The 54893-nt window shown below is 44.5% G+C and carries 73 protein-coding genes (1 of these 73 running past the window's edge); 9 read left to right on the top strand and 64 right to left on the bottom strand.

Annotated elements, in window-relative coordinates; translation table 11 throughout:
• The 3 genes from ABWP14_RS05540 to ABWP14_RS05530 all read right to left on the bottom strand — a co-directional run.
• Window positions 1-663, bottom strand: partial view of an amino acid ABC transporter substrate-binding protein gene (locus ABWP14_RS05540; RefSeq protein ID WP_502930146.1) — the 5' portion only. Its footprint begins 252 nt before the window's first position; the window shows 663 of its 915 coding nt (coding positions 1-663); its start codon is at window positions 661-663; its stop codon lies beyond the left edge, outside the window.
• Between the two features lie 407 nt (window positions 664-1070).
• The gene (locus tag ABWP14_RS05535) at window positions 1071-1214 is read right to left on the bottom strand and encodes a hypothetical protein (protein WP_353201981.1); all 144 of its coding nucleotides are present in this window, start codon (window positions 1212-1214) and stop codon (window positions 1071-1073) included.
• Window positions 1215-1358: 144 nt separating this feature from the next.
• Window positions 1359-2540, bottom strand: coding sequence for a porin (locus ABWP14_RS05530; protein ID WP_353201980.1), 1182 nt, complete (start codon window positions 2538-2540; stop codon window positions 1359-1361).
• A 208-nt stretch (window positions 2541-2748) separates the two neighbouring features.
• Between ABWP14_RS05530 and ABWP14_RS05525 the strand changes: the two genes are divergently transcribed.
• Complete coding sequence (locus ABWP14_RS05525; protein WP_353201979.1) at window positions 2749-4239, top strand: tetratricopeptide repeat protein; 1491 nt, start codon at window positions 2749-2751, stop codon at window positions 4237-4239.
• Here ABWP14_RS05525 and tatC read toward each other — a convergent pair.
• Genes tatC through hisB form a run of 12 tightly spaced genes read right to left on the bottom strand, consistent with a single transcriptional unit; the run spans window position 4215 to window position 10519 of the window.
• Window positions 4215-5009, bottom strand: a complete 795-nt coding sequence (tatC, locus tag ABWP14_RS05520) for a twin-arginine translocase subunit TatC (protein WP_353201978.1) — start codon at window positions 5007-5009, stop codon at window positions 4215-4217. The two genes, ABWP14_RS05525 and tatC, sit on opposite strands and share 25 nt — an antisense overlap.
• Before the next feature lie 7 nt (window positions 5010-5016).
• Window positions 5017-5493 (bottom strand): Sec-independent protein translocase protein TatB, encoded by a 477-nt coding sequence (tatB, locus tag ABWP14_RS05515; RefSeq protein WP_353201977.1) that lies wholly within the window; start codon window positions 5491-5493, stop codon window positions 5017-5019.
• A 37-nt stretch (window positions 5494-5530) separates the two neighbouring features.
• Window positions 5531-5764, bottom strand: coding sequence for a Sec-independent protein translocase subunit TatA (gene tatA / locus ABWP14_RS05510; protein WP_353201976.1), 234 nt, complete (start codon window positions 5762-5764; stop codon window positions 5531-5533).
• A 16-nt stretch (window positions 5765-5780) separates the two neighbouring features.
• Window positions 5781-6137, bottom strand: a complete 357-nt coding sequence (locus ABWP14_RS05505) for a histidine triad nucleotide-binding protein (protein ID WP_353201975.1) — start codon at window positions 6135-6137, stop codon at window positions 5781-5783.
• Between the two features lie 3 nt (window positions 6138-6140).
• The gene (locus ABWP14_RS05500) at window positions 6141-6542 is read right to left on the bottom strand and encodes a phosphoribosyl-ATP diphosphatase (protein ID WP_353201974.1); all 402 of its coding nucleotides are present in this window, start codon (window positions 6540-6542) and stop codon (window positions 6141-6143) included.
• 15 nt (window positions 6543-6557) lie between these two features.
• Window positions 6558-6941 (bottom strand): type II toxin-antitoxin system VapC family toxin, encoded by a 384-nt coding sequence (locus ABWP14_RS05495; RefSeq protein WP_353201973.1) that lies wholly within the window; start codon window positions 6939-6941, stop codon window positions 6558-6560.
• 5 nt (window positions 6942-6946) lie between these two features.
• A complete protein-coding gene (locus ABWP14_RS05490; RefSeq protein ID WP_353201972.1) occupies window positions 6947-7207 on the bottom strand; it encodes an antitoxin in 261 nt (86 codons plus the stop codon).
• Window positions 7208-7263: 56 nt separating this feature from the next.
• Window positions 7264-7659: a phosphoribosyl-AMP cyclohydrolase gene (gene hisI, locus ABWP14_RS05485; protein ID WP_353201971.1), complete on the bottom strand. Its 396-nt coding sequence runs from the start codon at window positions 7657-7659 to the stop codon at window positions 7264-7266.
• 21 nt (window positions 7660-7680) lie between these two features.
• Window positions 7681-8439, bottom strand: a complete 759-nt coding sequence (gene hisF, locus ABWP14_RS05480) for an imidazole glycerol phosphate synthase subunit HisF (protein WP_353201970.1) — start codon at window positions 8437-8439, stop codon at window positions 7681-7683.
• Complete coding sequence (hisA, locus tag ABWP14_RS05475; RefSeq protein ID WP_353201969.1) at window positions 8439-9200, bottom strand: 1-(5-phosphoribosyl)-5-[(5-phosphoribosylamino)methylideneamino]imidazole-4-carboxamide isomerase; 762 nt, start codon at window positions 9198-9200, stop codon at window positions 8439-8441. Before hisA ends, hisF begins: the two co-directional genes overlap by 1 nt.
• A gap of 20 nt (window positions 9201-9220) precedes the next feature.
• On the bottom strand, window positions 9221-9880 hold the full coding sequence (gene hisH / locus ABWP14_RS05470; protein WP_353201968.1) for an imidazole glycerol phosphate synthase subunit HisH: 660 nt from the start codon (window positions 9878-9880) through the stop codon (window positions 9221-9223).
• A gap of 51 nt (window positions 9881-9931) precedes the next feature.
• Window positions 9932-10519 (bottom strand): imidazoleglycerol-phosphate dehydratase HisB, encoded by a 588-nt coding sequence (gene hisB, locus ABWP14_RS05465; RefSeq protein WP_353201967.1) that lies wholly within the window; start codon window positions 10517-10519, stop codon window positions 9932-9934.
• A 116-nt stretch (window positions 10520-10635) separates the two neighbouring features.
• Between hisB and hisC the strand changes: the two genes are divergently transcribed.
• Window positions 10636-11703 (top strand): histidinol-phosphate transaminase, encoded by a 1068-nt coding sequence (hisC, locus tag ABWP14_RS05460; protein WP_353201966.1) that lies wholly within the window; start codon window positions 10636-10638, stop codon window positions 11701-11703.
• 25 nt (window positions 11704-11728) lie between these two features.
• Here hisC and hisD read toward each other — a convergent pair whose 3' ends face one another.
• From hisD to ABWP14_RS05380, 16 genes are all read right to left on the bottom strand, one after another.
• Window positions 11729-13000 carry a histidinol dehydrogenase gene (hisD, locus tag ABWP14_RS05455; RefSeq protein WP_502930147.1) on the bottom strand — a complete coding sequence of 424 codons (1272 nt, stop codon included), beginning with the start codon at window positions 12998-13000 and terminating at the stop codon, window positions 11729-11731.
• 65 nt (window positions 13001-13065) lie between these two features.
• The gene (gene hisG / locus ABWP14_RS05450; protein WP_353201964.1) at window positions 13066-13692 is read right to left on the bottom strand and encodes an ATP phosphoribosyltransferase; all 627 of its coding nucleotides are present in this window, start codon (window positions 13690-13692) and stop codon (window positions 13066-13068) included.
• A 20-nt stretch (window positions 13693-13712) separates the two neighbouring features.
• Window positions 13713-14987 (bottom strand): UDP-N-acetylglucosamine 1-carboxyvinyltransferase, encoded by a 1275-nt coding sequence (gene murA, locus ABWP14_RS05445; RefSeq protein ID WP_353201963.1) that lies wholly within the window; start codon window positions 14985-14987, stop codon window positions 13713-13715.
• 50 nt (window positions 14988-15037) lie between these two features.
• Window positions 15038-15286: a BolA family protein gene (locus ABWP14_RS05440; RefSeq protein WP_353201962.1), complete on the bottom strand. Its 249-nt coding sequence runs from the start codon at window positions 15284-15286 to the stop codon at window positions 15038-15040.
• Window positions 15287-15297: 11 nt separating this feature from the next.
• Window positions 15298-16086, bottom strand: coding sequence for an ABC transporter permease (locus ABWP14_RS05435; protein ID WP_353201961.1), 789 nt, complete (start codon window positions 16084-16086; stop codon window positions 15298-15300).
• Window positions 16083-16835: an ABC transporter ATP-binding protein gene (locus tag ABWP14_RS05430; RefSeq protein WP_353201960.1), complete on the bottom strand. Its 753-nt coding sequence runs from the start codon at window positions 16833-16835 to the stop codon at window positions 16083-16085. The genes ABWP14_RS05435 and ABWP14_RS05430 overlap by 4 nt, the downstream gene beginning before the upstream one ends.
• 4 nt (window positions 16836-16839) lie before the next feature.
• Complete coding sequence (locus tag ABWP14_RS05425) at window positions 16840-17097, bottom strand: STAS domain-containing protein (protein WP_353201959.1); 258 nt, start codon at window positions 17095-17097, stop codon at window positions 16840-16842.
• 25 nt (window positions 17098-17122) lie between these two features.
• Complete coding sequence (locus tag ABWP14_RS05420) at window positions 17123-17755, bottom strand: MlaC/ttg2D family ABC transporter substrate-binding protein (protein ID WP_353201958.1); 633 nt, start codon at window positions 17753-17755, stop codon at window positions 17123-17125.
• A gap of 63 nt (window positions 17756-17818) precedes the next feature.
• Window positions 17819-18535: an MlaA family lipoprotein gene (locus ABWP14_RS05415; RefSeq protein WP_353201957.1), complete on the bottom strand. Its 717-nt coding sequence runs from the start codon at window positions 18533-18535 to the stop codon at window positions 17819-17821.
• Window positions 18536-18564: 29 nt separating this feature from the next.
• Window positions 18565-19047 carry an outer membrane lipid asymmetry maintenance protein MlaD gene (gene mlaD, locus ABWP14_RS05410; RefSeq protein ID WP_353201956.1) on the bottom strand — a complete coding sequence of 161 codons (483 nt, stop codon included), beginning with the start codon at window positions 19045-19047 and terminating at the stop codon, window positions 18565-18567.
• 21 nt (window positions 19048-19068) lie between these two features.
• The gene (gene mlaE, locus ABWP14_RS05405; protein ID WP_353201955.1) at window positions 19069-19866 is read right to left on the bottom strand and encodes a lipid asymmetry maintenance ABC transporter permease subunit MlaE; all 798 of its coding nucleotides are present in this window, start codon (window positions 19864-19866) and stop codon (window positions 19069-19071) included.
• Window positions 19866-20717: an ABC transporter ATP-binding protein gene (locus ABWP14_RS05400; protein WP_353201954.1), complete on the bottom strand. Its 852-nt coding sequence runs from the start codon at window positions 20715-20717 to the stop codon at window positions 19866-19868. The genes mlaE and ABWP14_RS05400 overlap by 1 nt, the downstream gene beginning before the upstream one ends.
• 9 nt (window positions 20718-20726) lie before the next feature.
• A complete protein-coding gene (locus ABWP14_RS05395) occupies window positions 20727-22190 on the bottom strand; it encodes a glutamate synthase subunit beta (protein ID WP_353201953.1) in 1464 nt (487 codons plus the stop codon).
• A 38-nt stretch (window positions 22191-22228) separates the two neighbouring features.
• A complete protein-coding gene (locus tag ABWP14_RS05390; RefSeq protein WP_353201952.1) occupies window positions 22229-26974 on the bottom strand; it encodes a glutamate synthase-related protein in 4746 nt (1581 codons plus the stop codon).
• A 194-nt stretch (window positions 26975-27168) separates the two neighbouring features.
• Window positions 27169-27873: a transposase gene (locus ABWP14_RS05385; protein ID WP_353201951.1), complete on the bottom strand. Its 705-nt coding sequence runs from the start codon at window positions 27871-27873 to the stop codon at window positions 27169-27171.
• A gap of 12 nt (window positions 27874-27885) precedes the next feature.
• Window positions 27886-30210, bottom strand: coding sequence for a penicillin-binding protein 1A (locus tag ABWP14_RS05380; protein WP_353201950.1), 2325 nt, complete (start codon window positions 30208-30210; stop codon window positions 27886-27888).
• A 141-nt stretch (window positions 30211-30351) separates the two neighbouring features.
• Here ABWP14_RS05380 and ABWP14_RS05375 point away from each other — a divergent pair, with 141 nt between their 5' ends.
• From ABWP14_RS05375 to aroB, 4 genes are all read left to right on the top strand, one after another.
• Window positions 30352-31044, top strand: a complete 693-nt coding sequence (locus ABWP14_RS05375) for a PilN family protein (RefSeq protein ID WP_353201949.1) — start codon at window positions 30352-30354, stop codon at window positions 31042-31044.
• 113 nt (window positions 31045-31157) lie between these two features.
• Window positions 31158-32150: a secretin GspD/PilQ domain-containing protein gene (locus ABWP14_RS05370; protein ID WP_353201948.1), complete on the top strand. Its 993-nt coding sequence runs from the start codon at window positions 31158-31160 to the stop codon at window positions 32148-32150.
• Between the two features lie 12 nt (window positions 32151-32162).
• The gene (locus tag ABWP14_RS05365; RefSeq protein WP_353201947.1) at window positions 32163-32687 is read left to right on the top strand and encodes a shikimate kinase; all 525 of its coding nucleotides are present in this window, start codon (window positions 32163-32165) and stop codon (window positions 32685-32687) included.
• Between the two features lie 8 nt (window positions 32688-32695).
• Window positions 32696-33778: a 3-dehydroquinate synthase gene (gene aroB, locus ABWP14_RS05360; RefSeq protein WP_353201946.1), complete on the top strand. Its 1083-nt coding sequence runs from the start codon at window positions 32696-32698 to the stop codon at window positions 33776-33778.
• A gap of 14 nt (window positions 33779-33792) precedes the next feature.
• On the opposite strand, the gene cyaY is transcribed toward aroB, so the two are convergent.
• Window positions 33793-34176 carry an iron donor protein CyaY gene (gene cyaY, locus ABWP14_RS05355; protein WP_353201945.1) on the bottom strand — a complete coding sequence of 128 codons (384 nt, stop codon included), beginning with the start codon at window positions 34174-34176 and terminating at the stop codon, window positions 33793-33795.
• 231 nt (window positions 34177-34407) lie between these two features.
• On the opposite strand from cyaY, the gene lysA reads away from it, so the two are divergent.
• The gene (gene lysA / locus ABWP14_RS05345; RefSeq protein WP_353201943.1) at window positions 34408-35706 is read left to right on the top strand and encodes a diaminopimelate decarboxylase; all 1299 of its coding nucleotides are present in this window, start codon (window positions 34408-34410) and stop codon (window positions 35704-35706) included.
• A 67-nt stretch (window positions 35707-35773) separates the two neighbouring features.
• On the opposite strand, the gene ABWP14_RS05340 is transcribed toward lysA, so the two are convergent.
• Complete coding sequence (locus ABWP14_RS05340; RefSeq protein WP_353201942.1) at window positions 35774-36499, bottom strand: c-type cytochrome; 726 nt, start codon at window positions 36497-36499, stop codon at window positions 35774-35776.
• A 125-nt stretch (window positions 36500-36624) separates the two neighbouring features.
• Here ABWP14_RS05340 and yihA point away from each other — a divergent pair, with 125 nt between their 5' ends.
• Window positions 36625-37290 (top strand): ribosome biogenesis GTP-binding protein YihA/YsxC, encoded by a 666-nt coding sequence (gene yihA / locus ABWP14_RS05335; RefSeq protein WP_353201941.1) that lies wholly within the window; start codon window positions 36625-36627, stop codon window positions 37288-37290.
• Window positions 37274-38293, top strand: coding sequence for a porphobilinogen synthase (gene hemB / locus ABWP14_RS05330; RefSeq protein WP_353201940.1), 1020 nt, complete (start codon window positions 37274-37276; stop codon window positions 38291-38293). The genes yihA and hemB overlap by 17 nt, the downstream gene beginning before the upstream one ends.
• Before the next feature lie 11 nt (window positions 38294-38304).
• Here hemB and dsbD read toward each other — a convergent pair whose 3' ends face one another.
• The 31 genes from dsbD to rpsJ all read right to left on the bottom strand — a co-directional run bounded on the left by dsbD (window position 38305) and on the right by rpsJ (window position 54705).
• Window positions 38305-39966, bottom strand: coding sequence for a protein-disulfide reductase DsbD (gene dsbD / locus ABWP14_RS05325; RefSeq protein ID WP_353201939.1), 1662 nt, complete (start codon window positions 39964-39966; stop codon window positions 38305-38307).
• An 11-nt stretch (window positions 39967-39977) separates the two neighbouring features.
• Window positions 39978-40319, bottom strand: coding sequence for a divalent-cation tolerance protein CutA (cutA, locus tag ABWP14_RS05320; RefSeq protein ID WP_353201938.1), 342 nt, complete (start codon window positions 40317-40319; stop codon window positions 39978-39980).
• A 67-nt stretch (window positions 40320-40386) separates the two neighbouring features.
• Window positions 40387-40782, bottom strand: coding sequence for a 50S ribosomal protein L17 (gene rplQ, locus ABWP14_RS05315; protein WP_353201937.1), 396 nt, complete (start codon window positions 40780-40782; stop codon window positions 40387-40389).
• 16 nt (window positions 40783-40798) lie between these two features.
• On the bottom strand, window positions 40799-41779 hold the full coding sequence (locus ABWP14_RS05310; RefSeq protein WP_353201936.1) for a DNA-directed RNA polymerase subunit alpha: 981 nt from the start codon (window positions 41777-41779) through the stop codon (window positions 40799-40801).
• A 23-nt stretch (window positions 41780-41802) separates the two neighbouring features.
• Window positions 41803-42426 (bottom strand): 30S ribosomal protein S4, encoded by a 624-nt coding sequence (gene rpsD, locus ABWP14_RS05305; protein ID WP_353201935.1) that lies wholly within the window; start codon window positions 42424-42426, stop codon window positions 41803-41805.
• Between the two features lie 116 nt (window positions 42427-42542).
• Complete coding sequence (gene rpsK / locus ABWP14_RS05300; RefSeq protein WP_088525623.1) at window positions 42543-42950, bottom strand: 30S ribosomal protein S11; 408 nt, start codon at window positions 42948-42950, stop codon at window positions 42543-42545.
• Window positions 42951-42968: 18 nt separating this feature from the next.
• On the bottom strand, window positions 42969-43334 hold the full coding sequence (rpsM, locus tag ABWP14_RS05295) for a 30S ribosomal protein S13 (protein WP_096673340.1): 366 nt from the start codon (window positions 43332-43334) through the stop codon (window positions 42969-42971).
• A 24-nt stretch (window positions 43335-43358) separates the two neighbouring features.
• Complete coding sequence (gene rpmJ, locus ABWP14_RS05290) at window positions 43359-43475, bottom strand: 50S ribosomal protein L36 (RefSeq protein WP_012357167.1); 117 nt, start codon at window positions 43473-43475, stop codon at window positions 43359-43361.
• Between the two features lie 34 nt (window positions 43476-43509).
• A complete protein-coding gene (gene infA, locus ABWP14_RS05285) occupies window positions 43510-43728 on the bottom strand; it encodes a translation initiation factor IF-1 (protein ID WP_112202623.1) in 219 nt (72 codons plus the stop codon).
• Window positions 43729-43732: 4 nt separating this feature from the next.
• Entirely contained in the window at window positions 43733-45070 is a 1338-nt protein-coding gene (gene secY / locus ABWP14_RS05280) for a preprotein translocase subunit SecY (protein WP_353201934.1), read from the bottom strand.
• A gap of 19 nt (window positions 45071-45089) precedes the next feature.
• Complete coding sequence (gene rplO, locus ABWP14_RS05275; RefSeq protein WP_353201933.1) at window positions 45090-45530, bottom strand: 50S ribosomal protein L15; 441 nt, start codon at window positions 45528-45530, stop codon at window positions 45090-45092.
• A 24-nt stretch (window positions 45531-45554) separates the two neighbouring features.
• Window positions 45555-45743, bottom strand: coding sequence for a 50S ribosomal protein L30 (rpmD, locus tag ABWP14_RS05270; RefSeq protein WP_215358833.1), 189 nt, complete (start codon window positions 45741-45743; stop codon window positions 45555-45557).
• A 24-nt stretch (window positions 45744-45767) separates the two neighbouring features.
• Window positions 45768-46286: a 30S ribosomal protein S5 gene (gene rpsE / locus ABWP14_RS05265; RefSeq protein ID WP_068947703.1), complete on the bottom strand. Its 519-nt coding sequence runs from the start codon at window positions 46284-46286 to the stop codon at window positions 45768-45770.
• A gap of 18 nt (window positions 46287-46304) precedes the next feature.
• A complete protein-coding gene (gene rplR, locus ABWP14_RS05260) occupies window positions 46305-46658 on the bottom strand; it encodes a 50S ribosomal protein L18 (protein ID WP_353201932.1) in 354 nt (117 codons plus the stop codon).
• A 13-nt stretch (window positions 46659-46671) separates the two neighbouring features.
• Window positions 46672-47205, bottom strand: a complete 534-nt coding sequence (gene rplF, locus ABWP14_RS05255) for a 50S ribosomal protein L6 (protein ID WP_353201931.1) — start codon at window positions 47203-47205, stop codon at window positions 46672-46674.
• Between the two features lie 10 nt (window positions 47206-47215).
• A complete protein-coding gene (gene rpsH / locus ABWP14_RS05250; RefSeq protein WP_011901914.1) occupies window positions 47216-47611 on the bottom strand; it encodes a 30S ribosomal protein S8 in 396 nt (131 codons plus the stop codon).
• A 24-nt stretch (window positions 47612-47635) separates the two neighbouring features.
• Window positions 47636-47941 (bottom strand): 30S ribosomal protein S14, encoded by a 306-nt coding sequence (rpsN, locus tag ABWP14_RS05245; RefSeq protein ID WP_353201930.1) that lies wholly within the window; start codon window positions 47939-47941, stop codon window positions 47636-47638.
• A gap of 9 nt (window positions 47942-47950) precedes the next feature.
• Window positions 47951-48493, bottom strand: a complete 543-nt coding sequence (gene rplE, locus ABWP14_RS05240; RefSeq protein WP_353201929.1) for a 50S ribosomal protein L5 — start codon at window positions 48491-48493, stop codon at window positions 47951-47953.
• A gap of 16 nt (window positions 48494-48509) precedes the next feature.
• The gene (rplX, locus tag ABWP14_RS05235) at window positions 48510-48818 is read right to left on the bottom strand and encodes a 50S ribosomal protein L24 (protein WP_353201928.1); all 309 of its coding nucleotides are present in this window, start codon (window positions 48816-48818) and stop codon (window positions 48510-48512) included.
• 9 nt (window positions 48819-48827) lie between these two features.
• Window positions 48828-49196, bottom strand: a complete 369-nt coding sequence (rplN, locus tag ABWP14_RS05230; RefSeq protein WP_353201927.1) for a 50S ribosomal protein L14 — start codon at window positions 49194-49196, stop codon at window positions 48828-48830.
• 185 nt (window positions 49197-49381) lie between these two features.
• A complete protein-coding gene (gene rpsQ / locus ABWP14_RS05225) occupies window positions 49382-49651 on the bottom strand; it encodes a 30S ribosomal protein S17 (RefSeq protein WP_353201926.1) in 270 nt (89 codons plus the stop codon).
• Window positions 49652-49663: 12 nt separating this feature from the next.
• Window positions 49664-49858: a 50S ribosomal protein L29 gene (gene rpmC / locus ABWP14_RS05220; RefSeq protein ID WP_353201925.1), complete on the bottom strand. Its 195-nt coding sequence runs from the start codon at window positions 49856-49858 to the stop codon at window positions 49664-49666.
• Window positions 49859-49872: 14 nt separating this feature from the next.
• Window positions 49873-50286: a 50S ribosomal protein L16 gene (rplP, locus tag ABWP14_RS05215; RefSeq protein ID WP_216201996.1), complete on the bottom strand. Its 414-nt coding sequence runs from the start codon at window positions 50284-50286 to the stop codon at window positions 49873-49875.
• Window positions 50287-50288: 2 nt separating this feature from the next.
• Window positions 50289-51116, bottom strand: coding sequence for a 30S ribosomal protein S3 (rpsC, locus tag ABWP14_RS05210; RefSeq protein WP_353201924.1), 828 nt, complete (start codon window positions 51114-51116; stop codon window positions 50289-50291).
• A gap of 8 nt (window positions 51117-51124) precedes the next feature.
• On the bottom strand, window positions 51125-51457 hold the full coding sequence (gene rplV, locus ABWP14_RS05205; protein WP_353201923.1) for a 50S ribosomal protein L22: 333 nt from the start codon (window positions 51455-51457) through the stop codon (window positions 51125-51127).
• A 7-nt stretch (window positions 51458-51464) separates the two neighbouring features.
• Window positions 51465-51743 carry a 30S ribosomal protein S19 gene (gene rpsS / locus ABWP14_RS05200; protein WP_216130723.1) on the bottom strand — a complete coding sequence of 93 codons (279 nt, stop codon included), beginning with the start codon at window positions 51741-51743 and terminating at the stop codon, window positions 51465-51467.
• A 20-nt stretch (window positions 51744-51763) separates the two neighbouring features.
• The gene (gene rplB / locus ABWP14_RS05195) at window positions 51764-52594 is read right to left on the bottom strand and encodes a 50S ribosomal protein L2 (RefSeq protein WP_353201922.1); all 831 of its coding nucleotides are present in this window, start codon (window positions 52592-52594) and stop codon (window positions 51764-51766) included.
• Between the two features lie 2 nt (window positions 52595-52596).
• Entirely contained in the window at window positions 52597-52911 is a 315-nt protein-coding gene (gene rplW, locus ABWP14_RS05190; protein WP_216218360.1) for a 50S ribosomal protein L23, read from the bottom strand.
• Window positions 52908-53528: a 50S ribosomal protein L4 gene (gene rplD, locus ABWP14_RS05185; protein ID WP_353201921.1), complete on the bottom strand. Its 621-nt coding sequence runs from the start codon at window positions 53526-53528 to the stop codon at window positions 52908-52910. Before rplD ends, rplW begins: the two co-directional genes overlap by 4 nt.
• 11 nt (window positions 53529-53539) lie before the next feature.
• Window positions 53540-54196, bottom strand: coding sequence for a 50S ribosomal protein L3 (gene rplC / locus ABWP14_RS05180; RefSeq protein ID WP_353201920.1), 657 nt, complete (start codon window positions 54194-54196; stop codon window positions 53540-53542).
• 197 nt (window positions 54197-54393) lie between these two features.
• Complete coding sequence (gene rpsJ, locus ABWP14_RS05175; RefSeq protein ID WP_011901899.1) at window positions 54394-54705, bottom strand: 30S ribosomal protein S10; 312 nt, start codon at window positions 54703-54705, stop codon at window positions 54394-54396.
• Window positions 54706-54893: the final 188 nt, after the last annotated feature.

The raw sequence follows: 54893 nt of genomic DNA, 5'->3' as shown, positions 1-54893 counted from the left end.
AACGATTTTGAAATCTTTTGGATTTTTAGCGTTAGCAATGTTACCGGCCAAGATCGATCCGTCCATCACGAAAGCATCAGCACGGCCAGACTCCAAGAGCAAGAAACTATCAGAGTGATCTTTACCAAAGACTTCATCAAAGTTCACATTATTGGCTTTTTCATGCTTACGCAACAATTGAACTGAGGTAGTACCAGTAGTAGTTGCTACTTTTTTTCCAGCTAACTGGGAAATCGAGTTAATGCCTGAATTGGCTTTCACTGCAATGCGCACTTCTTCAACATAGAGCGTGTTTGCAAATCCAACATCTTTTGCACGATTAGCATTATTGGTTGTTGTACCGCACTCAATATCGACTGTGCCGTTTTGTACTAAAGGTACGCGATTTTGTGATGTGACTGGTTGATAGTTAATGCGCAAGGTGCTCATGCCTAACTTATCTTTAATATCATTCAAAATCATACGGCAAGCTTCAACGTGATAACCGTCAAAACGACTGTCACCAGTGGTGTAGGACATCGGAATAGAGGACTCACGAACACCCATGGTAACTGCGCCCGATGATTTAATTTTGTCCATCGTGGCACTTGCTGCAATGGCAGCACCAGAGCTAGCAAGGAGGGCTGTAACTGCCAATATTTGGCTTATTTGTTTCATTTTCATAAGATGCTCTTCCAATAATGTAAGTGGTGAAATGACAGCTCTTAATTCTCGTCAACTTTGAATGGCTCAAAGACCATTTATGACTCAATCTAGCATTATCTACAATAATTGACAATTGTCATTTCTATCAGGGGTTAACGGCCTGAAAACCAAGCCCCCACTGGGCTCAAAATCACAAAAAAACAAATATAGGCTATAAACGATATTAGGATCGATTATCAGCCATCGAGAGGAGCTTGATCATATTAAACAGCAGCTAGCTCAAAAGCGATTCTCTTCGCTCCTGTTCAATACTATGCTTTTACTAAGAATATTGAGACAGCTTATACGGCAACTTATCAACGCAATCAGGCGGGGTTAGCGCCTGAGCATCTTGATATTAAAGACTAACTCATGCTAGCCTTTAATTAGGGTCCGCCAACACAAGCTACTGGCAAATCTGCAAATGGTGTACCTTGAACACAGTTCACACCTTTGGGTGAAGTGCTAAGGCAGCCACTTAAAGTAACTGCAATTAAAGTCAATGATGCTGTGATGAAAATCTTTCTCATACGGGACTCCTAAGTTGTTCATGCCCGATTCTCGCATAGAAGCTTCAATAAATTAAAAAACCCACCGTGTTTCCACGGTGGGTTCATTTGCAGCTGTTTCTAATTCAGTACTAGCTCATTGTATTAACTGAGGCTAGTCTTAAATTAGAAAGTGTGACGTACGCCAAGTGCGAATGCATTTGCACTCAAAGATGGGTTAACTGGCTGAGCAGAGCTCATTTGATTTGAACCGTAGATACCATAAACGTTAGTACGCTTAGATAAATAGTAGTTCAAACCAGCCTGAAATGCTGTAAAGTTCGCTCTCGGAGTGTTTGCACCAAAAGTTGTATGGCTACCGTTACCGATATTAGCCCAACCTTCGATGGTTGGCGTAATGTAAGAACGAACACCGATCTGTTGACCATTACGTTGTGAATAGAAGTTAGCGTTAGCAGCGGATGTCACTTTCTTGTTGACGTACTGTAAATAAGCCTTCAAGATACCGAAGTCATAAGTAGCGCCGGCATAAAACTGGTTATCTTGAGATTGCACACCTCCGCCAGCAGCTGTCCAACCAACAGTACTTGCTGGTAAGTTGTTAGCAACTGGGCCTGTGTTATTAGACTTCAAACGGTTCGCTGCAGCGACAACATACAACTTGTTCCATGTGTAGTCAGCTTTAAGACCCCAACCACTCCAGTTGTTGGTAACAGCTGTTGTGTTGGTGTTGGAAACTGTTGAGCCGTTAAGTGTGTAAGAAGCGCCCAAAGAGAAACCAGCAAACTTGTCAGACTGAGCCTGAATCATGTTTGTTGTACGAACTGTTAAAGCTTGAGTTGTACCAGAAGAGCCATCAGAACCACGGTAGCTAGCAACGCCTGGGTTACCGTTACCAGTAGGCACTTCTTGTGGGTATACAGCAGAACCAACCATATTGTTCGTCTGACCTACGTCAGTTGCTGACATCGCTTGGAATAATGAGGTGTACTGAGTACCAAGTGTGAACTGACCTGTGCCATTCTTTTTCAAACCAACGAAAGATTGACGGTTGTTAAAAGCAGACGCTGTATTACTTACTGGTTGTAAGCCTGTCTCAACAACGAAGATTGCAGACATACCGTCGCCCAAATCTTCAGTACCTCTAAAACCCAAACGGCTAGTCTGCTCAGCAGAAGAACCGATGAAGCTGTTTGATGCGTTTGAACGAGCAGATGTTCCTGCACCGTCAGATTTTTGATTAACGTAACCAACATCCATTACACCGTAGATGGTTACGCTCGATTGTGCTTGCGCTGCGCCAGCAATAGCCGACAACGCTGCAACTGCTAATAGCGATTTTTTCATTCTGTAAATCTCCATAAATTGAAAGTAATGCCCAAATAAAACCGGGACCTATGAATTTTGCTTGTTTTGCCCAGCCAATCTGGTGGTCAGGGCAATTAGGAGCTCTTTTTGCTTGTCAAAAGGTAGTTTTTTGGTTTTCTTCGTTGTATCACGGCAACAAGGGCACTGTTTTCTATCTTTTTCAGGCTTTAAATGCAAGAATTGTCATATGGCAAGTCGTGAATTCTTAAAAATCCTTAGTTTGGCCCGAATGGGTGACGTATCCGCGCAACAAAAATTGGCCTCAGCCTACCTCACTGGTGAATTTAAAACCCCTATTCAGCCCTCAAATGCCTTGATTTGGCTAGAAAAATCTTATTTTTCGCACCAAAATCAAGAACTTAAAGATAAAATCTCAAACAAAGATCAAATTCTAGAGTTTTGGAATCAAGTTGCCAATATCCCCCTAGTAGAGACTGTCCATTCACCGGCTTTTCATTTTGGCTGGGATGTTTTCTGGAGGCTTTCGACAGGCCAAGAAGGGTTGGGGTCCTCTGAGGCACAGCGAGCATCTAAGTGGCAACTAATAACATTACTCATGAATCCTGAGCACTCTGAAAAGCAATCTCAGTTGAGTGACTGGATTCACAAACATCCTCACCCCTCTCTTGAGGAGTTATCCCATTTAGATTTTGCCGGCTTCCAAAAGTTGACTAAGCAGTACTTGGAAGATCTAGCGGAAAGTGAATCGATTTATACCGCGGCTGCAAAAGAACTTCTGATGAAGTTACAACCAAAAAATAAAGCGCTCCCCTCTCTTTGGTCTGCATGGATTGAAACTCAAAATGAAGAGGCGCTTGCTCAAGCTGCTGAACTAGGTCTTACTAGTGCGCGACTCAGTTTAGGTTTACGTCTTGCACAGTTAGATGATCGCAGTGCATCTGCTGGAGATGAAAAACTATCTAAGTCAAATGCATCTCTCAAAAAGGCAGCCTACTGGTTAGAGCTAGCCGCTAAAGATGGTGATCTCAATGCTTGGTATGCATTGGGAGAAATTTATCGTCGTCCACAATTTTCAGGATATAACGCTGCTGAGAGCGATCGCTGTTTTGATCGTGCTGCAGACCTTGGTCACCCACAAGCGCAATTTCGTAAAGCAGCCAATCTTTGGCGTAAGCGTGAAAAATTAAATGAGAAAGTTCGGGGTCTTCAGGCCTCCTATTGGGTGTGGCAAGCACACCAGCAAGGCGTAGCAGAGGCAAAAGAATTGCTCTCCAAAATTTTAGAGAGTTGCCCAGCACCAGAGCAAAATGATTGGTATGAATCAGCATTTTGTGCTGAGCAGGCCTTGAGCCATCATGTAGAACATAAGCTTGATTTGGATTGGATCTTGATGTGTCATCGCCTGATCATTGCCAATCAATTTAATTTCAGTAAAGCAGAGTTGCTTCTTTGTGATGTTGGACAGCTCCAACATGAACACTGTGTAGTAGTAGATATTCGTTGGGAGTTGCCGAAGATTTTGCCTAGACTCATTCAAATTGAAACCATTCAACAGCGCCGTGTTCTTCTAGCGGCAGGCAAAATATTTGCTGGATCTGAATTAGATATTGAAGGTAATTTACGCCAACGACGCTATCGCTTTGATCGCGTTACCCAATGGCTCACAAGTACCCTCTCAAAAACTCTGAAGCATCAAACAGATGCTGAGCTCGCTTGATTTTTTGAGTCCTCATCCTCTGGTGATGGTTTAGGTACATAGAACCGAGCAATCAATAATCCAAGCTCGTAAAGCAAAGTCATTGGTATCGCTAAGAGTAGTTGAGAAAGTACATCTGGCGGTGTCACAATTGCTGAGATCACAAATGCCCCAACGATCACGTAAGGTCTAATCTCTCTGAGTTTAGCCAAAGGCACAATTTTCATGTGCACCAATACTACGACTACTACGGGCACCTCAAAGGTGATCCCAAAAGCTAAAAAGGTAGTCATTGCAAAACTAAGATACTTATCAATATCGGTAGACATCTCTGCACCCAATGGTGCGTTATAGCTCGCCATAAAATTAAAGACTGTGGGGAAGACAAGCAGGTAGGCAAATGCCATGCCGATGATAAATAAAGAATAGCTACTGACTACCAAAGGCAAAATCAGCTTTCGCTCATGCATATACAGTCCAGGCGCAATAAATGCCCAGAGCTGGTACATCACTACTGGCAGCGCGATCAAAAAAGCAACTAGCATCGTGACCTTCATGGGAACAAAGAATGATCCGGTCACATCCGTCACAATCATCTTTCCACCAGCAGGCAGTGCTTTTAATAGGGGCTGCGCAAACAAATGAAAAATATCTGGCGCCCAATAGACCAAGCACACAAAGACAACAATAATCGCTAATGCCGCTTTAATGACGCGATCGCGTAGCTCGAATAAATGCGAAAGGAAAGATTCTTGTAATCCAGAATCTCCGTTTGAAGTATCTTGTGTCATGAATGAATTATTTGCCTGCGCTGTGATGAAAGCGCTTCATTCTGGCGGCACCAGATTGCACACGCGTCCGAATTCCGGCTGAGCGCTTAAACCAAACTGGTCTAGCCGCCCGTCGAACGCCCCAACTACTCCGACCTTGACGCTTCGTTTTACGCAAAACTTCTTGTTCATCCGGGGGGAGCTTTTCAAAACTAGTTTCAAAAATATCGGCTTGGTCGCTCAAATTAGCGCTCGCCTCTTGAACAGTTGAATTAATGCTGTCTTCAACATCTTTGAAGGCAGATGTAGTTTCTTCTCGAAGTTTTTTAAATTCTTCAATCTCCATCTGGCGATTGACTTCCGATTTGACATCGGCCATATAGCGCTGAGCACGCCCAAATAGATTGCCGACCATGCGAGCGACTTTAGGCAAGCGCTCTGGACCAATCACTACTAATGCTACTACTGCAATGAGCGCAAGTTTTGAAACTCCAAGATCAATCATTTATCAACCGCATGAATTTCTATCTGCGCTGTAGCGATTATTTATTTACATCTTTAGCGTGAACATCAACTGTTTTGTCCGCAGTTGCAGCCGTTTGCTGCAGTTGCTCTCCAGTTTGCTCTTTGGACTCTTCAGATGTCTTCATGCCATCTTTGAAGCCTTTCACAGCGCCGCCCAAGTCTTGGCCCATATTCCGTAATTTTTTGGTGCCAAACACCAACATCACGATGACCAACACAATTAACCAATGCCAAATACTAAATGAACCCATTTTTAATCTCCTTGGATTATTTTTTCCAGGGGCGGGGACCGCCCATCACATGTAAATGCAAGTGATAAACCTCCTGCCCACCATCCGCACCATTATTCACCATCAATCTAAAGCCACCATCCCTTCCGGGACGACAGCCTTGCTCTTTGGCAAGACGGGGTGCTAATTCCATCATTCTACCTAGCAAAGGGCTATCTATGCTTTCTGCAGACTCTAACATAGGGATATGTTTTTTAGGAATGATCAAAAAATGCACTGGCGCTGCTGGGTTAATGTCCTTAAAAGCATAGATTTCCTCATCCTCATACACCTTTTGAGATGGGATCAAGCCTTGAGAAATCTTGCAAAATAGGCAATTTGGATCGTTTGACATAGCTTATTCCTTGCCAGAGGCTTTTCTAGCTGCCTTTTCCTCAATTCCCGAGGTGCCTAAACGACGGTCTAACTCTTTAATAACATCCTCAGGACGCAAATTAAATTGTGACAAGGCAATCAGACAGTGGAACCAAAGATCAGCCATCTCCCCTACCAAGAGCTTTTTCTGCTCTGGCGCTAGGTTAGAGCTGCGCACATCTTTAGCTGCCATGACAGCCTCAGTAGCCTCTTCCCCGATCTTTTTCAAGATGCCGTCATCACCCTTCGAAAAGAGCAAAGCAGTATAAGAATTTTTAGGATCCGACTGGCCCGCCTTAAATGCATCTCGACGCTGGTCCACCACATCGGCCAAATGGGCAAATGCTGAATCTAAATTAGAAGGTTTATTGATCTTTTCTGTCATGACTTTTTTAAATAGCTAGGTCCAATCTACAACTTTCAGCTTCTTAACCCTTTTAAAAGCTTGATCATTTGATACTAAAGTTGCGCCGATCGAAAATGCATGAGCAGCTATCTGCATATCAAGAGGCCCTAGGCTATCACCCTTAGATTCTAGCTCTGCTCTCAAGTTACCATAATGATCAGCCACATCGCTTCCCCAAGCTAAGACCTCAACTCTTCTTAAAAATTCATTGACTACTTTATGAAGATTGATGGCATCCGGCTTACGGGCCAGGCCATAACGTAGCTCAGCCTCAGAAATCACAGATAAGCATAAACTATCCATTGGAAGACTGGTAATTCTTTTACTAACGCTAGGGTGCCGCCTAAGAAAATGACTTACCGTATTGGTATCAAGCATGTATCTCATTCATCAACCCCGTCCAAAGGATCGCGGGTTTGATTTCCTTGTTTACGATCTTTAGGACTTAAGAAGTCTTTTGGAATCTCAGTATCTTTAAGCGCAAGGAAAAAATCATCCCAACTATCTGGTTTACGAGAAAGAATCAGATCGCCAGTGGATGGGTCACGCCTAATAAATACTTCCCTTTCCTCAAAGCGAAATTCGGCAGGCAAGCGCACTGCCTGACTACGACCATTCATAAAAATTTTTGCTGTTTGACCCATGATGAGCACCTTTTGGTATATACCAAAGTATATACCATATATATCTAGGGATGAAGTCAGTCCTTAGATATTTTGACCCAATAAGCTTGCTTGCTATCCCACTGCATGAAGAAACAGCTATGTTCTCCAGTGTGACAAGCAATGCCATCTTTTTGCTCCACCATCAGTAATAGGGTATCGCCGTCACAATCTAAACGAATTTCTTTGACTTTTTGAGTGTGCCCGGACTCTTCGCCCTTGTGCCACAGTTTTTGTCTTGAACGAGTCCAATACACTGCTTCACCCAAACGTATCGTTTCTAGCAAGGCATCGCGATTCATCCAAGCCATCATCAAAATATCTTTACTTCCAACTTCTTGAGCGATGACTGGCACAAGGCCCTGCTCATTCCAAGCAATGGCATCTAGCCAAGGGCCTGGCTGAAGTGTTTCAATGGGAGTAAATGAGCTCATAGATCTACTGTACAGCGAATCTTAAATGCGAACTGGAATTCCTTGGACAGCCATATATTCCTTTGCCTCTTGAACTGTGTATTCACCATAATGAAAGATGCTCGCTGCTAAAACTGCATCGGCATGACCTTTAGTAATGCCATCGACTAAATGCTGTAAATTTCCAACGCCGCCTGAGGCAATTACGGGAATACTGACAGCATCACTCACGGCCGCAGTCAAAGCCAAATCAAAACCATCTTTGCTGCCATCCCGATTCATGCTGGTTAATAAAATCTCACCAGCACCACGCTGAGCAACCTCTTTAGCCCACTCCACGACATCTCTACCGGTGGCAGTGCGCCCACCATGAGTAAATACTTCCCAATGACCAGCATCAGTTTGTTTTGCATCAATCGCCACCACAATGCATTGCGATCCATAATAGGCTGCTGCATCTGTCACTAAATCGGGGCTTGCTACTGCAGAAGAATTCATACTCACTTTATCTGCGCCTGCATTGAGCAAACGACGCACATCAGCTACTGTGCGAACACCGCCGCCTACAGTCAGCGGGATAAATACTTGAGAAGCCACATCTTCAATGATGTGCAAAATTAAATCTCGCCCATCAGAAGTAGCTGTGATATCAAGGAAGGTGAGCTCATCCGCACCTTGTGTGTCATAACGCTTGGCAATTTCAACAGGGTCGCCAGCATCTCGAAGGCCAACAAAGTTGACGCCCTTTACCACACGCCCTGCAGTGACATCAAGGCAAGGAATAATTCTTTTGCTTAGCACTAGAGAATTTTCTTTGCGTATTTGAGAGTTAACTCATCAGCATATTTTTGAGCAATAGCAAGATCTAGATCACCAGAATAAATTGAGCGGCCTGCAATAACGCCCATTACACCCTCTTCTTCCGCCTTGCACAGCGCTTCGATGTCTTGATTATTTGAGAGTCCCCCGCTAGCAATCACTGGAATACGAATTGCTTGAGCCAACTTCAGTGTGGCATCAATATTGACGCCCTTGAGCATGCCATCTCGCCCAATATCGGTGTAAATAATGGCTTCCACGCCCCAGTCTTCAAACTTTTTAGCTAAGTCGATCACTTCATGTCCAGTAATCTTGCTCCAGCCATCCGTTGCGACCTTACCATCACGAGCATCCAATCCAACCATCACATGGCCTGGGAATGCAGTACAGGCATCCTGAACAAAACCCGGATTTTTTACTGCAGCGGTACCAATGATGACGGTGCTGATACCGTCATCTAATAAACGTTCAATCGTTTCTAAATCACGAATACCGCCACCAAGTTGCACAGGGATTTCATCACCCACTGCTCTTAATATTGATTTGATAGCGGACTCATTTTTGAGCTTACCTGCAAAGGCGCCATTGAGATCAACTAGATGCAAACGGCGCGCCCCTTTACTAATCCAATGTGCCGCCATAGCAGCAGGGTCTTCAGAAAATACCGTAGCTTTGTCCATATCACCTTGTTCTAGTCGAACGCAGTGGCCGTCTTTAAGATCAATTGCAGGGATGAGCAGCATAGTAAGATGTTAGAAAATAATTAAGGTTGCCAAGAAACAAAATTTTGATAAAGCTTTAATCCGTATTCTGCACTTTTTTCTGGATGAAATTGTGTAGCAAAAATATTATCGCGTGCGACTGCAGATGTAAACCAATTCCCATATTCTGTAGAGCCGGCAGAATCTTCTTTGCGCTGCGGCACAACATAGTAGCTATGGACAAAGTAAAAGCTGCTGAAGTCTGGAATGCCGGCCCAAAGCGGGTGCTGACAATCCTGGCGAACCTGGTTCCAGCCCATATGAGGAACCTTATAGGCTGAGCCATCGGCTTGTTTTTGACCCGCTAGGTCAAAGCGACGCACCTCACCCGGAATGAGTCCCAAACATGAAGTCCAATGCCCTTGATTGGGGCGTACTTCAGCACTTTTATCAAAAAGCATTTGTTCGCCAACGCAAACTCCCAGCAATGGCTTACTTTTAGATGTCTCTAATAATGCCTCTAATAGACCAGACTCCTCGAGATGTTTCATGCAATCGGGCATAGCGCCTTGACCAGGCAGGACCACGCGAGTTGCTGATCGAATTTCTTCAGGCGTATGTGCTATCAGGACATTGTCATCAGGAGCTACATGATGAAAGGCCTGATAAACAGAACGTAGGTTACCCATTCCGTAATCGACGATCGCAATGGTTTGCGCCAAAGTTAGCCTATTGTCTGCTGTTGTCTACTGGGCAACTAAGGAGTATCTAAATTAGAGACTGCCTTTTGTTGATGGAACAACACCAGATGCTCGTGGGTCAATAGCAAGAGCCATGCGCAAAGCGCGGCCAAATGCCTTGAACACGGTTTCAATCTGATGGTGCGCGTTAATGCCGCGCAAATTATCGATATGCAAAGTCACGCCTGCATGATTTACGAAACCACGGAAGAACTCAATGCTGAGGTCTACGTCAAAATCACCCACGCGAGAGCGGGTAAAAGGTACATTAAATTCCAAACCGGGACGGCCTGAAAAATCAATCACCACACGAGATAGAGTTTCATCCAAGGGAACATAAGAATGTCCATAGCGAGTAATGCCGGCCTTATCACCTACCGCCTGCGCAAAAGCTTGGCCCAGGGTAATGCCAACATCCTCAACGGTGTGGTGGTCATCAATATGGGTATCACCCTTAGCTACAACCTTAATATCTATCATGCCATGACGGGCAATCTGATCTAGCATATGGTCTAGAAAAGGAACTCCGGAGGCCAATTCAGCCTTACCAGTGCCATCCAAGTTAATGGCAATTTGAATTTTGGTTTCCGAAGTATTTCGGGTAACGTCGGCTTGCCGCATGCTTCATTGCGCCGTGAGGCGAAGTGTTGATTGAAGCCTCATAATATCATTCCTAGCAGACTTATAAATGTAGAAATTGCCTTACTTTCATTCTGATTACTGACCTGAGTACCCCCATGAGCCGTTTTTGGAGCCCCATCGTTCAAACTTTAACCCCTTATGTTCCAGGGGAGCAGCCGCAAATGCAGCGGCTAGTGAAGCTCAATACGAATGAAAGCCCTTATGGACCCTCCCCCAAGGCTCTTGCAGCTATCAGCAATCAGAATAATGACGATTTGCGTCTATACCCAGATCCCGAAGGAGTTGCACTTAAAAAGGCAATTGCCAAGTTACATGGCTTAAATCCAAACCAAGTATTTTTAGGTAATGGCTCTGATGAAGTATTGGCTCATGTGTTTGCTGGCCTTCTCAAGCAAAGTAGCCCTGTGTATTTTCCAGACATCACTTATAGCTTTTATCCGGTCTACTGCAAACTTTTTGGTATTGATTACCAAACCATTGCATTAGGACCTGATTTTGAAATCGACCTCACTCATTACAAAACCCCCAACGGCGGAATTATTTTTCCTAATCCAAATGCACCAACAGGTAGATCAGTTACCCGTGCAGAAATTGAAAAGCTACTTGCTCGTAATTCTGACTCTGTCCTCGTAGTTGATGAGGCCTATGTAGACTATGGAACCGAATCTTGTATTCCTCTATTGCAAGGTGACAACTGCCCAGAAAATCTATTGGTAGTGCACACACTATCTAAATCACGTGCACTTGCAGGACTGCGGGTTGGATTTGCAGTAGGACACCCTGCGCTCATTGAAGGCTTAGAGCGTATCAAAAATAGCTTTAACTCTTACCCTCTAGGGTGTTTAGCGCAAGCTGGAGCTCTAGCAGCAATTGAAGATCAAGCACATTTAGAAGCAATGTCTGCCAAAGTCATCCAAACGCGAGAAAAATTGCTTACTCAATTGAGTGCATTGGGTTTTGAGACGCTGCCATCTACTGCAAACTTTATATTTACTCGCCATCCTCAGCACGCTGGAGCTAAGCTATATCAAGCGTTGCGCGATCATGGCATTATCGTGCGCCACTTTAAGTCTCCACGTATCGAAGAATTTTTGCGCATTACGATTGGTACTAATGAGCAAAGCGCTGAATTAGTAAGCGCTTTACAAGAAATTCTATCGTAAGTTTTTTTCGAGCTCTTAAATTTATTTATTTTTTGAGTCGCATCTCAGCGGCACGAGCATGAGCCTGCAAACCCTCACCATGAGCGAGGGTGCTAGCAACTGCACCTAGAGTTTGCGCACCAGCTTCACTCACCTCAATCATGCTCGAGCGCTTAATGAAGTCATAAACGCCTAAGGGTGAGGAGAATCGTGCTGTGCGAGCCGTTGGTAATACGTGATTGGGCCCTGCACAATAATCGCCAAGTGATTCACTGGTGTAGTTGCCCATAAAAATAGCCCCTGCATGACGTATCTGCTCTGCCCATTTACGTGGGTCAGTTGCGCAAATTTCTAAATGCTCAGCAGCTATGGCGTTTGCGATTTCGCAAGCTTCAGTCATATCTTTAACTTGTATCAATAAAGCGCGATTCGATAAAGAAGCTTCTATGACTTTAGCTCTTGGCATTTCAGGGAGCAGCCTATCTATACTGGCTTGCACTTTTTCAATAAATGCGGCATCTGGACACAGCAAAATCGATTGAGCTTGCTCATCATGCTCTGCTTGGGAGAACAGGTCTATTGCAACCCAATCTGGATTACTAGAGCCGTCACACAGAACCAAAATTTCTGATGGGCCAGCAATCATATCGATACCAACAATTCCAAATACTCTGCGTTTAGCTGCAGCCACATAGGCATTTCCTGGGCCGACAATCTTATCTACCGAAGGAATAGTCTGAGTTCCATAGGCTAAAGCAGCAACAGCTTGAGCCCCACCAATCGTAAAGACTCGATCAACACCTGCTAAATAAGCGGCAGCGAGTACTAACGGGTTGCGCGCACCATCCGGCGTAGGAACCACCATGATTATTTTACTAACTCCAGCCACTTTTGCTGGAATCGCATTCATCAAGACTGATGATGGATATGCAGCCTTACCGCCTGGAACATAAATACCAACACGATCTAAGGCTGTTACTTTTTGGCCAAGTCGGGTGCCATCAGACTCTTCATACTCCCAAGAGTGACAGCCCGCCTCAATCTTTTGTCTCTCGTGATAAGCACGTACTCTTTGTGCTGCAGTATCTAAGGCATTTTTTTGTTCTGTGGGCAAAGCTTGATAAGCCTGCTCTAAGTCCTTACGAGCAATTTCTAGTTCGGAGACGCTAGCAACATTCAAACGATCAAACTGTTTGGTAAAACCCAGAACTGCTTCATCCCCTTTGGATTTCACTGCCGCAAGAATCTTCAGCACTGCAGCATCTATAGCTTCGTCATCAGCCGTTGGTAGTGAAAGACTCGATAATAGGGAATCCATAAAGCCTTTTTCTAGGCTGTTTAGACGCTTGACTTTAATAGGAGTGGAAGACATGTAAATCGAGCTTACTTGAGCAAGTCAAAAATAGGCTGAAGTTGCGCGCGCTTACGTTTATAGGAAGCTTGATTAACCACCAAACGAGCACTAATGTCAGCAATTGGCTCTACTTCTACCAAACCATTTGCGCGTAAGGTATTGCCTGTGGATACTAAATCTACAATCGCATCAGCCAAGCCAACCAATGGCGCCAATTCCATCGAGCCATATAGTTGAATCGTATCAATATGGACACCTTTGTTAGCAAAATGCTCTCTTGCGCAGTTGACATACTTTGTCGCCACCTTCAAACGAGAACCTTGCTTAACGGCAGCAGCATAATCAAATCCCTCTCGCACTGCAACTGACATGCGGCATTTAGCGATGTCTAAATCAAAAGGTACATATAGCCCAGCCGTACCTTTTTCCATCAGCACATCTAAACCTGCGACCCCAAAGTCTGCGCCACCAAATTGCACATAGGTTGGTACATCAGATGCGCGCACAATAATTAAACGAATATCAGAGTTAGAGGTATCAATAATGAGTTTGCGGGACTTTTCAGGATCTTCAAGCGGCACAATACCTACCTTAGATAAGATCTGTGCGGTTTCTTCAAAGATGCGCCCTTTGGATAGGGCTAGAGTCAATTTCATGGACTAATTATCCACTAGGCTTACTTAATGCGCTGAATATTGGCCCCCAAGCCAGTCAATTTTTGCTCCATACGGTCATAACCACGATCTAAGTGGTAAATCCGATCCACCTGAGTTTCGCCTTGGGCTGCTAAACCAGCAATCACCAAACTTGCAGAAGCCCGTAAATCAGTGGCCATCACAATTGCCCCAGAGAGTTTTTCTTCGCCTTGGACTATTGCAGTATTGCCCTCAATCGCAATATCGGCGCCCAAGCGATTGAGTTCTTGAACGTGCATAAAGCGATTCTCAAAAATAGTTTCAGTAATGGTAGAGCTACCACTTGCAATTGCATTCACAGCCATTAACTGAGCCTGCATATCTGTCGGAAAAGCAGGGTATTCAGAGGTCCGAAAGCTTACTGCTTTAGGTCTACCCTTCATCGAAGCCTTAATCCAGTCTGAGCCTACTTCCATTATTAAGCCAGCATCCTTCAACTTTACAAGCACTGCATCTAAAGTATTTGGTCGGCAGTTTTTTACTAACACTTCTCCGCCTGCAGCTGCAACAGCACATAAAAAGGTTCCTGCCTCAATACGATCAGGAATCACCGCATGCTCGGCGCCATGGAGTTTTTCAACGCCTTCAATGATTAATTTGTCGCTACCAATTCCAGAAATCTTTGCGCCCATCTTCACCAATAACTCAGCTAAGTCACCCACTTCTGGTTCGCGTGCAGCATTCTCCAAAACAGTCGTTCCCGTTGCCAGAGTTGCCGCCATCAATAGGTTTTCTGTCCCGGTAACGGTAATCATGTCAGTCAAAATAGATGCGCCCTTTAAGCGCTCAAGTGGTGACTTAATCTCTGCTTGTATATATCCGCTCTTGATCTTGATCGCGGCTCCCATCGCTTTTAAGCCCTTAATGTGCTGATCAACTGGACGTGCACCAATCGCACAGCCGCCAGGCAAAGACACTTTCGCGCTATGCATTCTGGCTAAAAGTGGGCCCAATACCAAGATAGAAGCACGCATGGTTTTGACCATCTCATAGGTTGCTTCTGAGCTCTTGATAATGGAGGCATTTAAGACTAGATAACTGCGGTCACCTGCATCAGGAAAGCTCGCAGTAACGCCAATTTCTTGTAGAAGCTTTAGCATGGTGCGCACATCTTGTAAGTCAGGTACATTGCGCAAAATAATCGGCTGGTCTGTTAAAAGGCAAGCGCAAAGAATCGGGAGTGCAGCATTTTTAGCGCCAGCAATAGTCACCTCACCCTTGAGTGGTGTGCCGCCAACCATTCTTAATTTATCCATGAAACGATTCCAGTAAAAACTGTTTAGTTTGTTTAAGCACTACAGCAATGTTATGCGGCTGAATTCTGCGCAAACTCTTGTGGAGTAAAGGCCTTAATCGACAAAGCATGAACTTCAGCTTTCATCCGATCCCCCATTGCCGCATACACTAATTGATGCCGCTGAATCAAACGTTTACCTTCAAACTGCGGACTCACAATGGTTGCAAAAAAATGCTGGCCGTCACCCTCTACTTGTATGTGGGTACAGTCAATTCCTTGCTTGATATAGCCCTCAATTTGCTCGGGGGTTGGAAACATCTGATTCTCCTTTAATGTCTGAGCTTATAGCCCTTTTGAAGCATACGTAAAGCAATCACTGAAACTACCACAAAGAAAGAGCTCACAATCGCGAAGCTGGTCCAAGGGGAAATGTCTGAAACCCCAAAAAAGCCATACCGAAATCCATCAATCATGTAGAAAAATGGATTGAAATGTGACACCACTTGCCAGGCTGGTGGAAGCGAGTGAATGGAATAAAAAACGCCTGAGAGCATGGTGGCAGGCATGATGAAGAAATTCTGAAAAGCGGCTAACTGATCATATTTATCTGACCAAATACCAGCAATCAAACCCAAGCTTCCTAAAATTGCAGCGCCCAAAAATGCAAAAATCAAAATCCATAAGGGGTATTCAAGGCTTGGTAAACCATACCAAGCAGTCATTAATAAAACACCGAGACCCACCACAATGCCACGAAATACAGCAGCTAAAATATATGCTGCATAAAACTCAAAGTGGCTTAATGGGGCAAGCAATACAAATACTAAATTACCAGTTACCTTTGATTGAATCAAAGATGAGGAGGTATTTGAAAATGCATTTTGTAGTACCGTCATCATGACCAGACCCGGAATTAAAAATGCGGTGTAACTTAAGCGCCCATAAATTTCTTTGCCTTCAAGCACATGACCAAAAATCATGAGGTATAGGATTGCGGTGAGCACGGGTGCGGCTACCGTCTGAAAGGCCACCTTATAAAAACGCATGATCTCTTTGCGTAATAAAGTTGGAAAGCCACTACCGTATTCCAATACAGGCTTATTGAGGGCAGTTTTCATAGAAAACCCCCCGACATAATATTGACAAAGACATCCTCTAAATCTGTCTTACCCTCTCCGTCTTTTTTAACTGAGCCATAACGAGTTAACAAATTAGCAGTGGTATCTAGAGCAACAATCTTTCCTTGCTTGAGCATGGCGATTCTTTCACATAGGGCCTCAGCTTCTTCTAGATAGTGGGTAGTTAAAACGATCGTATGACCATCTTGGTTTAGTCTGCTAATAAATTGCCATAGAGATTGACGCAACTCAACATCAACACCAGCCGTTGGCTCATCTAAAATAATCACTGGCGGTCTATGTACCAATGCCTGAGCCACTAATACTCGACGCTTCATGCCGCCTGATAAAGCGCGCATATTGCTATCGGCCTTATTGGTAAGATCAAGATTGGCGATAATTTCATCAATCCAAGCATCATTATTGCAAATCCCAAAATATCCCGACTGAAAGCGTAAAGTCTCGCGCACTGTGAAAAAAGGGTCAAAGACTAATTCTTGGGGAACAACTCCCAGCATTCGCCTTGCATCACGAAAATTCCTTTGCACATCTGCACCCATAATGGCAGCATGTCCTTGGTCGGGCCTGACTAGGCCAGCCAAAATAGAAATCAAAGTGGTCTTACCTGCGCCATTAGGGCCAAGCAAACCAAAAAACTCGCCTGGCTCAATCACTAAAGAAACATCATCTAGCGCTTTAAGTGCCCCATAGTTTTTAGTAATATTTTTAATCGATATGGCTGAATGCATGCCGTTACAAGCCTAGCAAGGCAGATACACCATATACGTTAGCCAATACTTTTAATTTTTCAGGGGGGTGCTCTACTACAAGAGATTGGCCATTGGCTTGCAATGTTTTTTGCCATGACAATAAAACCGTAAGCACAGTTGAGTCAAAGTCTTTCAATGCAGAACAATCAACCCTTCTCAATTCAGAAAGATTAGATAGACCCTTTTGTTGAAGGTGCATGACATTTTCTTGTGTCACTTCCTGGGGTAAGCAAAACGGCATTGTTTTAATTTCTATCTAAATTAGCTTACTTAGTAGTAGCCAGTTGCTTGTTACGATCTTGCAAAAATTTCACCAAACCATCAATACCATTCTGACCAATCTGATTTGTAAATTGATTGCGGTATGCTTCGACCAACCAAGCGCCCATGATATTCATGTCATAGACCTTCCAGCCGGCAGTACTTTTTTCCAGGCGGTAATCTAAGGAGATAGGATCACCACGACCTACCACGACCGTTCTCACCACAACTTCTTTATCATCGGGAGCAGCTCGTAAGGCCTTAAATTGGACGGTCTGATCGCGCAGCTGACTCAATGCTCCAGAATAAGTCCGCATTAACAAGGTTTTAAATTCCGCCGTCAGAATAGCTTGCTGTTCTGGGGTGGCTTTTTTCCAATTGGGGCCCATTGCCATTTCAGTAGTACGGCGCATATCAGTAAAAGGGACAATTTTCTTTTCTACCAACTCCATTACCTTGGGGATATTACCTTTTTGTATGTCGGGATCAGCCTTAACTGAAGCCATGACGTCTGACACCACCATCTTGATCAATACGTCAGGAGGAGTATTTTGATCAGGTACTTGTGCAAAAACCACCCCAGATATGAGGAATACACCTGTAGCAAGCCATCTTGATATTATTTTGTTACTTTTCATGTGCTTTGGTCCCATCAACTCTAAATAAACTTGGAGTAATTTTAGCCCCTTAAGCAATATTACTTATTCGTAAGGGTTTTCATAAGGCGGCATGAGTGGCTCTTCATCATTACGACCCTCATTAATCTGATACTCACGACGCTGAAGATAGGCGTCTCGGATGAAGCTATATTTATCAAGAGCAGCGCCATCTAATAAATCGCCCGCTTCGTAAAAGGTATTACGAGCATTAATAACACGCAGACCCGTAATACTATTTCGGAGCCCGACATCTGGGATGTACTTAAATAAGTAATCTGTCTCCAAATCTGCCGCAGTACCAAAAGTGTCTCGAATAGTACTCGGACCAAAAAATGGCAGCACTAGATAAGGACCCGAAGGCACTCCCCATACTCCAAATGTTTGACCCCAATCCTCTTTATGCTTTGGAAGTCCACCTGGTGTTGCAACATCCATGAGACCGCCAAGTCCAAAGAGTGTATTCACAGCCACTCGCATCAAATCGTTAAACGCTAAGTCCGGCTTGCCTTGTAATAAGTTTTGCAGGGCAGTGTAAATATCACTGTAATTACTAAAAAAGTTATAGATTCCATCTCGCACAATCTCTGGCAAGATAAATCGATAGGCCGCAACAATCGGCTTTAGAAGATACTTATCTAAGCCTTCATTAAATTCAAATACTGAACGATTAAAGGGCTCCCAAGGGTCGCGAGCAGAAGGTTCTACGCCAGCAGGAATAGAGGCGCAACCCACAAATAAGCAGGTCATGCTCAGCAACATTAAGCGCTTAAATCTGCTCGCCCACAAAATCACTTTGCTGCACCTTTGTCTTGACCACCATCAGCAGCCTTGTTGTAAAGGAGCTGACTGATTAAATTTTCTAATACCACAGCAGATTGAGTTTGACTCAGCTTTCCGCCATCTGCCAACATATCATCAGAGCCGCCAGCCTCTAAGCCAACGTACTGCTCACCCAATAAACCAGAGGTCAAAATTTTGGCTGCAGAATCTTTTGGAAACTTATAAGAATCCTCTATAGTCATTACAACTGTGGCTTGATAAGTTTTATCATCAAAGGAAATATTGGCAATGCGGCCAACAACCACCCCAGCACTCTTGACTGGGGCACGTGGTTTTAGGCCTCCAATATTGTCAAATCGCGCAGAAATTTTATAAGTTGGGGCAAAAGAAACGGCATTCATATTGCCTACTTTTAACGCCAAGAAGAACGCGGCCAGCAAACCAATGGCAACGAACAGCCCGACCCAAACATCAATTACACTTTTTCTCATAAGAACCTCAGTTTATTCTTTCTAATTTGAGAACATCATTGCGGTGAGCAAGAAATCCAATGCCAAAACTGCCAATGATGAAATTACGACCGTACGGGTTGTTGCTTGTGAAACACCCTCTGGTGTTGGCCGAGCCTCATACCCTTGATAAAGGGCGATGAATGTGACCGCCACACCAAAAACAATACTTTTAATGAGACCGTTTCCAATGTCAGCAAATAAATCTACTCCGCCTTGCATTTGTGACCAAAACGCTCCAGAATCAACGCCAATTAAGGGCACGCCAACAAAGTAACCGCCCATCACGCCGACCGCAGTAAAAATCGTAGCCAAAATTGGCATAGAAATAATCCCAGCCCACAGTCTTGGAGAAATAACACGCGCCAAGGGATCAACTGCCATCATCTCCATCGCACTTAACTGTTCGCCGGCCTTCATTAATCCAATCTCAGCGGTCAAAGACGTTCCTGCACGGCCTGCAAACAATAAAGCAGTAATCACGGGGCCTAGCTCACGAGTCAATGACAAAGCAACTAATAAGCCTAAAGCCTGCTCAGAGCCATAACGATTTAAGGTGTAGTAGCCCTGTAATCCCAAAACAAAACCAACGAATAAACCCGAGACTGCAATGATGACAAAGGAATGGTTACCAACGAATAAAATTTGATCTACTACTAAACGAGGTCTTTTCAGCAGAAACCCTGAACGTAAAATGACTGCGCAAAATAAACGTGCAGCATGACCGAGGTTACTGATGTTACGGCGAACAAAAAATCCTAAGTCGCCTAAGAGGTCAATCACTATAGACAATGCTGACATCAGGCCCTCACACCAAAATCTTCGGCCAAGCCTTGGCCAGGATAATGAAAGGGTACGGGACCGTCTGGCGCAGCGTCTAAAAACTGTCTTACAAAAGGATCCTCAGAACGGCTGAGCTCTTCAGGCGTACCTTCGGCCCCAATTCGGCCATTCGCAATAAAGTACACAAAGTCGGCGATTTCAAATGTTTCTTCAACATCATGGGTCACTAGTAAGCTAGTTGCACCAAGCGCATTATTCAAATCACGTATTAATCGGGCAGTAATGCCAAGTGATATCGGATCCAAACCAGCGAATGGCTCGTCGTACATGATGAGCGGAGGATCTAATGCAATTGCCCTAGCGAGTGCAACGCGTCTTGCCATGCCTCCAGAAATTTGTGAGGGCATTAAATCACGAGCACCGCGTAAACCAACTGCATTCAGTTTCATGAGTACTAAAGAGCGTAATAACTCTTCACTCAAGTTTGTATGTTCACGCAGAGGAAAAGCCACATTCTCAAAAACGCTGAGGTCTGTAAACAATGCGCCAAACTGAAATAACATTCCCATTCGACGACGAGCAACCATGAGCTCATCGGAATTCATCTTGCCAATATCATGGCCCTCAAATAAGACCTGACCAGATTGAGCAGAGTATTGACCACCAATTAAACGCAAAATAGTCGTCTTGCCACAACCGGAACCCCCCATGACTGCAACGACTCGTCCGCGACGAAACTCCATATTGAGTCCCGATAAAATTTGACGCTCACCAGGAGCATAAGAAAAGTCGACGTCCTTAATTGCAACGATGACTTCGCCAGCGGCTTTTTTTACTTCATCGAAAGAGGGTAAATGACGACTTTTCATATCCCCTTATTATCGAGGTAAAACAGATGACCCCATTAAATACAGGTCTACTGCTTGCGCGCATTGGCGACCCTCTCGAATCGCCCAAACGACTAAGGATTGTCCGCGGCGCATATCACCTGCAGCAAATACCTTGGGAACATTGGTTTGATAAGCATTTTGACCCTCTACAGTGGCTTTTGCGTTACCGCGAGCATCCTTTTCAACACCAAAAGCTTTTAATACTTGCTGAACTGGGGATACAAAACCCATTGCCAAAAGAACTAGATCGGCCTTGATCTCAAATTCAGAATTAGGCACCTCTGACATTTTTCCGTCTTTCCACTCCAAGCGCACTCCAATGAGCTTCTCGACTTTGCCATTTTTACCCTCAAAACGCTTAGTTCCCACTGACCAGTCACGCTCGCAACCCTCCTCATGAGATGAGGAGATGCGTAACTTCGTTGGCCAATAGGGCCAAACTAAGGGCTTATTCTCTTCTTCTGGTGGCTGTGGCAATAGTTCAAACTGAGTAACCTGTTTAGCGCCATGACGATTAGATGTGCCAACACAATCGGACCCAGTATCGCCACCACCGATAACAACTACATGTTTATCGCTTGCGCGAATTTCGTTTTTAAAGTCCCCTGCATTTTCTTTATTCTGGGGAATCAAAAATTCCAACGCATAGTGAACACCGGCTAGCTCACGACCGGGCACAGGCAAATCACGTGGCTGCTCAGCGCCGCCAGTAATGACAACTGCATCAAAATCTTTCATCAACTGATCAGGAGAAATCGTCTTGGTAGCATAGTTTTTAACTTCTACACCAATCGATTCTTTGCCAATAAATACACCTGTTTCAAATTTCACACCTTCGGCTTGCATTTGCTCTACACGACGATCAATCAGCCATTTTTCCATTTTAAAATCAGGAATGCCGTAACGCAGAAGACCGCCTACACGATCATTCTTTTCAAATACAGTCACGTCATGACCAACACGTGCCAATTGCTGAGCTGAGGCCATACCAGCTGGGCCGCCGCCAACAATCGCTACTTTTTTGCCAGTCTTGACTTTAGATGGCTGGGGTTTAACCCAACCATTTTCCCAGCCCTTATCGATAATCGCATGCTCAATTGACTTAATGCCAACCGGTGCACGGTTAATACCCAAAGTACATGCAGATTCACATGGTGCTGGGCAAATACGACCCGTGAACTCTGGGAAGTTATTAGTAGATTGCAAAACTTCTAAAGCATTCTTCCAGTCATTATGGAAAACCAAATCATTGAAATCTGGAATGATGTTATTGACTGGGCAGCCATTGTTACAAAATGGAATACCGCAGTCCATACAACGCGCGCCTTGAACCTTGGCTTCTTCATCCGTTAAAGCAACGATAAATTCCTTGTAATGATGGAGGCGTTTAGCGGGCGCTTCGTATGTTTCATCGACGCGCTCAAACTCCATAAATCCAGTGACCTTACCCATATCTAATCCTTAGTATCTTTTCTTAATATCTGCACTCATTAAGCAGCAACCGTTTTCTTCTGTGACTTTTCCCACAATTCGCCCAAAGCGCGTTTGTACTCAGTTGGAAGTACTTTCGTAAAACGAGTGCGGGCGTTTTGCCAGTCGGCCAACAGGGCCTTGGCGCGCTCTGATCCGGTGTAACGGAAATGACGCTCAATCAAGCCCTTTAAAATTTGCTCATCGGTTATACGCTCGCCACCGTCTTTAACATCAATAGGAGCATGCCAATCGGACTGAGGAATCTTCGCGACCTGCTCAGCAGAAGGCAATACTTTTTCTAAAGTTGCCATACTGGTATTGCAACGCTGATCAAACATACCGTCTTCGTCATAAACATAAGCAATACCGCCACTCATGCCCGCAGCAAAATTACGGCCGGTTGTGCCAAGCACCACTACAGTTCCGCCGGTCATATATTCACAACCATGGTCACCAGTACCTTCTACCACCGTAGTAGCGCCTGAATTACGAACTGCAAAACGCTCTCCCGCAACACCATTAAAGAAGGCTTCACCAGCTATTGCACCGTACAGCACAGTATTTCCAACAATAATATTTTTAGCGGTGTCTCCACGGAATTCATGTGGAGCACGCACAATGACACGGCCCCCAGATAGGCCCTTACCAACATAGTCATTACCATCGCCAACCAAGTCCAAAGTAATGCCATGCGCCAAGAAAGCTGCGAAGCTTTGGCCAGCCGTGCCATTTAATTGAATGTGAATTGTGTCGTCAGGCAAGCCTGCATGACCATAGCGTTGTGCAACTTCACCAGAAAGCATTGCGCCAACGGTACGATTGACGTTCTTCACCGGAACAATGAAAGAAACTTTCTCGCCACGCTCTAAAGCAGGCTCGCTCTTCTCGATCAAAATGTTATCAAGTGCGCTATCTAAACCATGATCCTGTGTAAGGACTTGGTAACGTGGCACATCAGCTGCCACCTGCGGTTCAGCAAAGATCTTGCTGAAATCTAAGCCATGTACTTTCCAGTTATCAATACCTTTACGAGTATCTAAGAAATCAACACGGCCAATCAAGTCATCAAACTTACGAATACCGAGCTGCGCCATGATCTCGCGGGCTTCTTCTGCAACAAAGAAGAAGAAATTCACCACATGCTCTGGCTTTCCAGAGAACTTCTTCCGTAACTCTGGATCTTGAGTGGCAACACCTACAGGACAGGTATTTAAATGACACTTGCGCATCATGATGCAACCCTCAACCACTAATGGAGCGGTCGCAAAACCAAACTCATCAGCGCCTAACAATGCGCCAATCACGACATCGCGCCCTGTTTTCATCTGACCATCAGCCTGAACTCGGATGCGGCTTCGAAGTCCATTGAGAACCAAGGTTTGCTGTGTTTCAGCTAAACCTAATTCCCAAGGCGAACCAGCATGTTTTATTGAAGAGAGTGGGGAGGCGCCAGTACCGCCATCATGACCAGCAATGACCACGTGATCCGCTTTTGCTTTGGCAACACCGGCAGCAACTGTTCCAACACCCACTTCAGATACCAACTTCACAGAAACATCTGCTTTTGGATTGACGTTCTTCAAATCATGAATCAACTGAGCGATATCTTCAATCGAGTAAATATCATGATGTGGTGGTGGAGAAATCAATCCAACTCCTGGCACAGAAAAACGCAATTTACCAATATAGTCAGAAACTTTTCCTCCTGGCAACTGACCGCCCTCACCAGGTTTAGCGCCTTGTGCCATCTTGATCTGAATCTGATCAGCTGAACGCAAATATTCAGTAGTGACCCCAAATCGGCCAGAAGCCACTTGTTTAATTTTTGAACGCAAGGAGTCGCCGTCTAACAATGGAATATTCGCTTCAACTACATCGCTACCCAAAATGCTTGCAAGGGTCTCGCCCTTCTTGATTGGGATACCTTTGAGCTCATTGATATAACGGTTTGGATCTTCGCCTCCCTCACCAGTATTGGACTTACCCCCAATGCGGTTCATCGCAATTGCTAAGGTAGCATGCGCCTCGGTAGAGATCGAACCTAAAGACATCGCGCCCGTTGCAAAACGTTTTACGATTTCTTTTGCAGATTCGACTTCATCAAGCGGAATAGCTTTTGCTGGATCAATCTTGAACTCAAACAAACCACGTAAGGTCATTTGACGCTTAGTTTGATCATTAATGATATTGGCGTACTCTTTATAAGTCTGATAACCCTTCTCTGCACCAATCCGAGTAGAGTGCTGTAATTTGGCAATCGTATCTGGTGTCCACATATGATTTTCACCACGAATACGATATGCATATTCACCGCCAGCATCGAGCATATTGTTTAATACAGGATCATTACCAAACGCAGCGGTATGCATACGCAAAGCTTCTTCAGCTACCTCAAACACACCGATTCCACCTACATTAGATGGGGTGCCTTTGAAATACTGATCAATGATGTCGTGATTTAAGCCAATGGCTTCAAAAATCTGAGAGCCGGTATAAGACATGTAAGTAGAAATGCCCATTTTGGACATCACTTTTTGTAAGCCCTTACCAACCGCTTTAATGAAATTCTTAACTGCTTTTTCAGGAGCTAAATCGCCAGATAGTCCTTTCGCCATTTCAGCTAAAGTTTCCATTGCGAGATATGGATGAACTGCTTCGGCACCATAGCCAGCCAAGAGTGCAAAGTGATGTGTCTCACGAGCACTACCAGTTTCAACCACAAGGCCCACGCTAGTCCGCAATCCTTTTTGTACTAGATGTTGATGAATTGCCGAGGTAGCTAACAATGCAGGAATTGCCACGTGCTTCTCATCTACCTGACGATCGCTCACGATCAAGATGTTGTAACCAGAACGAACAGTATCAGCAGCCTCTGCACATAAGGAAGCAAGGCGAGCTTCAATTCCAGCCTTACCCCATGAAGCTGGATAGCAAATATCGAGCTCGTATGAACGGAACTTACCATTGGTGTAGTGACCAATGTGACGGATCTTAGTGATGTCATCAAAATCCAAAATTGGCTGACTTACTTCTAGCCGCATTGGAGGATTGATGTTGTTGGTATCAAGTAAATTGGGTTTAGGCCCAATGAATGACACCAAAGACATCACCATGTTTTCACGAATAGAGTCAATCGGAGGATTGGTCACTTGCGCAAATAATTGCTTAAAGTAGTTATATAAAGGCTTGTTCTTATTTGAGAGCACCGCCAATGGACTATCGTTACCCATCGAGCCAATAGCCTCTTCACCACTCATTGCCATTGGTGCCATTAGGTACTTAATGTCCTCTTGGGTATAACCAAAAGCTTGCTGGCGATCTAACAATTTTGCAGCTGGACGGATCGTCGTTTTTTCATCGATTAAATCGACTTTGCTTGCATCTACTTCATCGAGCTTCACTCGAACAGCATCAATCCAGCTCTTGTATGGCTTTGCTTTTGAAACAGCGTTCTTTAGCTCAACGTCATCAATGATGCGCCCTTGCTCCATATCAATCATGAACATCTTGCCTGGTTGAAGACGCCACTTTTGAATAATTTTGCTTTCAGGAATGGGCAATACGCCTGCCTCGGATCCCATAATGACTAAGTCGTCCTCTGTTACGTAATAACGAGCGGGCCGTAAGCCATTACGATCAAGCGTTGCACCAATTTGACGACCATCAGTAAAGGCCATAGCGGCAGGGCCATCCCATGGCTCCATCATTGCTGCGTGATATTCATAGAAAGCACGGCGATTGTCATCCATTAATGCATGCTGTTCCCATGCCTCAGGAATCATCATCATCATGGCCTGTGCCAATGGATAACCAGCCATTACTAATAACTCTAAGCAATTATCAAAACAAGCTGTATCAGACTGGCCTGGATAAATTAATGGCCATAATTTTTTTAAATCCTCGCCCAATACTGGAGAGCTGATGGCCCCTTCGCGAGCATTGACCCAGTTCACATTACCCTTAACAGTATTGATCTCGCCGTTATGCGCAATCATGCGATAGGGATGCGCTAGCTCCCATGCAGGGAAGGTGTTGGTTGAAAAACGTTGGTGTACCAAGGCCAGCGCAGACACAGTCCGTGGATCTTGTAAATCTTGGTAATAGGCACCAACTTGGTTTGCCAACAGCAAGCCTTTGTAAACAATAGTGCGCGCGGACATGGAAGCCACAAAATATTCTTTGCCATGCTTCAAGTGCAAATCCTGAATAGCGTGACTTGCTGTTTTACGAATCACATACAGCTTACGTTCTAGTGCATCCGTTGTCATGATGTCACGGCCACGACCAATAAAAATTTGGCGGATGACAGGTTCAGTCATTCGTACTGTCGGTGACATCGGGAGCTCGACGTCAATGGGAACATCTCTCCAACCTAAAACAACCTGTCCTTCTAAGCGGACTGTGCGCTCTAATTCTTGTTCACAAGCTAAACGTGAGGCATGCTCTTTTGGCAAGAAAATCATACCAACGCCATATTCACCTAATGGCGGCAAAGCAACTCCTTGCTTGGCCATTTCTTCGCGATATAGCGTATCGGGAATCTGAATCAAAATACCTGCACCATCACCCATCAGCGGGTCTGCACCAACCGCACCACGGTGATCTAGATTCTCAAGAATCTTCAAACCCTGAGAAACGATCTCGTGGGATTTCTTACCCTTGATGTGCGCAACAAATCCTACGCCACAGGCATCATGCTCATTTTGTGGGTCATACAGACCGTGAGCGCTTGGGCGAAGATTGATAATTGTTTGTGTGGTCATAGTATTTCCGAGGGACGACAAAGTCCTGATTACTTTTGGAGGATCAAATATAGGTGAATACCCATGCCAATGCAATATAAATAAATTAACTCTGTCCCATTTTTTTAGAGACTAACCAAAATGAGGACCATGAATAGGGACAGAGTCAGATTTCAGTTTGGAAAAAGGGGTGCTCAAGAAAGCCTACATTAGGCCTAAGTGGCTGAATTTAATGTATTTATTTTTCTTGGTCGCCCTCGTTGACGTATTTGGGCTATCTCTGGGCTGTCTTTAAAGATCTTTTTGGCGTAGATATCACTCACCCACGGTTTTGAGCGAAGCAAGGATTCAGTGATTTGCTTATCTTCCCAATGAGGTGCGCCTTCCTTAACAAAAGCAGCCCACCCCATTTGCCTCTCAAAAGGAGTATTACCTAATCGCCAAAAGTTCTCATGATCTACCAGCCATGGATCCGAATTTCCACCAATATGGGTCAAATAACTAGTCCAACCAGAATCCTGAGGGCTAGATTCATCTCCAGCCCTCACTGGATTGAGCTCAACATAACGCTGGCAACGCAGAAAATATTCTGGGTCTATCAAAGATGAACGGTAACGCCCCTCCCAAATTGTTCCTGACCGTTTATGTTGTTGATTAAAGTACTGCGCGTAACGCCTCCCTAAGGACTGCATTGTTTTGGCAAGCGAATCTTCTTCTTGTGGTGTCAATAAAAGATGTACATGATTTGGCATTAATGCGAAAGCATGGACTGCGCATCCAAAATGCTTGGCAGATTCCTGCAACCATCGCAAATAAATACGCCGATCGTCATCGGCAAAAAAAAGAGCTTCGCGATTATTTCCACGCACCATGACATGCATTACCTGTCCAGGTATTACAGTGCGAGCTTGCCGGGCCATGATCTGAGCGAACTACTTTAGTTCGCGAACGCCACCAGCGTTTGAGAACTCAGGAATAAACCAATCCCCGTCGACTTGTGTCACTCCACTAGGAACTTCGCGAGCTTCTTGTGGAAGGTTTCTCAAAGCAATGTCCATATACGAAATCCACATTGGTAGAGCAAGGCCACCACCAGTTTCGCGATCACCCAAGCTAGCAGGCTTATCAAAACCAATCCATGCCACGGCGGCTACCTTTGGGTTATAGCCGGCAAACCAGGCATCGTGAGACTCATTAGTAGTTCCAGTTTTTCCCGCAATATCGTTTCGACCAAGTTTGACTCGAGCCGATGCTGCTGTACCAGTCTTGGTAACTTCTTGCAGCATGCTATCCATCACGAAGGCAGTGCGCGCATCTAATACTCTGCTTGCATCCTCACGCTTTGCCTCAAATAAAACCGTGCCCTTAGAATCCATCATCTTGTCGATCAGAAATGGATCAACACGATACCCGCCATTTGCAAAAACGCTGTAAGCTGATGCCATTTGTAATGGTGTCACAGAGCCAGCACCAAGCGCCATTGTTAAATATGGTGGATGCTTTTCTGGTTCAAACCCAAAACGCTGAATATATTCTTGCGCATAAGATGGTCCAATCGCACGAATGATTCGCACAGAAACTAAATTCTTTGATTTTGCTAAGGCATTACGTAAACGCATCATGCCATCGTATTTGCTATCGTAGTTTTTGGGCTCCCATACCTGACTGCCAGTCTCCATACTGCCAATAGATAAAGGTGCATCATTGACAAGGGTGCTAGGAGAGAAGCCTTTTTCAATTGCAGCAGCATATATAAAGGGCTTGAATGATGATCCGGGTTGACGTAACGCCTGGGTAACATGATTAAACTGATTCCGACGGAAATCAAAGCCCCCAACCAAAGAAAGGATCGCGCCTGTTTCTGTATTCATAGAAACAAAGGCGGCCTCAACTTGAGGGAGTTGCGCCAATTTCCAAACTCCACCATCAGATAACAATCTGACAATCGCCCCAGGACGCAAACGCTTTTTAGGTTGTGCACTATCAGTGAGCGAAGCAGTAGCTAATTTCAAACCATCACCTTTAATCGCAATGACATCTCCTGAGGCAGTCATCACCTGCATTTCTTTAGGCTTCAAATCAAGCACTACGCCCGATTGCAAGTCATCTAATTGAGGGTAAGCTAACAAAGCCTCATCAATCGCACGCTGACGTTTAACGGAGTCTTCTGGAAGAGTAATAAAACCCTCTGGCCCTCGATAGGCATGTCGCAAGTCATATTCAAAAATTCCACGGCGGACTGCTCTATATGCAGCATCTTGGTCAGCTTTTAAAATAGTTGTGTAGACATCGATACCTTGTGAATAGATTGCCTCACCATATTGCGTAAAGAGCAATTGCCTCACCATTTCTGCAGGAAAATCTGCGCGCACACTAAATTCATTTCCTAAGCCACGAATATTTAGCTCTTCAGCCATCGCTTTTAGATAGTCCTCTTGCGAGATATAGGACAAATCACGCATGCGTTGCAAAATATATTCTTGACGAATTTTGGCGCGACGGAAATTGCTTACTGGGTTATATGCTGAAGGCGCCTTGGGCAAGCCTGCCAACATAGCAGATTCAGCAATGGTGATATCTTTTAGCTCTTTACCAAAATAAATTTGCGCGGCACTCGAGAATCCATAAGCTCTTTGACCCAAGAAAATTTGATTCATATAGATTTCTAGAATCTTATCTTTAGTCAGCTGTGCTTCTATTTCCCAAGATAAAAGTACCTCGTAAATCTTACGACTAAAAGTCTTTTCATTACTTAAAAAGAAATTGCGTGCCACTTGCATGGTGATGGTGGACGCACCTTGCGAAAGGTTACCTCGCAAATTTGTCAAAGCCGCCCTCAAGATGCCTACGTAATCAACTCCGCCGTGAGAATAAAAACGATCGTCCTCAATAGCCAGAATCGCATTACGCATACTTTGCGGAATCTCATTTAGGGGGATTACTTTTCGACGCTCTTCGCCAAACTCACCAATCAAAACCTTGTCTGCCGTGTATATACGTAAGGGCGTCTTAGGGTTGTAATCCGTTAAGGCAGAAATTTTGGGTAAGTTAGGCTTAGCAATTAAGAATGCATAGCCCATCAAAAGTGCCACCACCAACGCAAAGACCACCCCAATAATGAGTAAGGCCTTTATCAGTGGATTTCTGGATGACTTCCGAGGCAAAGGAGCTTGACCCCCATATTGACCACTACGTCTGTCTAGCTGACGGAAATTTCGCTGATTGATCGGCGGCTTGTCTTTTGGGGGGAGAGCCATATGCTCAAATTATAGGGTGCTTAAGTAAATATCCTAAAAGCGATCAAACCCCATCTTTTTAATTGCCAAAACGTGGTGTTCTGATACCAAATTAAGCATAGGCTGATATTTTTTTATTGCCAATGCTCAAAAAATATTGGTATGCCAGCAAGACATATCTCCTCCCAATCTTTTGATCATCTATTGAGTGAATTGGGGGATGACCCTGCTATTCCTGACCCCCATGGAATTCGCAAAACTACCCATCAAAAGAACATGGAATCCCAGACTCATGATCATTCAAATTCAAAGCCAATTTTCGAGGCCGTAGCTCGCCTTGATTACTTTAAGCACGCCAAAACATTCACTGCTTTTATAGCACTTGCAGGCCTCATAGGGGTCTTGTTATTTGGCGGATTAATTGCCTATGGTTCTATTAATCACCCTACCAGCGAAGATCTACAGGATTCTCAAAACCAAATTAGCGCACTACAAAAAGAGCTCACTTTATTGCGCAAAGAACTAGATGAAGAAGTAGGTGATCTCTATGAGGAAATAGAAATATTAGAAGTAAGTGTTCACTCATTAAAAGAAATAAAGCCTAAAATACAGACGATTTCAAGGCCAGCCCCACATCCTGGTGAGCAAGAAATACGTGCTTGGCGCTACTTGGGTAGCAGCCAAATGGGTGGCATGCAGCAGGCCTTATTTCAGGATGGCAAATCCCATGTGCTATTCCCAAAAGGCGCCCTGGTACTGGGTGAATGGCGCCTGACTCAGATTGAAAAAGACCTGGCAACACTCAGCCACCCACTAGGTAAATCTATCGTCCTTAAGCCGGTAAAAAGTGAATGATCCAAGCCCATAAAAAATTACTTTTTTTGATTCTTTTGCTCGCCCTATTCGCGACTTTGTTGGCGCGCCCTACACATTGTAATGAAGCCACGCAAAATTTAGTGAATGTCCCTGTGAGTCTTCATTTTTCTGAGATTGAGGTTTCTGAGCTCTTGCAGGTCTTAGCCAAAATGGGTAATACCAACTTCTTGCTGAGTGAGTCCATCACAGGGAAGATAACGGTTCACTTAAACAACACCCCCTGGCAGACTGCCCTGCACTCCATTTTAGCTAGTAGGGGTCTGCGCCTGATTCGAAATGGGGATATCTACTGGATTGGTCCTCATGCAGAAATTCAAGCCTTTCAAAAATTTCGGCGCGAAGATGCTGCTCTGCCATTTGGAGGCGACCACGTCAATAGTCCACGACAAATTTTGATTGAAGCTCGAATTGTTGAGGCTGATGAACGCTTTGCGCGTGAACTAGGCGTTAAATTGGGTGCGCAAGCAAATACCATCGGTGGCAATCCTGAGCAAACTATCGCCAGTAGTTTAGATTTAGGGGTTGCTGGCCTCAGCGGCTTTAACCCAGCAAGCTTTGCAGCAACACTGGTTTCGAAAAATGCGCAGCGCTTACTTCAACTAGAGCTCTCAGCATTAGAAACAAAAGGTCAGGGGAAAATTTTGTCCAACCCCCGCATCATGACCGGAGATCAAGTAAAAGCGACTATTGAACAAGGCACAGAGCTTCCTTATCAAACCACCTCACAGAATGGCAACAGACTTCAGTTCAGAAAGGCCAATCTACGCCTAGAAGTCCTCCCCAAAATTCATCCTGATGGAAAAATTTCAATGCTAGTTGGAATTAATAAAGACACTATTGGAATGAAAACAGAGCAGGGATACGCCATTGACACTAAAAGCTTAAGCTCAGAAGTAACCGTTGAAAATGGTGGTACAGCCATTATTGGCGGAATCTTTCAAACCACAGAGCGAGAGGACGAGGTCAAAATTCCTTTATTGGGCGATATTCCCTTTATTGGTCACTTATTTCGCCATAAATCCAAATTAAAAGATAAAACTGAGTTACTTGTCTTTCTAACACCTACCATTCTAGACAAACCCTAATAAAATCAGAGAGTGAACTCTTCAAGCAAAAATATTTTTCTCATTGGCCTTATGGGTGCGGGTAAATCGACCGTTGGAAAAGTATTAGCAAAAAAATTAGGGCGTCGTTTTTTAGATGCTGATCATGTCATTGAAGAAAGATGTGGAGTCAAGATACCGGTCATTTTTGAAATGGAAGGTGAAGAGGGCTTTCGAAAACGTGAAGCTCAAACTATTCGCGATATTACGGCGGAAGTAGACATCATCTTGGCAACTGGTGGTGGCGCAGTTCTTTTACCAGAAAACCGCAAAGCGCTCAGTGAGCGTGGCACAGTAATCTATCTTCATGCCAATCCTATTGAACTGTGGCATCGGACTAGGGGTGGCGATGGACGTCCCTTGCTGAAAAATGGTGATCCTAAAAAAATTCTAGAAGATTTATATACTATTCGCGATCCTCTTTACCGCGAAATCGCTGATCATGTGATTGAAACTGGTAAGCCAAGTGTTAATCAACTGGTCAACACTCTAATCATGCAACTTGAACTTTCCCATTAAAGACTATGATGAAAACACTTGAAGTTGATCTTGGTAGACGTAGTTATCCCATTTACATTGGCGCTAACTTAATTGATCAAACGGTCTTATTTAGCGCTTGCGAAAAAGCGACCTCGATCTATATTGTTACTAATACTACTGTTGCACCCTTATATGCAGAGCGTCTTACTAAAACCTTAGCCAGCTTTGGTAAGCCCGTTAGAACCATCGCATTACCAGATGGTGAATCATATAAAGACTGGAAAAACCTGCAGTTGATTTTTGATGACCTTCTCAAATTTGGAGCTGATCGCCAAACCATTCTTGTAGCCTTGGGTGGCGGCGTGATTGGAGACATGACGGGCTTTGCTGCTGCAAGTTTTATGCGAGGGGTACGTTTTATTCAAGTACCTACAAGCTTGCTGGCGCAAGTCGACTCTTCAGTGGGCGGTAAGACCGGCATCAATCATCCCCTTGGTAAAAATATGATCGGCGCTTTTCATCAACCGGTAGCAGTAGTTGCCGATCTGAGCACCTTAAAAACCTTACCTGCCCGTGAGCTTTCAGCAGGCCTTGCGGAAGTGATTAAGCATGGCGCGATTGCAGATGCCGTATTTTTAGATTGGATTGAAGCAAACACAGCTGCCTTGCTGGCATGCGATACCGAAGCTATGGCGCATGCCGTACTTCGTTCATGTGAAATTAAATCTGCGGTTGTATCTGCTGATGAGAGGGAAGGTGGCATTCGTGCTACTCTCAATTTTGGCCATACTTTTGGTCATGCGATTGAAGCAGGCATGGGTTATGGCGAGTGGTTGCATGGTGAAGCGGTGGGTTGTGGCATGGTGATGGGCGCTGACTTATCTTGCCGACTAAATCATATTAGTAAAGCCGATCTTGACCGTTTAAGGAAAATGATCCAGTCCATGAACCTACCAACAGAGGCTCCTAAATTTGGCGCCGCCAGGTATATGGAACTCATGCAGGTAGATAAAAAAACTGAAGGCGGTCAAATTCGCTACGTGATTCTGGAGAAGATTGGTAAGGCCCAAATTAAGAGCGTGCCTGATGCTCAGGTGCTAGAAACTCTACAAGCTACTGGTGCTGCTTAAATAAATACTGTGGCTTAATTCTTCTTGAGTGCAAAGGTGATGTCTTTACCTGCCTGAGCAGTAGCAAACTGGGATAAATCGCTTAATAGCTCGCGGCCTGTTTTGGTATCCAACCATAAGGGCTGATTCATGGTGCCCGCCCACCGATAGTGATAACCTCCGGATTTGGCAGCAACCCAAATCTCGTGTAGCGGTGGCTGTGTATTGATCACAATCACGCTTTTATCCCGAAAACGAATATTAATTACATTGCCCCCTTGACGCTCTAAATCTAGATCTAGATCGAGCTCTTCATCAGCTGCCTCTAGGGCCAATTCAATCGAGTGCAATAACTGGCTACCCTGCTCATGAAATTGCTTGTCATCAATAGCTTCAATACTCAAATTATTTGGATTCATATCTGTGTCCTGCATGCTATATTCAATCATTCGTTTTAGAGACATTCATGATAGCGATTATTAATAGAGTCCTTGGCATTAGCCTTCTAATATCCCTAATTGGGTGTGGGGTTAGGGGGCCTCTGATTTTGCCAATTATTCCACCGGTACCACCGGCGCCCACCGCACCCGAACCCAAAGGGATACTATATCCACCTCAGGCAAAAGAAGCCACTCAAACACCAACTAGCAATGACAAGTAAAGCCATCCCGCTGCCTCAATTATCTGGATTCACAGAACGTAACGGTAACTGGTATGCCGAGGAAGTGCTTTTAGCAGATTTAGCAAATGAGTTCGGCACCCCACTCTATGTATACAGCAGAAAAGCATTCACTGATGCATATCAGGCATATGATCGCGCCTGTATCGATGCAAATGGAAAGCGTCGAGCTCGTGTTCATTACGCCATGAAAGCGAATAGTAATTTAGCGGTAATTGATTGCTTGAAAAAACTTGGTGCAGGTTTTGACTTAGTCAGTGGCGGTGAATTAGCGCGCGCACTGGCTATTGGCGCAGATCCTAAAAGTCTTGTATTTGCAGGGGTCGGTAAATCAGCTACAGAAATCGCTCAAGCCTTAGATGCTGGTGTGAAATGTATTAATGTGGAGTCTATTGCTGAGCTTCATCAGATTAATCGTGTGGCTAGCAAACTCAATTGCCGTGCGCCGATTTCCTTGCGCGTGAATCCAGATGTTGACGCTCAAACGCATCCCTATATATCCACCGGGCTTAAAGGAAATAAATTTGGTATTGCGTATCACGAGGTGTTAAAGACCTATCGTGAGGCTGCACAACTTTCCCACATTGATGTTGTTGGAATTGATTGTCATATCGGTTCGCAAATCACCACAACTGCTCCTTATTTGGATGCACTCGATAAAGTTTTAGATTTAGTAGAAAGCCTAAAAAAAGAAGGTATCGTGATTCACCATCTTGATTTGGGAGGCGGTCTAGGCATTGCTTATAGCGATGAAACGCCACCCGATATTACGGAGTTCACCAACACGCTCTTAAATCGAGTGGCTGACAGAGGCTTTGGACATCTTGATATTGTTTTGGAACCAGGAAGATCGCTCATAGGCAATGCTGGTGTACTGCTAACAAAAGTGGAATACCTTAAGCCGGGCGCTGAAAAGAACTTTTGTATTGTTGATGCCGCCATGACTGAGCTCATGCGCCCCGCCTTATACGAGGCCCATCACGGCATCGTACCTGTAAAAACTAAATCAACTAAAGCAAGGACTTACGATGTGGTTGGTCCGGTATGCGAGTCTGGAGACTGGCTTGGTAGAGATCGCTCTCTTGCTGTTGAAGAAGGGGACATCTTGGCCATTCTTTCTGCTGGAGCATACGGTTTTGTAATGGCATCTAACTACAACACGCGCCCAAAGCCAGCTGAGATTATGGTGGATGGAAAAAATGTTTACGTCATTCGCAAACGCGAATATACGCAAGACTTATTTTCAAGTGAAATCGTTTTGCCAAAATAATTTCTAAGGCAATTTAGTCAATAAAAAACCCCGTTTATATAGCGGGGTTTTTGCTGGACAAATATAATTAACGTAAACCAGCGATGTAATCCGAAACTGCTTTCATTTCTTGATCAGAGAGCTTACTAGAAATCGTAGTCATTTGGCTGCTATTTTTACGAGTACCCTCACGGAAAGCTACTAACTGAGCGTTAGAGTATTCAGCCCATTGACCGCCTAAGCGTGGGTACTGAGATGGAATACCAACACCCGTTGGACTATGACAACCCGCACAAGCTGGTACACCCTTAGCGGCAATACCACCACGATAGATGCTTTGACCCAAAGCGATCGTATCTTTACTTTGGGCAACGCCTAATGATGGCTCTTGCTTGACCAAGAAAGCTGCAATATTGTTCATATCTTGTTCAGTCAAAGCAGCAGCCATACCCATCATGACTGCATTAGCACGTGTGCCATCTTTATAATTTCTTAATTGTTTAGCGGTATAGGCAGCATGTTGAGCAGACAACTTAGGCCATGAACCTACTGCACTTTGGCCTTTTGGACCATGGCAGGTAATACAGGCCACTACGCCCCGCGTTGCATCGCCAGCTGAATATAAGGTCTCACCAACAGCCGCATCAACCTTTGGCTTACCTGGAACCACAGCCTTAGTATCGGCCATAGGAGCTGCAGGAGCAGGATCGGCGGCAATCGCAAGACCAGAAATACTAGTGAGAGCACAAATAGTGAGAGCCGCAAAACTAGCACGTAAGCTAGTTAATTTGGAGATTTGAGGGGTTTGAAGCATTATGTTTACCTTGGCAAAGATTCCTAAAAGTATTTGGGCCCTGCATTTACAATTTTTCACCCAAAACTATGAAATATTTCATGAATTAGTATGATTTTACAATAGCTTCAGAATAGCTTCAGGACATGTCTAAACTCTTTCAAGCCCGATTTGCGACTACAGTCAATGACACCCATTGCCTGCCCGCCACCCCGCTATGTGAGGTGGCCTTTGCTGGTCGCTCAAATGCTGGAAAATCTAGCGCCATCAATGTCCTCTGCAACCAAAAACGGCTTGCTTTTGCCAGTAAAACGCCTGGGCGTACTCAACATATCAATTATTTCGGCCTTTTCTCCAAGGATGATCTTTTAGCCTATTTAGTGGACTTACCGGGCTATGGCTATGCTGCCGTCAACCGCGAGACCAAATACCACTGGAATGCTCTGCTGAGCGATTATTTACAAGAACGTGAGCAGCTAGTTGGGATGGTCCTCATTGTTGATGCTAGGCGCGGCATTACGGATTTAGATGAACAAATGATTCAGTGGTTTGTGCCCACTGGCAAGCCCATTCATATTTTGTTAAGTAAGTGTGACAAACTCAATAAAAGTGAGTGTAAACACGTCCTAGAGGCCGTCAGAAAGCAACTTCAGCAATATGACCCAGCTTTACCGGGTGGCTCGGGAGATTCTCAGCAACTTACGGCACAATTATTCTCAAGCACTAAACGTATCGGCCTTGAAGAGGCTGATAATTTAATAATTAAATGGTTATTTGAAGCAGAGACCCGTCAAGATGAAATCACCAACTAATTCTGTAATACATTTCCCAGAACATCGTCCTCGTCGTATGCGAAGGCATGATTGGTCACGCCGCCTCATGCAAGAGAATGCTCTCTCTGTAAATGATTTGATCTATCCCGTTTTTATACTTGAAGGTCAAGGCAAATCCGAAGCGGTTGTTTCTATGCCTGGTATCAATCGCGTTTCCTTGGATTTACTTTTCCCCGTTGCCCAAGAATGTGTTGACCTTGGCATCCCGGTCCTAGCACTTTTTCCGGTGATTGATGCTTCATTAAAAGCTCCCGACGGCAAAGAAGCTTTTAATCCAAATGGATTAATCCCAACTGCTGTTCGAGAACTTAAAAAACGATTCCCTAACTTAGGCATCATGACTGATGTGGCACTTGATCCATATACAAGTCATGGCCAAGATGGCATCCTAGATGAACAAGGTCGCATTTTGAATGATGAGACCACTCTCATCTTGGTACAACAAGCCATTGCTCAAGCCCAAGCTGGTGTAGACATTGTTGCGCCATCAGACATGATGGATGGTCGTATCGGAAAAATTCGTAATGCACTAGAGCAAAAGAATTTAATTCATACCCGCATCATGGCATATTCAGCTAAATATGCATCAGCATTCTATGGCCCATTTAGAGATGCAGTAGGTTCTGCCAAGAACCTTGGTAAAGCTGATAAAAAAACCTACCAAATGGATTTCGCCAATACTGACGAGGCTTTGCGGGAGGTTGCCCTAGATATTAATGAGGGCGCAGATATGGTGATGGTCAAGCCTGGAATGCCTTATTTAGACGTTGTTCGGCGCGTGAAAGAAGAGTTCAATTTCCCAACTTATGCCTATCAAGTGAGCGGTGAATATGCCATGCTTAAGGCGGCAGCCCAAAATGGTTGGCTTGATCATGATGCTGTGATGATGGAGTCTCTTGTCGCCTTTAAACGCGCCGGCGCAAATGGTGTTCTCACTTACTTTGCACTTGAAGCAGCGCGCTTAATTAAAGCAACTAAATAACGATTCTGAGCTTACTTATTTACTTGCTTTAAGCGTTCAATAAAACGTTGCGGTGGCATATAACCAACCACACGTAGGTTTTGTTGCTCTTGTGAATCTAGATTAAAAATCAAAATTCCGGGTGGGCCATATAAGCCAAAACGTTTTAATAAGGCTTGATTTTCAGCACTGTTTTTAGTCACGTCAACCTGAAGTAATATAAATTGCTTAAGCTCCTGACTGACTTCAGGATTGGCAAATGTATTGATTTCCATTTCCTTACAACTGATGCACCAGTCTGCATAAAAATCTAAGAGCACGAATTTTTTTGCTTCTTTTGCTTTGCTTAGCTCTACTTCAAGTTGTGCTATCGATTGAGTCAATATAAAAGACAGGTCGCCTACTTGATGCACGCGCTGACCATTCACTATTTTTAAAGAGCTGGCAATATCGTTTTTTTGTAACAAGGGTGATGCGATCCAAGCGGCGGTAGCTACCAATAAAACCCCCAAGGTACGTTGTAACCAAATCATCCAGATACCGGTAGAGGGAATCAGAATCCTTGCCTCAATTGCAATAAAGAGTAGCGGCAAACCCATCCCTAATGCCATTACAAAGAGAAGGCCTGCGCCTAAACTCATAGAACCTGTTTGAGCAATAAAGGCTAAAACCCCAGCCAAGGGGGCTGTAATACAAGGGCTTGCCACCAAAGTAGAGATGCCCCCTAAAGCAAAAGCACCAAATACACTGCCGCCTTTTTGGCGGCCTGCCAGCCTATCTACCTGCTGATGCCATGAATGAGGCAATCTCAGCTCATATAGTCCGAATAAACTGCCAGATAGGATTAACAGTAATATGGCAAAGCTAGCCAGGGCAATAGGGCTTTGAAGTGCCCTTTGTACACTACCGCCAAGAGCCGCCATCAGGAGACCAGCCAAGGCATATACCAAGGCCATACCTAATACATAAGAAAAAGCTAAAGCACTAGCACGGGCCTTGGATACCGTTTTACCGCCTTGGGACCCAAAAATAACGCTCGATAAAATTGGTAGCATGGGTAAAACACACGGCGTGAATGTCAAAGCAAGCCCTAAAATAAAGAAGGCCAAGAATAGATAAGTAGTAGAGGTGCCCTCTAAAAATCGACTAATTGCATTAACATCATCGCGCTCTCGCCATAAATTTGCCAGGCTAAATTCTTTATTACTTGTTGGCGTTACAACACCGTCAAGTAACTCTGGTAAGGGGGCAGCTTTGACGCCAGGGCCTGCAAGTAAAAATTTCAGGGTCATGGGTGGGTAGCATATCCCTGCCTCTGCGCACCCTTGAAGGGTTACCTCAAGATGAATAGGCTTACTCGGCTCAGGCTTTACTTCAATTAAAACCATAAACGTTTGCTTATATACCTGCATCTTTTTCTGAAAAGTTTCATCGAACTTTTCTATGCCGATTGGTAATGTGGGCTTGATACTGCCTAGCTTGCCAAGCTCTGAACCAGCCTCAAATTTAAGTGATTCTTGATAGATGTAATAACCCTTGCTTGGAAGAAATTCAATTTCAATCTGATTAGATTTTTCTAGCCAATTTGCTTCTACCTTAAATGCTTTTTCAGGCGGTAAGAAGACTTGCGCAGGCAATACTTGCGACAATAGCAGCGCAAGTATTACAAAAATCTTTTTCAAAAAGGATGGCATTCTCATGTCCTCTAATTTACCTCAGCTTGCACCCACTCGCCGTATTGGGCAGCATATTGCTCTGGTGAAAATGCAAGGATCTCGGGAAGATCATAAGGGTGATGATCTTGGATAAATTGAGAGATTTCTAGCCACTTGGTTCCGGTAGTTTTTACAGACAAGAGAACCTCATGTTCCTCACAAACCTTATCATCCCAACGGTAAACTGATTGCACACCATCGATCAATTGCACACAAGCAGCCATTCTTGACTCCACTAAGGCACGAGCTAAACTTTTTGCGGCTTCCATATCGGGAAGACTTGTAAAGACTATAAGAAGCTTACTGGGATTGACTGAAGGGTTATGAGGCATACTGTATTTATAAAAATATAAATGAAAAAAGCCAGACCAAAGCCTGGCTTTTTAAATAGCTATGAACTTAAGCCTCTTGTGCTGCAGCTGCTGTTTCTTCAACTTCTGGGCGATCTACCAACTCAACCAATGCCATAGGGGCATTGTCACCATGGCGGAAGCCAAACTTCAAAATACGAAGATAGCCACCTGGCCGTGTTGCATAGCGTGGTCCAAGCTCAGTAAAGAGTTTAGCCACGATATCGCGATCTCGAGTGCGGTTAAATGCCAAGCGACGGTTTGCCAAGTTATCTTTTTTGCCCAAAGTAATCAAAGGCTCAACAACCATGCGTAATTCTTTTGCTTTTGGCAAGGTGGTTTTAATCACTTCATGCTCTAAAAGAGAATTAGACATATTGCGCAACATCGCTAAGCGATGTGAAGATGTTCTATTTAGTTTGCGTAAGCCGTTTCCGTGACGCATGATGCTTCCTTTCTAATTATTTCTCGAGGTTAGCTGGAGGCCAGCTTTCGAGTTTCATGCCAAGACTTAAGCCACGAGCAGCCAAAACGTCTTTGATTTCATTCAAAGACTTACGACCTAAATTAGGCGTCTTCAACAATTCATTCTCTGTGCGTTGAATCAAGTCACCAATGTAATAAATGTTCTCAGCCTTCAAGCAGTTTGCAGAGCGTACTGTAAGCTCAAGATCATCAACAGGACGCATCAACATTGGGTCAACCATTGAAGAGCGGCTTGGAGCGAGATCTCCAGATACTTCACTGCTTTCAAGCGCTGCGAACACCACCAACTGGTCTACCAAGATAGTCGCTGCTTGACGAATAGCTTCTTCCGGAGACAACACGCCATTGGTTTCGATAGTCATAACGAGACGATCAAGATCGGTACGTTGCTCAACACGAGCAGATTCGACAGCATAGCTAACACGACTTACTGGGCTAAATGAAGCATCTAATACAATGCGGCCGATGATCTTGGTAGTTTCATCATTGTATTGACGAACATTACCTGGAACATAGCCACGACCTTTTTCAACCTTGATCTGCATGTCCAGCTTACCACCAGCAGATAAGTGAGCAATGACGTGATCAGGGTTAATAATCTCTACATCATGTGGCAAGTCAATATCTTTTGCTGTAACAACGCCTGGGCCTTCTTTACGCAAATTGATAGTGACTTCATCACGTGACTGCAACTTAAATACGATACCTTTGAGGTTTAACAAGAGATTTACTACGTCCTCTTGTACTCCATCCAATGTAGAGTACTCATGAACTACACCTGCAATGGCTACTTCAGTTGGCGCATATCCAACCATCGAGGACAAAAGTACGCGACGTAATGCGTTTCCGAGAGTGTGGCCATAGCCACGCTCGAACGGCTCCATAACAACCTTAGCTTGGTTGGCAGTAAGCGCTTCAACAGAAATAATTTTTGGCTTGAGCAAATTTGTTTGCATATTTTTTCCTTGATAGTGCCTAATTAGCGTGAATACAATTCGACGATCAAACTTTCATTAATTTCACCGCTGATGTCTTCGCGGTCTGGCACTTGCTTAAATGTTCCTTCAAGCTTTGTTGCGTCAACTGAAACCCAATTAACGGCAGACATTTGCTGAACTAAATTAAGTGATTCGGTAATGCGGGCTTGCTTCTTCGCTTTCTCGCGAATTGCAATAACATCACCAGGTTTAACCTGAATGGATGGGATATTGACTGGACTGCCATTGAGCAAAATTGAGCAATGAGAAACCAGTTGACGTGCTTCAGCGCGCGTAGAGCCAAAGCCCATGCGATAGACCACGTTATCGAGACGTGACTCTAACAACTGGAGCAATGTAGAGCCAGTATTGCCCTTACGACGCTCAGCTTCTGCAAAGTAACGACGAAATTGACGCTCTAAAATTCCATACATACGCTTAACCTTTTGCTTTTCACGCAATTGATTACCGTAATCAGATGTTCTTGAGCCAGACGTACGACCATGTTGACCAGGCTTAGTATCTAACTTGCACTTGTCTGACAGGGCGCGACGTGCACTCTTTAAAAATAAATCGGTACCTTCCCGACGTGCTAACTTGGCCTTAGGCCCTAAATAACGTGCCACGATGCTTTCCTTTCTTTGCCGCGGTCTTACGACCAACGGTGAGTTCACCCTTTAAATCAGATGAACAGTGGGCTTTTAAAAAAAACTACTAAAACTTTGTACAACTACTTCTGAGCTTAGATACGACGACGCTTAGGAGGACGACAACCATTATGTGGAACAGGAGTCACATCTTGAATCTCAGTGATCTTGATGCCTAATGAATTCAATGCGCGAACTGCTGATTCACGACCTGGGCCTGGACCCTTGATCTGAACTTCCAAGTTCTTAATACCGCATTCAACGGCAGCTTTACCAGCAACTTCTGCAGCTACCTGAGCAGCAAAAGGTGTTGACTTACGTGAGCCCTTAAAGCCTTGGCCACCAGAAGTTGCCCATGAAAGTGCATTTCCTTGACGATCAGTAATCGTAATGATGGTGTTATTAAAAGAAGCGTGAACGTGCGCAATACCGTCAGCAACGTTCTTTTTAACCTTCTTACGAGTGCGCTGTGAAGCGGCGGAAGCGGATTGTTGTTTTGCCATGTCAATAAACTTTCTTGATTATTTCTTTAGTTGCACACCAGACTTACGTGGGCCCTTGCGGGTACGAGCATTCGTCTTCGTACGTTGTCCACGCACAGGCAAACCCTTACGATGACGTACGCCACGATAGCAACCTAAGTCCATCAAACGCTTGATGCTCATAGTTACTTCACGACGAAGATCACCCTCGGTGATGAACTTACCTACTTCATCACGCAGCTTTTCTAAATCAGCGTCAGTAAGATCTTTTACTTTTTTGTCGATAGCAACACCTGTAGTTTTACAAATTTTGTTAGCACGAGTTGTGCCAATGCCAAAAATTGCTGTTAAACCGATAACAGTATGTTGATGATTTGGGATATTTACCCCAGCGATACGTGCCATGAGATTTCCTCTTAATTAACCAGATCAGCCTTGACGCTGCTTATGACGTGCATCTGAAGAACAGATCACACGCACAACGCGTTTGCGCTTAATGATCTTGCAATTTCTGCAAATACACTTAACGGATGCTAAAACTTTCATAACTCACCTCTTAAAAATAGGTACTACTTAATCTTTACTTCGCCCGGAAAATAATTCTGGCCCTTGTCAGGTCGTATGGAGTCATCTCCACCGTCACCTTATCTCCCGGCAAAATACGGATGTAATGCATCCGCATCTTTCCAGAAATATGGCCAAGAACTACATGTCCGTTTTCTAGCTTCACGCGAAACATCGCATTCGGCAAATTCTCTACAATTTCTCCCGCCATCTGAATTACATCGTCTTTAGACATTCAGTTAAGCGCCCATCTTAAAGTTGGCTTTTTTCATCAAAGAGCCGTACTGCTGTTGCATTACGAATGACTGAACTTGTGACATAAAATCCATTGCAACAACAACAATAATCAACAATGAAGTACCGCCAAAATAAAACGGCACGTTGTACTTCAAGACTAAAAATTCTGGTAACAAGCAAACCAAAACCATATAAATAGAACCAGCCAGGGTCAAACGTACCAAGATCTTATCGATATAGCGACCTGTCTGATCGCCAGGACGAATACCAGGAACAAACGCACCACTTTTCTTTAGGTTATCTGCTGTATCACGGCTATTAAATACCAAAGCAGTGTAGAAAAAACAGAAGAAAACAATCGCAGCGCCATACAAAATGGTGTATACAGGTTGGCCTGGGGCTAATGTTGCAGCTAAATCTTTAATGATTCTACTAAACATATTAGTTGGCTCACCCGAAGTAAACCATCCAGCAATCGTTGCGGGGAATAAAATAATCGATGAAGCAAAAATTGGAGGAATAACACCGGCCATGTTCAGCTTCAATGGGAAATAAGAAGATTGGCCACCATAAATCTTATTGCCAACTTGACGTTTAGCGTAGTTCACCAAGATACGACGCTGACCACGCTCTACAAACACCACAAAATAAGTCACTGCCACGCAAATAACTACGATAAGTAATGCAGAAATAATATTCATTGAGCCAGTACGAACCAACTCAAGTAAGCTGCCGATAGCAGAAGGCAAGCCAGAAACAATGCCGCCAAAAATAATGATAGAAATACCGTTACCTAAACCACGCTCAGTAATTTGCTCGCCGAGCCACATTAAGAACATGGTTCCAGTAACCAAAGTCACTACAGTGTTGATTTCAAATATTAAACCTGGATTAATTACCAAACCTGGTTGAGCTTGTAAAGCAACTGAAATTCCCAATGCCTGGAAAGTCGCTAAAAGTACAGTGCCATAACGAGTGTATTGAGTAATCTTGCGTTGACCTGCTTGACCTTCTTTTTTCAGAGCTTCTAAAGTAGGAATAACAATCGTCATCAATTGCATGATGATCGATGCAGAGATGTAGGGCATGATTCCTAAAGCAAATACTGTAAAGCGTGAAAGCGCGCCTCCAGAGAATAAGTTAAACATTCCCAAGATACCGTCTTTTTGCTCAGCAAATAACTGTGCCAGCTGATCAGGATCAATTCCAGGAACAGGAATATGAGCACCTAAACGGAACACAAGCAGAGCCAGCACTAGGAAAATCAAGCGTTGGCGTAATTCGCCAAACTTGCCTCCTGCTGCTGCAGTGCTTAATTTATTGGTAGGTGCTAACGCCATATTTACTTATGAGGGCCTATTAAACCAACTCAACTAATTTTCCGCCGGCCGCTTCAATCGCTGCTTTTGCACCGGCAGTTGCAGCAATTCCCTTAAGGATTACAGCAATCTTGAGCTCACCAGTTTTAATGACCTTAACGGAACTGATTTGCTCACCAGCAAAACCATGAGCTCTCAAAACCAATAAGTCAACTTCTGGCAAATTGATCTTTGCTAAATCATTCAAAGTGATTTGACCCACATGACGACGTGTTAAAGATACGAAACCACGTTTTGGCAAGCGACGATACATCGGCATCTGACCGCCTTCGAATCCAACCTTGTGGAAACCGCCTGAACGGGATTTTTGACCTTTATGACCACGGCCAGCAGTTTTACCCAAGCCAGAGCCAATGCCGCGACCTACGCGACGACGGTTTTTCTTGGAGCCCTCAGTGGGCTTAAGTGTATTGAGTTCCATATTATTTGCCTATTTGCTTGCTAGTTAACCAACAACTTTAACTAGGTAAGAAACTTTATTAATCATGCCGCGAACCGCAGGTGTATCTTCCAATTCAGAAACTGAATTGATGCGACGAAGGCCTAAACCACGTACAGTTGCACGATGGCTTTCGCGTGTGCCGATCAAGCTGCGTACTAATTGCAGTTTGACTTTAGAGTTAGATGTTGTCATTTATAGATTCCTAATCTTTGGGTCTTAGCCGAGAATCTCTTCAACTGATTTACCGCGTTTAGCAGCAATCTCAGCAGGAGTACTCATTTTGCTCAAACCATCAATTGTTGCGCGAACCAAGTTGTATGGGTTTGTAGAGCCGAGTGACTTAGCAACCACGTTCGTTACACCCATTACGTCAAAAATTGCGCGCATTGGGCCACCGGCAATAATTCCCGTACCATCTTTAGCTGGAGAAATCAGGACGCGTGAGGCGCCATGTTGGCCAGTCACAGTATGTTGCAAGGTACCTTTGCGTAAGGAAACCTTAATCATCTTGCGACGTGCTTCATCCATTGCTTTTTGAACAGCTACTGGAACTTCTTTAGATTTACCTTTGCCCATGCCGATACGGCCATCGCCATCGCCAACTACAGTGAGTGCAGCAAAGCCGAGAATTCGTCCGCCCTTTACCACTTTAGTTACGCGATTAACCGCGATCATCTTCTCGCGAAGACCATCATCACGCTCTTCGTTTTGCATCTTAGTTTGCATTTTTGCCATGTTTTTTCCTAAACCCTATTAGAACTTCAGGCCGGCTTCACGCGCAGCTTCAGCTAAGGCCTTAATACGGCCGTGATAACGATGACCAGAGCGATCAAAAGCAACATCAACAATGCCTGCCTTAACGGCACGCTCAGCAACTAACTTGCCGATTTGTTTAGCAGCCTCAGCGTTGCCGCCGTTTTTAATCGCTTGGCGTAATTCTTTTTCCATAGTTGAAGCAGCAGCTACAACCTTGGTTCCGCATGGGCTATAAACCTGAGCAGAGATATGAGTATTACTACGGATAACTGTTAAGCGGTTTGCCTGTGCTTCGGCAATGCGAATACGAGTCTGCCGAGCGCGTCTTTGTCTGGATTCGTCTTTATTCATTTTCTAATCTCGCTTACTTCTTCTTAGTTTCTTTCAGATGCACAACCTCATCGACATAGCGGACACCCTTGCCTTTATATGGCTCTGGTGAACGGTATGCGCGAACTTCAGCTGCGACCTGGCCAACTTGCTGCTTGCTGGAGCCTTTAATAATGATTTCGGTTTGCGTTGGAGTCTCTGCTTTTACACCCTTTGGTAGCTTGTAAATAATGTCGTGAGAGAAACCCAACTGCAACTTCAATGTTTCACCTTGTGCTTGGGCACGATAACCAACGCCTACTAAGCTGAGCTTGCGCTCAAAGCCAGCAGTTACGCCAACAACCATGTTGTTAACTAAAGCACGTGCCGTACCTGACTGAGCACCAGCATCTGGTGAGTCATTATTTATAACAACTGTCAACACACCATCTTCTTGTTTCAAACCAACAGAAGGATGCAAATTATGTGTCAAAGTGCCCAATGGACCTTTAACAGTAACAGTTGCACCGTTGATGTTGATTTCAGCGCCCTTAGGAACTGTAATTGGTGATTTACCTACGCGGGACATATTTCTCTCCTTAGGCTACGTAGCAAATAACTTCGCCGCCCACGCCTGTTGCACGTGCTTTGCGGTCTGTCATTACGCCTTGAGGGGTTGAAATAATTGCAATGCCCAAGCCATTCATTACTTCTGGAATGTCATGACGGCCTTTATAGATACGTAGACTTGGTGTAGATACACGGTCAATACGCTCAATAACAGGGCGACCTGCATAGTATTTGAGATCAATGTGGAGCACTGGCTTAGCTGCCTCACCTTTGATTTCAAAACTCTCGATATAGCCTTCATCTTGTAAAACTTTTGCGATGGCTACTTTAACTTTTGACGACGGCATCAAGACTACGGGTTTCTGCACTGCTTGCGCATTGCGGATCCTTGTCAACATGTCGGCGATTGGATCGCTGATACTCATGAGTTCTCCTAATTCTTTCGCCGCTTACCAGCTGGCCTTGGTTAAACCGGGGATTTCGCCACGAAAGGCGATTTCACGAATCTTGCTACGCGCTAAACCAAACTTGCTGAATACACCGCGCGGACGACCGGTTAATGAACAACGATTTCTTTGACGAATCGGACTTGCGTTACGTGGAAGTGCCTGTAGCTTCAAGCGAGCTTCATAGCGCTCTTCATCGCTGCGTGATTGATCAGCAATGATCGCTTTTAGTTCAGCACGCTTGACAGCGTACTTCTCTACAGTTTTTGCGCGCTTTTTTTCGCGCTCAATCAGGGATAGTTTTGCCACGTTAGCCTCTTAATTGCGGAAAGGGAATTTGAATGCAGCCAACAAAGCTTTTGCTTCTTCGTCAGACTTAGCAGTCGTCGTAATACTAATATTGAGTCCACGGAGGGCATCAATCTTGTCGTATTCGATTTCAGGGAAAATAATTTGTTCTTTAACGCCGATATTGTAGTTACCGCGGCCGTCAAATGCTTTGCCGGAGATTCCACGGAAGTCACGTACGCGTGGCAATGCAACGGTAACGAAACGATCCAAGAATTCGTACATGCGTTGACCGCGCAATGTCACCATAGCACCAATTGGGTAGCCTTGACGAATTTTGAAACCTGCAATCGCTTTTTTAGCCTTAGTGACGACTGGCTTTTGGCCCGCAACTTTAGTTAAATCTCCAACTGCATTTTCGATAATCTTCTTATCGTTCACAGCATCACCTAAACCCATATTCAGGGTAACTTTGGTAATGCGTGGAACTTGCATTGCGGACTTATAACCAAATTTGGCAATCAAATCAGCAACCACTTTTTGTTGGTAATGTTCTTGAAAACGTGTGCTCATAATTTCTCCGTGACCCTTATGCGATCAATGTTGCGCCAGTGGTTTTGAGGAAACGCTGCTTTTTACCATCAACGAGTTTGATACCAACACGTGATGGTTTGCCGTTACCGTCAACCAAAGCCACATTAGAAATGTGAACAGGCATAGTCTTGTCAATCATGCCGCCGGTTACACCAGCAGCTGGATTTGGCTTAACGCTCTTTTTATAAATATTCACGCCCTCGATCACCAATTTGTTCTCGAGTACATCCGTTACAGTTCCTTGCTTGCCTTTATCGCGGCCGGTCAATAAAACGACGGAATCACCTTTACGAATTTTTTTCATATCAGCCTCTTAAATCACTTCGGGGGCGAGAGAAACGATCTTCATGAACTTTTCAGTACGCAACTCGCGTGTAACTGGTCCAAAGATACGCGTGCCAATTGGCTCTAACTTAGCGTTGAGCAATACCGCAGCGTTTGTATCGAACTTAATCAATGAACCGTCTGGACGGCGAACACCCTTAGCTGTTCTCACTACAACAGCGTTATAAATATCACCTTTTTTTACACGGCCACGTGGAGCAGCTGACTTAACGCTGACTTTGATGAGATCTCCGATACTGGCGTAACGACGCTTAGAGCCGCCCAATACCTTGATGCACAAAACTTCACTGGCGCCTGTGTTGTCGGCGACCTGCAATCTACTTTCGGTTTGTATCATTTCTAATCCCCAACTTATTAGCCAAAGGCAAACAGTCTTGGTTCCGTCTATGGGCTTTAACGAAGGTTAAAAGCCCGGAATTAAAGAAAAACACTGCTTCTCACATAAAACTAGAGAAGCCTTCCATTCTACTACGTAAAACAAGGTTTTGGGAATAAACTTTGCCAAAACCCCTTATAAATGCCTTAAATACCCTTTGAAGCCTCTACTAAACGGGTCACAACCCAAGATTTAGTTCGTGAAATTGGCTTAGATTCAGCAATTTCAACGGTATCGCCCATCTTGTATGTGCTAGCTTCGTCATGTGCATGGTACTTTTTGGACTTGCCAACATACTTACCAATCACTGGATGCTTCACTTGACGCTCAACCAACACCGTCACAGTTTTTTGCATTTTATCGCTAACAACACGGCCCACGAGGGTGCGGCGCAAGGGTTTGGATAACTCTGTCATATCCCTTTTTCCTTATTTCTGTGCAGTCTTTTGGGTAATAAAAGTCTTTACACGAGCAATATCGCGCTTAGTCTTACCCAATTGGCTGGTATTAGTGAGTTGCTGAGTGCCCTTTTGCATGCGGAGCTTAAAGTTTGTCTTTAAGAGCTCTGTTAATTCTGCATTTAAGCCAGTCAGATCTTTAGTTACTAATTCTTTATTTTTCATCATCTTTATCCCGATCAACCTAAGTGGCGAATCACGAAAGTGGTTTTCAATGGTAATTTAGCAGCAGCAAGCTTGAAAGCTTCGCGCGCCAAAGTTTCATCCACGCCATCCATCTCGTACAAAATCTTGCCTGGTTGAATTTCTGCTACGTAGTACTCTGGATTACCTTTACCGTTACCCATACGCACTTCGGCCGGCTTTTGTGAAATTGGCTTATCTGGGAAAATACGGATCCAGATACGGCCACCACGCTTGATGTGACGTGTCATTGCGCGACGTGCAGATTCAATCTGACGTGCAGTCAAACGACCGCGGCCAATAGACTTTAATCCGAAGTCGCCGAAGGCTACTGAACTACCGCGTGTTGCCACACCAGTGTTACGACCTTTTTGTTCCTTACGATACTTGCGACGCTTTGGTTGTAACATGCTTACTCTCCTGACTTCTGCGTATCTGCGACAGGTACTTCAACCTTACGCACACGCTTGATTGCTGGCTTAGCAGCAACTAAAGGCTTTTCAGTAACAGCGGCTGGTTTACGTGCGGCTATTTTACTTGGAGCACGACGGGTTTTCTTTTCTTCGGCAGCTGGCTCAACGGATGGAGCGGCTACTGGAGCGTCTGCACCACGTCCCAATGTGTCGCCTTTATAAACCCAAACTTTTACACCAATGATGCCGTAAGTTGTTTCAGCCTCTGATGTTGCGTAATCAATATCAGCCTTTAATGTATGAAGTGGAACGCGACCTTCACGGTACCATTCGCGACGAGCAATCTCGGCACCATTCAAGCGCCCCGATGACATGATCTTGATGCCTTGTGCGCCAAGACGCATAGCGCTTTGCATTGCGCGCTTCATAGCGCGACGAAACATAATACGCTTTTCTAACTGCTGAGTAATAGAGTCAGCAATCAATTGAGCATCTACTTCAGGTTTACGAATTTCTTCGATATTCACGTGAACTGGAACGCCCATACGCTTTTGCAGTTCGCGACGGAGAACTTCAATATCTTCGCCTTTTTTGCCGATGACTACACCTGGACGTGAGCTATAAATAGTAATGCGTGCATTCTTAGCAGGACGCTCGATGATGACTTTACTAACAGATGCGTTTTTCAACTTCTTCTTCAAATAGATGCGGACGTCAACGTCCTCTTTCAGCATCTTTGCGAAATCGGTATTGTTTGCATACCAACGTGATGTCCAATTCTTCGTTACCGCGAGTCGGAATCCGGTGGGATTAATCTTTTGGCCCATATCTTTCCTTAGTTACTCAAGGTCACGCTAATGTGACAAGTTTGTTTTTCAATTTGATTGCCACGACCCTTAGCGCGGGCAGTGAAGCGCTTCAAGGAAGTACCTTTATCAACGATGACCGCTGATACCTTGAGCTCATCAATATCAGCACCTTTATTGTGTTCAGCATTTGCAATCGCTGATTCAACTACTTTTTTCACAATAACAGCAGCTTTCTTGGGGCTGAAGTTCAAAATGTTTAATGCGCGAGCAATCGGCAAACCACGAATTTGATCAGCGACCAAACGTGTCTTTTGCGCAGAAATGCGGGCGCTCTTGTGAATAGCTTTAACTTCCATCATCATCCCCTTACTTCTTCACAACTTTCTTGTCAGCAGAGTGACCTTTGAAAGTACGGGTCAAGGCAAATTCGCCTAACTTATGACCCACCATATTTTCTGATACATAAACCGGAACATGTTGACGACCGTTGTGAACGGCGATTGTCAGACCAATAAAGTCTGGAAGAATCGTTGAACGGCGTGACCAAGTTTTGATCGGCTTTTTGTCTTTGTTGGCTTGTGCGACTTCAACTTTATTTACTAAGCTGGCTTCGCAGAATGGGCCTTTTTTAGCTGAACGTGTCATATCTATTTTTCCTTAATCGCTTAGCGCTTTTGACGGCGTTGAACGATCATCGATGTTGTACGCTTGTTACGACGTGTACGATAACCTTTGGTTGGAGTGCCCCATGGAGATACTGGTACACGGCCTTCGCCTGTCTTACCTTCACCACCACCATGTGGGTGATCTACTGGGTTCATCGCCACACCGCGAACAGTTGGACGAATACCACGCCAGCGATTTGCACCAGCTTTACCAATAACACGCAAGCTGTGCTCTTCATTACCAACTTCACCAATAGTAGCGCGGCACTCAATTAGAACGCGGCGAACTTCACCAGAGCGCAAACGCACCTGGGCATATACGCCTTCACGAGCTAACAGAACTGCAGAACCGCCAGCGGAACGTGCAACCTGCGCACCTTTACCTGGCAATATTTCTACACAGTGAATGGTGCTACCTACTGGAATATTGCGAATAGGCAAGTTATTACCAGATTTGATTGCTGCTTCTGAACCATTCATGATTGCTTGGCCAACAGTCATACCTTTAGCGGCAGGAATATAACGACGCTCGCCATCAGCAAACACAATCAATGCAATATTTGCACTGCGGTTTGGATCGTATTCTAAGCGCTCAACCTTTGCTGGAATGCCATCTTTGTCGTTGCGTTTAAAGTCAACAACACGATAGTGATGCTTATGACCACCACCTTTATGACGGGTAGTGATGTGACCGTTATTGTTGCGGCCCGCTTTTTGAAACTGTGGCTCTAACAATGGTGCAAAAGGCTTGCCTTTATGGAGGTCAGGATTGACCACCTTGACCATTGAGCGACGACCTGGTGAGGTCGGTTTTGTCTTCATCAAAGGCATGATTAATTCGCCTCCGCTTCAAAGTTAATTTCTTGGCCTGGTTTCAAATTCACATAGGCCTTCTTAGTATGGTCACGACGGCCTTCAAAACGGCCATAGCGCTTAGGCTTGCCCTTTTGATTTACGATTTGAACTGAGTCAACTTGCACTTTAAAGAGCAACTCGACCGCTTGTTTTACATCGCTCTTGTTTGCATCGCGAGCCACTTGGAAAACTACTTGTTCATTTTTCTCTGCAACCATAGTGGCCTTCTCAGAGATAACGGGACCAAGCAGAACCCTCATTAGGTTGTGATCGTTTTTACGGACTTGGCTCATTTCAGCAACTCCTCAATTTTTGCGATCGCCGCTTTACTTACCAATACTTTTTTGTATTGAACCAAAGCTAATGGATCAGCGTGCTGTGGCTCACAAACAGCAATCTTATGTAAGTTGCGTGAAGCCAAGTACAAATTCTCACTAACTTGATCAACAATGATCAAGACTGAATCCAAGCCCATTGCTTTAACTTTGTCAGCTAAAACTTTAGTCTTTGGAGCGTCCAGATTAAATTGATCAACCACATTCAAACGACCTTCGCGAGCTAATTGAGACAAAATCGATCTCATTCCAGCGCGATACATTTTCTTGTTTACTTTTTGGCTGAAATTCTCTTCTGGAGAATTTGGAAATATACGACCGCCTCCGCGCCACAATGGTGAGGAGCTCATACCAGCACGTGCACGACCAGTACCCTTTTGACGCCAAGGTTTTTTGGTTGAATGCTTAACTTGTTCGCGGTCTTTTTGTGCACGGTTACCGCTACGTGCATTAGCTTGGTAAGCCACTACAACTTGGTGAACCAACGCTTCGTTATATTCACGTTCGAATACTTCTGATGAAGCTTGAACGCCTGCACCTAAAGTACCGTTGTCTTGGAGAAGCTTAAGTTCCATATTCGCTCTCCTTATTTCTTCTTCAACGGTGTTTTCACCGCTGGAGTAACAATGACTTTACCGCCAGGGGCACCTGGAATAGCACCTTTAACCATGATCAGATTACGTTCTGCATCAATGCGTGCGATGACTAAATTTTGAACTGTTTTGGTAACGTCTCCAAGGTGACCAGTCATACGCTTACCTGGAAAAACGCGGCCTGGATCTTGTGCCATACCGATAGAGCCTGGCACGTTATGTGAACGTGAATTACCGTGGGATGCGCGACCAGAAGCGAAGTGATAACGCTTGATGGTGCCTGCATAACCCTTGCCGATAGAAACGCCTTGCACATCCACTTTTTGGCCAGTAGTAAACGCAGCTTCAGCAGGTATGACTTGTCCTGGTGTCATTTCTGCAATTTTTGCTGCATCTAGTTGGAATTCGTTAAGCCCGTTACCAGCCATCACACCTGCTTTAGCAAAGTGACCAGCCATAGATATAGTAACTCGTGTAGCTCTCCGGGTACCATGCGCCAACTGAATAGCATCATAGCCATCAGTTGCCTGGGTCTTGATTTGAGCGATTCTGTTGTCGCTCACGTCGATTACGGTGACGGGAATAGATTCCCCTTCGTCCGTAAATAGACGGGTCATGCCGACCTTGCGGCCGATTAAGCCTAAGCTCATATTCATGCTCCACGCCGACTACGATTGGTCGGCAAAATTAATTTAAGTGATTTACAAGTAAAAATACTTCTAAATCAATAACTTACAGCGTTTTTAATACTGATAAAGCTTAAAGTTTCGCGCAAATAATTGAGCGAAGCCTTAGATTCTATCCCGAAATGCCAATCTTGACAAGCAAAAAGACTGGAAGCAACAAATTATTGCAACTTGATTTCAACATCCACGCCTGCTGGAAGGTCTAATTTCATTAAGGCATCAACTGTTTTCTCAGTAGGATCAACAATATCCATCAAACGGAGATGGGTACGGATCTCTAATTGATCACGAGATGTCTTATTCACGTGCGGTGAACGAAGGATGTCAAAACGCTCAATACGAGTTGGCAAAGGTACTGGACCCTTAACAACAGCACCGGTACGCTTAGCTGTATCAACAATTTCAGCCGCAGACTGGTCGATTAAACGGTAATCAAATGCTTTAAGACGAATACGAATTTTTTGGTTTTGCATATTAATTCCAAAGAGCGTTGTGGTGCTGCCACGTTATATATCTAAAGAGCTCGGTGACATCAGCAGCACTGATGTCACCGGTTAGCAAACCGCTAAATATTTATACTTCTAATACTTTAAATCTAATAAAACTTAAGCCAAAATCTTTGCAACCACACCAGCGCCAACAGTACGGCCACCTTCACGGA

Source organism: Polynucleobacter sp. (genome assembly GCF_040400325.1).
Taxonomy (GTDB): Bacteria; Pseudomonadota; Gammaproteobacteria; order Burkholderiales; family Burkholderiaceae; genus Polynucleobacter.
This window is presented reverse-complemented; position numbering and strand designations above follow the sequence as displayed.

Coding starts and splice junctions, on each gene's coding strand:
- rpsJ (WP_011901899.1), bottom strand. CDS start 54,705: ATGCAAAACCAAAAAATTCGTATTCGTCTTAAAGCATTTGATTACCGT.
- rpsH (WP_011901914.1), bottom strand. CDS start 47,611: ATGAGTATCAGCGATCCAATCGCCGACATGTTGACAAGGATCCGCAAT.
- rpsQ (WP_353201926.1), bottom strand. CDS start 49,651: ATGACAGAGTTATCCAAACCCTTGCGCCGCACCCTCGTGGGCCGTGTT.
- ABWP14_RS05310 (WP_353201936.1), bottom strand. CDS start 41,779: ATGCAAACAAATTTGCTCAAGCCAAAAATTATTTCTGTTGAAGCGCTT.
- secY (WP_353201934.1), bottom strand. CDS start 45,070: ATGGCGTTAGCACCTACCAATAAATTAAGCACTGCAGCAGCAGGAGGC.
- rplO (WP_353201933.1), bottom strand. CDS start 45,530: ATGGAACTCAATACACTTAAGCCCACTGAGGGCTCCAAGAAAAACCGT.
- ABWP14_RS05390 (WP_353201952.1), bottom strand. CDS start 26,974: ATGACCACACAAACAATTATCAATCTTCGCCCAAGCGCTCACGGTCTG.
- rplC (WP_353201920.1), bottom strand. CDS start 54,196: ATGAGCTTAGGCTTAATCGGCCGCAAGGTCGGCATGACCCGTCTATTT.
- rpmC (WP_353201925.1), bottom strand. CDS start 49,858: ATGAAAAATAAAGAATTAGTAACTAAAGATCTGACTGGCTTAAATGCA.
- ABWP14_RS05490 (WP_353201972.1), bottom strand. CDS start 7,207: ATGGGTCAAACAGCAAAAATTTTTATGAATGGTCGTAGTCAGGCAGTG.
- lysA (WP_353201943.1), top strand. CDS start 34,408: ATGACAAGTAAAGCCATCCCGCTGCCTCAATTATCTGGATTCACAGAA.
- ABWP14_RS05380 (WP_353201950.1), bottom strand. CDS start 30,210: ATGGCTCTCCCCCCAAAAGACAAGCCGCCGATCAATCAGCGAAATTTC.
- rplX (WP_353201928.1), bottom strand. CDS start 48,818: ATGAAAAAAATTCGTAAAGGTGATTCCGTCGTTTTATTGACCGGCCGC.
- murA (WP_353201963.1), bottom strand. CDS start 14,987: ATGGATAAATTAAGAATGGTTGGCGGCACACCACTCAAGGGTGAGGTG.
- hisG (WP_353201964.1), bottom strand. CDS start 13,692: ATGAAATTGACTCTAGCCCTATCCAAAGGGCGCATCTTTGAAGAAACC.
- mlaE (WP_353201955.1), bottom strand. CDS start 19,866: ATGTCAGCATTGTCTATAGTGATTGACCTCTTAGGCGACTTAGGATTT.
- aroB (WP_353201946.1), top strand. CDS start 32,696: ATGAAAACACTTGAAGTTGATCTTGGTAGACGTAGTTATCCCATTTAC.
- dsbD (WP_353201939.1), bottom strand. CDS start 39,966: ATGCCATCCTTTTTGAAAAAGATTTTTGTAATACTTGCGCTGCTATTG.
- infA (WP_112202623.1), bottom strand. CDS start 43,728: ATGTCTAAAGACGATGTAATTCAGATGGCGGGAGAAATTGTAGAGAAT.
- hisD (WP_502930147.1), bottom strand. CDS start 13,000: ATGGATTCCCTATTATCGAGTCTTTCACTACCAACGGCTGATGACGAA.
- rplW (WP_216218360.1), bottom strand. CDS start 52,911: ATGAGCCAAGTCCGTAAAAACGATCACAACCTAATGAGGGTTCTGCTT.
- rplF (WP_353201931.1), bottom strand. CDS start 47,205: ATGTCCCGCGTAGGTAAATCACCAATTACAGTTCCTAAGGGCGCTGAA.
- rplB (WP_353201922.1), bottom strand. CDS start 52,594: ATGCCTTTGATGAAGACAAAACCGACCTCACCAGGTCGTCGCTCAATG.
- ABWP14_RS05375 (WP_353201949.1), top strand. CDS start 30,352: ATGCCAGCAAGACATATCTCCTCCCAATCTTTTGATCATCTATTGAGT.
- ABWP14_RS05340 (WP_353201942.1), bottom strand. CDS start 36,499: ATGCTTCAAACCCCTCAAATCTCCAAATTAACTAGCTTACGTGCTAGT.
- ABWP14_RS05440 (WP_353201962.1), bottom strand. CDS start 15,286: ATGTTTCCAACCCCCGAGCAAATTGAGGGCTATATCAAGCAAGGAATT.
- rplP (WP_216201996.1), bottom strand. CDS start 50,286: ATGTTACAACCAAAGCGTCGCAAGTATCGTAAGGAACAAAAAGGTCGT.
- rpsM (WP_096673340.1), bottom strand. CDS start 43,334: ATGGCACGTATCGCTGGGGTAAATATCCCAAATCATCAACATACTGTT.
- rplQ (WP_353201937.1), bottom strand. CDS start 40,782: ATGCGTCACGGAAACGGCTTACGCAAACTAAATAGAACATCTTCACAT.
- cutA (WP_353201938.1), bottom strand. CDS start 40,319: ATGCCTCATAACCCTTCAGTCAATCCCAGTAAGCTTCTTATAGTCTTT.
- hisB (WP_353201967.1), bottom strand. CDS start 10,519: ATGCGGCAAGCCGACGTTACCCGAAATACTTCGGAAACCAAAATTCAA.
- ABWP14_RS05435 (WP_353201961.1), bottom strand. CDS start 16,086: ATGAAAACTGCCCTCAATAAGCCTGTATTGGAATACGGTAGTGGCTTT.
- hisI (WP_353201971.1), bottom strand. CDS start 7,659: ATGAGCTCATTTACTCCCATTGAAACACTTCAGCCAGGCCCTTGGCTA.
- rpsC (WP_353201924.1), bottom strand. CDS start 51,116: ATGGGCCAAAAGATTAATCCCACCGGATTCCGACTCGCGGTAACGAAG.
- mlaD (WP_353201956.1), bottom strand. CDS start 19,047: ATGAGAAAAAGTGTAATTGATGTTTGGGTCGGGCTGTTCGTTGCCATT.
- rpmD (WP_215358833.1), bottom strand. CDS start 45,743: ATGACAACATCTAACTCTAAAGTCAAACTGCAATTAGTACGCAGCTTG.
- rplR (WP_353201932.1), bottom strand. CDS start 46,658: ATGAATAAAGACGAATCCAGACAAAGACGCGCTCGGCAGACTCGTATT.
- tatB (WP_353201977.1), bottom strand. CDS start 5,493: ATGATTGATCTTGGAGTTTCAAAACTTGCGCTCATTGCAGTAGTAGCA.
- rpsE (WP_068947703.1), bottom strand. CDS start 46,286: ATGGCAAAAATGCAAACTAAGATGCAAAACGAAGAGCGTGATGATGGT.
- ABWP14_RS05535 (WP_353201981.1), bottom strand. CDS start 1,214: ATGAGAAAGATTTTCATCACAGCATCATTGACTTTAATTGCAGTTACT.
- tatC (WP_353201978.1), bottom strand. CDS start 5,009: ATGACACAAGATACTTCAAACGGAGATTCTGGATTACAAGAATCTTTC.
- ABWP14_RS05495 (WP_353201973.1), bottom strand. CDS start 6,941: ATGCTTGATACCAATACGGTAAGTCATTTTCTTAGGCGGCACCCTAGC.
- ABWP14_RS05530 (WP_353201980.1), bottom strand. CDS start 2,540: ATGAAAAAATCGCTATTAGCAGTTGCAGCGTTGTCGGCTATTGCTGGC.
- ABWP14_RS05385 (WP_353201951.1), bottom strand. CDS start 27,873: ATGGCCCGGCAAGCTCGCACTGTAATACCTGGACAGGTAATGCATGTC.
- rpsS (WP_216130723.1), bottom strand. CDS start 51,743: ATGACACGTTCAGCTAAAAAAGGCCCATTCTGCGAAGCCAGCTTAGTA.
- ABWP14_RS05420 (WP_353201958.1), bottom strand. CDS start 17,755: ATGAAAAGTAACAAAATAATATCAAGATGGCTTGCTACAGGTGTATTC.
- hisC (WP_353201966.1), top strand. CDS start 10,636: ATGAGCCGTTTTTGGAGCCCCATCGTTCAAACTTTAACCCCTTATGTT.
- rplD (WP_353201921.1), bottom strand. CDS start 53,528: ATGGAACTTAAGCTTCTCCAAGACAACGGTACTTTAGGTGCAGGCGTT.
- ABWP14_RS05395 (WP_353201953.1), bottom strand. CDS start 22,190: ATGGGTAAGGTCACTGGATTTATGGAGTTTGAGCGCGTCGATGAAACA.
- ABWP14_RS05430 (WP_353201960.1), bottom strand. CDS start 16,835: ATGCATTCAGCCATATCGATTAAAAATATTACTAAAAACTATGGGGCA.
- hisA (WP_353201969.1), bottom strand. CDS start 9,200: ATGCTGCTCATCCCTGCAATTGATCTTAAAGACGGCCACTGCGTTCGA.
- ABWP14_RS05400 (WP_353201954.1), bottom strand. CDS start 20,717: ATGAAAAGTCGTCATTTACCCTCTTTCGATGAAGTAAAAAAAGCCGCT.
- ABWP14_RS05505 (WP_353201975.1), bottom strand. CDS start 6,137: ATGTCAAACGATCCAAATTGCCTATTTTGCAAGATTTCTCAAGGCTTG.
- ABWP14_RS05525 (WP_353201979.1), top strand. CDS start 2,749: ATGGCAAGTCGTGAATTCTTAAAAATCCTTAGTTTGGCCCGAATGGGT.
- tatA (WP_353201976.1), bottom strand. CDS start 5,764: ATGGGTTCATTTAGTATTTGGCATTGGTTAATTGTGTTGGTCATCGTG.
- rplE (WP_353201929.1), bottom strand. CDS start 48,493: ATGAGCACACGTTTTCAAGAACATTACCAACAAAAAGTGGTTGCTGAT.
- cyaY (WP_353201945.1), bottom strand. CDS start 34,176: ATGAATCCAAATAATTTGAGTATTGAAGCTATTGATGACAAGCAATTT.
- rplN (WP_353201927.1), bottom strand. CDS start 49,196: ATGATACAAACCGAAAGTAGATTGCAGGTCGCCGACAACACAGGCGCC.
- ABWP14_RS05415 (WP_353201957.1), bottom strand. CDS start 18,535: ATGTTGCTGAGCATGACCTGCTTATTTGTGGGTTGCGCCTCTATTCCT.
- ABWP14_RS05425 (WP_353201959.1), bottom strand. CDS start 17,097: ATGCCGTTTTGCTTACCCCAGGAAGTGACACAAGAAAATGTCATGCAC.
- rplV (WP_353201923.1), bottom strand. CDS start 51,457: ATGATGGAAGTTAAAGCTATTCACAAGAGCGCCCGCATTTCTGCGCAA.
- rpsK (WP_088525623.1), bottom strand. CDS start 42,950: ATGGCAAAACAACAATCCGCTTCCGCCGCTTCACAGCGCACTCGTAAG.
- yihA (WP_353201941.1), top strand. CDS start 36,625: ATGTCTAAACTCTTTCAAGCCCGATTTGCGACTACAGTCAATGACACC.
- hemB (WP_353201940.1), top strand. CDS start 37,274: ATGAAATCACCAACTAATTCTGTAATACATTTCCCAGAACATCGTCCT.
- ABWP14_RS05500 (WP_353201974.1), bottom strand. CDS start 6,542: ATGACAGAAAAGATCAATAAACCTTCTAATTTAGATTCAGCATTTGCC.
- rpmJ (WP_012357167.1), bottom strand. CDS start 43,475: ATGAAAGTTTTAGCATCCGTTAAGTGTATTTGCAGAAATTGCAAGATC.